General features: G+C 65.4%; 52 protein-coding genes and 2 tRNA genes (2 of these 54 cut by a window edge). 31 read left to right on the top strand and 23 right to left on the bottom strand.

The features are described from left to right. From G5A46_RS14565 to G5A46_RS14530, 8 genes are all read left to right on the top strand, one after another. Positions 1–3,503, top strand: partial view of an Eco57I restriction-modification methylase domain-containing protein gene (locus G5A46_RS14565; protein ID WP_239520942.1) — the 3' portion only. The gene continues 481 nt to the left of window position 1, outside the view; only the last 3,503 of its 3,984 coding nucleotides appear in the window; its start codon lies beyond the left edge, outside the window; it ends in the stop codon at positions 3,501–3,503. After that, positions 3,500–4,321 carry an HNH endonuclease gene (locus G5A46_RS14560; protein ID WP_239520937.1) on the top strand — a complete coding sequence of 274 codons (822 nt, stop codon included), beginning with the start codon at positions 3,500–3,502 and terminating at the stop codon, positions 4,319–4,321. Before G5A46_RS14565 ends, G5A46_RS14560 begins: the two co-directional genes overlap by 4 nt. 281 nt (positions 4,322–4,602) lie before the next feature. After that, entirely contained in the window at positions 4,603–4,839 is a 237-nt protein-coding gene (locus G5A46_RS14555; RefSeq protein WP_239520931.1) for a helix-turn-helix domain-containing protein, read from the top strand. A gap of 27 nt (positions 4,840–4,866) precedes the next feature. Continuing rightward, positions 4,867–6,960: a site-specific integrase gene (locus G5A46_RS14550; RefSeq protein ID WP_163850510.1), complete on the top strand. Its 2,094-nt coding sequence runs from the start codon at positions 4,867–4,869 to the stop codon at positions 6,958–6,960. Further along, positions 6,957–7,142 carry a hypothetical protein gene (locus G5A46_RS14545; RefSeq protein ID WP_163850508.1) on the top strand — a complete coding sequence of 62 codons (186 nt, stop codon included), beginning with the start codon at positions 6,957–6,959 and terminating at the stop codon, positions 7,140–7,142. The genes G5A46_RS14550 and G5A46_RS14545 overlap by 4 nt, the downstream gene beginning before the upstream one ends. Next, positions 7,142–8,548, top strand: a complete 1,407-nt coding sequence (locus G5A46_RS14540) for a site-specific integrase (RefSeq protein ID WP_163850506.1) — start codon at positions 7,142–7,144, stop codon at positions 8,546–8,548. The genes G5A46_RS14545 and G5A46_RS14540 overlap by 1 nt, the downstream gene beginning before the upstream one ends. Before the next feature lie 1,039 nt (positions 8,549–9,587). Next, positions 9,588–10,004, top strand: a complete 417-nt coding sequence (locus tag G5A46_RS14535; protein WP_163850504.1) for a hypothetical protein — start codon at positions 9,588–9,590, stop codon at positions 10,002–10,004. Positions 10,005–10,078: 74 nt separating this feature from the next. Then, a complete protein-coding gene (locus G5A46_RS14530; protein ID WP_163850502.1) occupies positions 10,079–10,507 on the top strand; it encodes a hypothetical protein in 429 nt (142 codons plus the stop codon). A 57-nt stretch (positions 10,508–10,564) separates the two neighbouring features. Here G5A46_RS14530 and G5A46_RS14525 read toward each other — a convergent pair whose 3' ends face one another. The 5 genes from G5A46_RS14525 to G5A46_RS14505 all read right to left on the bottom strand — a co-directional run bounded on the left by G5A46_RS14525 (position 10,565) and on the right by G5A46_RS14505 (position 17,164). Then, on the bottom strand, positions 10,565–12,028 hold the full coding sequence (locus tag G5A46_RS14525; protein ID WP_163850500.1) for a DUF3987 domain-containing protein: 1,464 nt from the start codon (positions 12,026–12,028) through the stop codon (positions 10,565–10,567). A 229-nt stretch (positions 12,029–12,257) separates the two neighbouring features. Then, a complete protein-coding gene (locus tag G5A46_RS14520; RefSeq protein ID WP_163850498.1) occupies positions 12,258–13,463 on the bottom strand; it encodes a site-specific integrase in 1,206 nt (401 codons plus the stop codon). 207 nt (positions 13,464–13,670) lie between these two features. Further along, positions 13,671–15,914: a DUF6538 domain-containing protein gene (locus G5A46_RS14515; protein WP_163850496.1), complete on the bottom strand. Its 2,244-nt coding sequence runs from the start codon at positions 15,912–15,914 to the stop codon at positions 13,671–13,673. A gap of 176 nt (positions 15,915–16,090) precedes the next feature. Next, positions 16,091–16,165: transfer RNA gene (locus G5A46_RS14510), tRNA-Asn, on the bottom strand. Between the two features lie 81 nt (positions 16,166–16,246). Further along, a complete protein-coding gene (locus G5A46_RS14505; protein ID WP_163850494.1) occupies positions 16,247–17,164 on the bottom strand; it encodes an MBL fold metallo-hydrolase in 918 nt (305 codons plus the stop codon). A 73-nt stretch (positions 17,165–17,237) separates the two neighbouring features. Here G5A46_RS14505 and G5A46_RS14500 point away from each other — a divergent pair, with 73 nt between their 5' ends. Continuing rightward, a complete protein-coding gene (locus tag G5A46_RS14500) occupies positions 17,238–18,536 on the top strand; it encodes an ATP-binding protein (RefSeq protein ID WP_163850492.1) in 1,299 nt (432 codons plus the stop codon). Positions 18,537–18,587: 51 nt separating this feature from the next. On the opposite strand, the gene G5A46_RS14495 is transcribed toward G5A46_RS14500, so the two are convergent. Beyond that, positions 18,588–18,664: transfer RNA gene (locus tag G5A46_RS14495), tRNA-Ile, on the bottom strand. Between the two features lie 236 nt (positions 18,665–18,900). Here G5A46_RS14495 and purM point away from each other — a divergent pair. The 3 genes from purM to rnd all read left to right on the top strand — a co-directional run bounded on the left by purM (position 18,901) and on the right by rnd (position 21,792). Then, positions 18,901–19,953: a phosphoribosylformylglycinamidine cyclo-ligase gene (purM, locus tag G5A46_RS14490; protein WP_163850490.1), complete on the top strand. Its 1,053-nt coding sequence runs from the start codon at positions 18,901–18,903 to the stop codon at positions 19,951–19,953. After that, on the top strand, positions 19,950–20,549 hold the full coding sequence (gene purN / locus G5A46_RS14485) for a phosphoribosylglycinamide formyltransferase (protein ID WP_163850488.1): 600 nt from the start codon (positions 19,950–19,952) through the stop codon (positions 20,547–20,549). The genes purM and purN overlap by 4 nt, the downstream gene beginning before the upstream one ends. Before the next feature lie 85 nt (positions 20,550–20,634). Further along, a complete protein-coding gene (rnd, locus tag G5A46_RS14480) occupies positions 20,635–21,792 on the top strand; it encodes a ribonuclease D (RefSeq protein WP_163850486.1) in 1,158 nt (385 codons plus the stop codon). Between the two features lie 123 nt (positions 21,793–21,915). On the opposite strand, the gene G5A46_RS14475 is transcribed toward rnd, so the two are convergent. Next, entirely contained in the window at positions 21,916–22,422 is a 507-nt protein-coding gene (locus G5A46_RS14475) for a hypothetical protein (protein WP_163850485.1), read from the bottom strand. Positions 22,423–22,557: 135 nt separating this feature from the next. Here G5A46_RS14475 and G5A46_RS14470 point away from each other — a divergent pair, with 135 nt between their 5' ends. Next, positions 22,558–22,968 (top strand): SufE family protein, encoded by a 411-nt coding sequence (locus G5A46_RS14470; RefSeq protein WP_163850483.1) that lies wholly within the window; start codon positions 22,558–22,560, stop codon positions 22,966–22,968. 6 nt (positions 22,969–22,974) lie between these two features. On the opposite strand, the gene G5A46_RS14465 is transcribed toward G5A46_RS14470, so the two are convergent. From G5A46_RS14465 to G5A46_RS14450, 4 genes are all read right to left on the bottom strand, one after another. Then, positions 22,975–23,472: a hypothetical protein gene (locus tag G5A46_RS14465; protein WP_163850481.1), complete on the bottom strand. Its 498-nt coding sequence runs from the start codon at positions 23,470–23,472 to the stop codon at positions 22,975–22,977. After that, positions 23,469–24,131, bottom strand: coding sequence for a DUF1638 domain-containing protein (locus G5A46_RS14460; protein WP_163850478.1), 663 nt, complete (start codon positions 24,129–24,131; stop codon positions 23,469–23,471). The genes G5A46_RS14465 and G5A46_RS14460 overlap by 4 nt, the downstream gene beginning before the upstream one ends. Then, positions 24,124–24,309 carry a hypothetical protein gene (locus G5A46_RS14455; RefSeq protein ID WP_163850476.1) on the bottom strand — a complete coding sequence of 62 codons (186 nt, stop codon included), beginning with the start codon at positions 24,307–24,309 and terminating at the stop codon, positions 24,124–24,126. Before G5A46_RS14455 ends, G5A46_RS14460 begins: the two co-directional genes overlap by 8 nt. A gap of 71 nt (positions 24,310–24,380) precedes the next feature. Continuing rightward, positions 24,381–25,088 carry a corrinoid protein gene (locus tag G5A46_RS14450; protein ID WP_163850474.1) on the bottom strand — a complete coding sequence of 236 codons (708 nt, stop codon included), beginning with the start codon at positions 25,086–25,088 and terminating at the stop codon, positions 24,381–24,383. A gap of 220 nt (positions 25,089–25,308) precedes the next feature. Between G5A46_RS14450 and G5A46_RS14445 the strand changes: the two genes are divergently transcribed. Beyond that, a complete protein-coding gene (locus tag G5A46_RS14445) occupies positions 25,309–26,376 on the top strand; it encodes a PA0069 family radical SAM protein (protein ID WP_239520930.1) in 1,068 nt (355 codons plus the stop codon). Between the two features lie 196 nt (positions 26,377–26,572). Here the strand turns inward: G5A46_RS14445 and bmt are convergent, their stop codons facing one another. Both bmt and G5A46_RS14435 read right to left on the bottom strand, forming a co-directional pair. Next, positions 26,573–27,586 carry a betaine--homocysteine S-methyltransferase gene (gene bmt / locus G5A46_RS14440; protein WP_163850470.1) on the bottom strand — a complete coding sequence of 338 codons (1,014 nt, stop codon included), beginning with the start codon at positions 27,584–27,586 and terminating at the stop codon, positions 26,573–26,575. A gap of 210 nt (positions 27,587–27,796) precedes the next feature. Next, positions 27,797–28,108, bottom strand: a complete 312-nt coding sequence (locus G5A46_RS14435) for a DUF1476 domain-containing protein (protein ID WP_163850468.1) — start codon at positions 28,106–28,108, stop codon at positions 27,797–27,799. A gap of 155 nt (positions 28,109–28,263) precedes the next feature. Here G5A46_RS14435 and purC point away from each other — a divergent pair, with 155 nt between their 5' ends. The 3 genes from purC to G5A46_RS14420 all read left to right on the top strand — a co-directional run bounded on the left by purC (position 28,264) and on the right by G5A46_RS14420 (position 29,778). Then, positions 28,264–29,022 carry a phosphoribosylaminoimidazolesuccinocarboxamide synthase gene (gene purC / locus G5A46_RS14430; RefSeq protein ID WP_163850466.1) on the top strand — a complete coding sequence of 253 codons (759 nt, stop codon included), beginning with the start codon at positions 28,264–28,266 and terminating at the stop codon, positions 29,020–29,022. Positions 29,023–29,047: 25 nt separating this feature from the next. Further along, positions 29,048–29,278 carry a phosphoribosylformylglycinamidine synthase subunit PurS gene (gene purS, locus G5A46_RS14425; RefSeq protein WP_163850464.1) on the top strand — a complete coding sequence of 77 codons (231 nt, stop codon included), beginning with the start codon at positions 29,048–29,050 and terminating at the stop codon, positions 29,276–29,278. A gap of 89 nt (positions 29,279–29,367) precedes the next feature. Beyond that, a complete protein-coding gene (locus tag G5A46_RS14420) occupies positions 29,368–29,778 on the top strand; it encodes a DUF1499 domain-containing protein (RefSeq protein WP_163850462.1) in 411 nt (136 codons plus the stop codon). 23 nt (positions 29,779–29,801) lie between these two features. On the opposite strand, the gene G5A46_RS14415 is transcribed toward G5A46_RS14420, so the two are convergent. Then, positions 29,802–30,137, bottom strand: a complete 336-nt coding sequence (locus G5A46_RS14415; RefSeq protein WP_163850460.1) for a hypothetical protein — start codon at positions 30,135–30,137, stop codon at positions 29,802–29,804. A 64-nt stretch (positions 30,138–30,201) separates the two neighbouring features. Between G5A46_RS14415 and prfA the strand changes: the two genes are divergently transcribed. The 3 genes from prfA to G5A46_RS14400 all read left to right on the top strand — a co-directional run bounded on the left by prfA (position 30,202) and on the right by G5A46_RS14400 (position 33,010). Continuing rightward, entirely contained in the window at positions 30,202–31,251 is a 1,050-nt protein-coding gene (gene prfA, locus G5A46_RS14410) for a peptide chain release factor 1 (RefSeq protein WP_163850458.1), read from the top strand. Continuing rightward, complete coding sequence (gene prmC, locus G5A46_RS14405; RefSeq protein ID WP_239520927.1) at positions 31,248–32,102, top strand: peptide chain release factor N(5)-glutamine methyltransferase; 855 nt, start codon at positions 31,248–31,250, stop codon at positions 32,100–32,102. Before prfA ends, prmC begins: the two co-directional genes overlap by 4 nt. Before the next feature lie 212 nt (positions 32,103–32,314). Beyond that, positions 32,315–33,010: a DUF4167 domain-containing protein gene (locus G5A46_RS14400; RefSeq protein WP_163850456.1), complete on the top strand. Its 696-nt coding sequence runs from the start codon at positions 32,315–32,317 to the stop codon at positions 33,008–33,010. A gap of 163 nt (positions 33,011–33,173) precedes the next feature. Here G5A46_RS14400 and gap (G5A46_RS14395) read toward each other — a convergent pair whose 3' ends face one another. Together gap (G5A46_RS14395) and gap (G5A46_RS14390) are read right to left on the bottom strand one after the other, a co-directional pair. After that, entirely contained in the window at positions 33,174–34,172 is a 999-nt protein-coding gene (gene gap, locus G5A46_RS14395) for a type I glyceraldehyde-3-phosphate dehydrogenase (RefSeq protein ID WP_163850454.1), read from the bottom strand. A gap of 248 nt (positions 34,173–34,420) precedes the next feature. After that, positions 34,421–35,422 carry a type I glyceraldehyde-3-phosphate dehydrogenase gene (gene gap / locus G5A46_RS14390; protein WP_163850453.1) on the bottom strand — a complete coding sequence of 334 codons (1,002 nt, stop codon included), beginning with the start codon at positions 35,420–35,422 and terminating at the stop codon, positions 34,421–34,423. A 191-nt stretch (positions 35,423–35,613) separates the two neighbouring features. On the opposite strand from gap (G5A46_RS14390), the gene G5A46_RS14385 reads away from it, so the two are divergent. Further along, positions 35,614–35,994, top strand: a complete 381-nt coding sequence (locus tag G5A46_RS14385; RefSeq protein ID WP_163850451.1) for a DoxX family protein — start codon at positions 35,614–35,616, stop codon at positions 35,992–35,994. A gap of 22 nt (positions 35,995–36,016) precedes the next feature. On the opposite strand, the gene G5A46_RS14380 is transcribed toward G5A46_RS14385, so the two are convergent. Both G5A46_RS14380 and tkt read right to left on the bottom strand, forming a co-directional pair. Beyond that, positions 36,017–37,210, bottom strand: a complete 1,194-nt coding sequence (locus G5A46_RS14380; protein WP_163850449.1) for a PQQ-dependent sugar dehydrogenase — start codon at positions 37,208–37,210, stop codon at positions 36,017–36,019. Positions 37,211–37,438: 228 nt separating this feature from the next. Further along, positions 37,439–39,454, bottom strand: coding sequence for a transketolase (tkt, locus tag G5A46_RS14375; RefSeq protein WP_163850447.1), 2,016 nt, complete (start codon positions 39,452–39,454; stop codon positions 37,439–37,441). A gap of 418 nt (positions 39,455–39,872) precedes the next feature. On the opposite strand from tkt, the gene G5A46_RS14370 reads away from it, so the two are divergent. Further along, a complete protein-coding gene (locus tag G5A46_RS14370; RefSeq protein ID WP_163850445.1) occupies positions 39,873–40,412 on the top strand; it encodes a hypothetical protein in 540 nt (179 codons plus the stop codon). After that, positions 40,412–40,816, top strand: a complete 405-nt coding sequence (locus G5A46_RS14365) for a cell division protein ZapA (RefSeq protein ID WP_163850444.1) — start codon at positions 40,412–40,414, stop codon at positions 40,814–40,816. The genes G5A46_RS14370 and G5A46_RS14365 overlap by 1 nt, the downstream gene beginning before the upstream one ends. A gap of 296 nt (positions 40,817–41,112) precedes the next feature. On the opposite strand, the gene grxD is transcribed toward G5A46_RS14365, so the two are convergent. The 5 genes from grxD to G5A46_RS14340 form a co-directional block, all read right to left on the bottom strand. Next, entirely contained in the window at positions 41,113–41,475 is a 363-nt protein-coding gene (grxD, locus tag G5A46_RS14360) for a Grx4 family monothiol glutaredoxin (protein WP_163850442.1), read from the bottom strand. Positions 41,476–41,562: 87 nt separating this feature from the next. Further along, complete coding sequence (locus G5A46_RS14355) at positions 41,563–41,796, bottom strand: BolA/IbaG family iron-sulfur metabolism protein (protein WP_163850439.1); 234 nt, start codon at positions 41,794–41,796, stop codon at positions 41,563–41,565. A 114-nt stretch (positions 41,797–41,910) separates the two neighbouring features. Then, the gene (gene purL / locus G5A46_RS14350; protein ID WP_163851154.1) at positions 41,911–44,070 is read right to left on the bottom strand and encodes a phosphoribosylformylglycinamidine synthase subunit PurL; all 2,160 of its coding nucleotides are present in this window, start codon (positions 44,068–44,070) and stop codon (positions 41,911–41,913) included. A gap of 263 nt (positions 44,071–44,333) precedes the next feature. Continuing rightward, complete coding sequence (locus G5A46_RS14345; RefSeq protein ID WP_163850437.1) at positions 44,334–44,921, bottom strand: PRC-barrel domain-containing protein; 588 nt, start codon at positions 44,919–44,921, stop codon at positions 44,334–44,336. 654 nt (positions 44,922–45,575) lie between these two features. Beyond that, positions 45,576–46,487 carry a LysR family transcriptional regulator gene (locus G5A46_RS14340; protein WP_163850435.1) on the bottom strand — a complete coding sequence of 304 codons (912 nt, stop codon included), beginning with the start codon at positions 46,485–46,487 and terminating at the stop codon, positions 45,576–45,578. A gap of 160 nt (positions 46,488–46,647) precedes the next feature. Between G5A46_RS14340 and G5A46_RS14335 the strand changes: the two genes are divergently transcribed. From G5A46_RS14335 to G5A46_RS14300, 8 genes are all read left to right on the top strand, one after another. Beyond that, complete coding sequence (locus G5A46_RS14335; protein WP_163850433.1) at positions 46,648–50,076, top strand: indolepyruvate ferredoxin oxidoreductase family protein; 3,429 nt, start codon at positions 46,648–46,650, stop codon at positions 50,074–50,076. A gap of 76 nt (positions 50,077–50,152) precedes the next feature. Beyond that, the gene (locus G5A46_RS14330; RefSeq protein ID WP_163850431.1) at positions 50,153–51,064 is read left to right on the top strand and encodes a lysophospholipid acyltransferase family protein; all 912 of its coding nucleotides are present in this window, start codon (positions 50,153–50,155) and stop codon (positions 51,062–51,064) included. A gap of 22 nt (positions 51,065–51,086) precedes the next feature. Further along, positions 51,087–51,899 carry a glutamate racemase gene (locus G5A46_RS14325; RefSeq protein ID WP_163850429.1) on the top strand — a complete coding sequence of 271 codons (813 nt, stop codon included), beginning with the start codon at positions 51,087–51,089 and terminating at the stop codon, positions 51,897–51,899. Between the two features lie 101 nt (positions 51,900–52,000). Beyond that, positions 52,001–53,029 (top strand): N-acetyl-gamma-glutamyl-phosphate reductase, encoded by a 1,029-nt coding sequence (gene argC, locus G5A46_RS14320; RefSeq protein WP_163850427.1) that lies wholly within the window; start codon positions 52,001–52,003, stop codon positions 53,027–53,029. A gap of 7 nt (positions 53,030–53,036) precedes the next feature. Then, entirely contained in the window at positions 53,037–53,492 is a 456-nt protein-coding gene (ccmE, locus tag G5A46_RS14315; protein WP_163850425.1) for a cytochrome c maturation protein CcmE, read from the top strand. 51 nt (positions 53,493–53,543) lie between these two features. Continuing rightward, on the top strand, positions 53,544–54,170 hold the full coding sequence (locus G5A46_RS14310; protein WP_163850423.1) for a holin-associated N-acetylmuramidase: 627 nt from the start codon (positions 53,544–53,546) through the stop codon (positions 54,168–54,170). After that, positions 54,167–54,712 (top strand): holin family protein, encoded by a 546-nt coding sequence (locus G5A46_RS14305; protein WP_163850422.1) that lies wholly within the window; start codon positions 54,167–54,169, stop codon positions 54,710–54,712. Before G5A46_RS14310 ends, G5A46_RS14305 begins: the two co-directional genes overlap by 4 nt. 145 nt (positions 54,713–54,857) lie before the next feature. Further along, positions 54,858–56,098 carry the 5' portion of a heme lyase CcmF/NrfE family subunit gene (locus tag G5A46_RS14300; protein WP_163850420.1) on the top strand. Its footprint extends 727 nt past the window's final position, so only the first 1,241 of its 1,968 coding nucleotides appear in the window; its start codon is at positions 54,858–54,860; its stop codon lies beyond the right edge, outside the window.

Here is a 56,098-nt window from a genome sequence, read left to right as displayed (position 1 = left end):
ACGGCAAGCGTATCCGGCTCATGCGCGACTCCGTGCGCCTCGGCCGTCCGGCGTTCCTCGAGGCAGACCTTGGCGCGATCGTCGATACCGACGATCTCGGCGCCTTTGCCGGTCTCTGGCGGTTGATCCACCGAACCCGCTTCGGACGCGGCGAGGCCGGGGAAGGCCCGCTGGAACGCTGGAGCAAAGTCGCCGCCGAGCAAGGCGTTGCCGCCCGTGACAGGCTGCGTGACGGCGTCGAGGCGGCGCTTCGAGCTCTCGGAGCCGGTGCACTGGCGGACCCCGCCACCCGAGCCCGGATCGAGGCCGAGGAAAACCCGGCCGAGGCGCTCCATGCCGAAGCTCTGCGCGTGGTCTACCGGTTGATTTTCGTGCTCACTACCGAGGATCGCAACCTTCTGCACACTCCCGACGCCACCGATGAGGCGCGTGAGACATACGCCGAGGGCTACGCCCTCTCGCGCCTCGCCCTGCGTGCCCGTAGGCGGGCCAGTCGCGATAGGCACCACGACGCATGGGAAGGGGTCAAGGTCCTGTTCCGTGCGCTCCAGAAAGGCGAGCCGCTCCTGGGCCTTCCCGCCCTCGGTGGCCTGTTCAGAGAAGGTCTGACGCCGATCCTCGACACGGCTACTCTGCCCAACCCCCATTTCCTCGACGCGCTGTTCCACCTCGCTTGGATTCGGGACGGCTACGCGCTGGCACGGATCAACTGGCGTGACATGCAGACCGAGGAACTGGGATCGGTCTATGAATCTCTCCTCGAACTCGTGCCGCGTCTCGCAGAGAACCATACTCTGCTCGACTATGCGGGCGGGGCAGAGACACGGGGCAATCAGCGCAAGACCACCGGATCCTACTACACGCCCGACAGCCTGGTGCAGACGCTGCTCGACAGCGCGCTCGACCCAGTGATCGCCGACCGCCGCCGCGGCATTGGCACGCCGAATGGCGAGACCGGCGCGGACGGCATTCTGACCATGACCGTCTGCGACCCGGCCTGCGGCTCGGGACACTTCCTGCTCGCCGCCGCGCGCCGCATCGCGGACGCAGTGGCCAGGACACGGGCAGAGGCCGAGGGCGAGACCTTCGACCCTCCTGCATTCCGCCATGCCCTGCGCGAAGTTGTGGCGCGCTGCATTTTCGGGGTGGATCGCAACGATTTCGCCGTCGAACTCGCCCGTGTCGCGCTCTGGATCGAAAGCGTGGAGCCTGGGCGGCCCCTGGGCTTTCTCGACGCCAACATCCGGCATGGTGATGCATTGCTGGGACTGTCGGACCTCACCATGCTGACCGAGGGAATTCCGGATGCGGCCTACAAGGCACTGACCGGGGACGACAAGGGCATCGCCTCGGACCTGCGCAAGCGCAACAAGGCAGAGCGCGAGGGGCAGGGCGATCTGGGTCTCGATGGTCCCGGCGGGCTCCCGCCCGCGCTGGTGGCCTTCGACGAGCGGCTCCATGCCGCCAGCCAAGACACGCTGGAGGAGGTCGAGCGGCTTCGCGCCAGCTTCGAGGCGCGCGGTGCGGATGCCGAGCGACGGCGGGTGCGGCGGGCGGCGGATGCCTGGGTGGCGGCGTTCCTGCTGCCGAAGAAGCCGAATGTGCAGGTGCCGACCACGGCGGATATCGGTCGCATACTGACTCGCGAAGGCGACCCGGTGCTGGTGCAAGGCGTCGCTGACACCGCGGCCGAAGCGCATGTGCTGCACTGGCCGATCGCGTTCCCGGCGATCTGGGCGCGCGGCGGCTTCGACGTGTTGCTGGGCAATCCGCCATGGGAGCGGATTAAGCTACAGGAACAGGAATTCTTCGCATCCCGTGCGCCCGATATCGCCGAAGCCCCGAACGCCGCGGCGCGGGGACGGATGATCAAGGCGCTGGCAGAGGCTGAGCCAGGCACACCCGAGCAGCAGCTTCACGCCGCATTCTGGCACGCCAAGCGGACGGCCGAGGCGGCGAGCGAGTTTGCCAGGGCCGAGGGCGGGCGCTATCCGCTGACCGGACGGGGCGACGTGAACACCTATGCGCTGTTCGCCGAGCATTTCGCACGGTCGGTGAACCGGCATGGCCGGGCCGGGGTGATCGTGCCCACAGGGATTGCCACTGACGCAACCACAGCCCCGTTTTTCGGGTGGCTGGTGGAAGAGCGGAGGTTGGCGCGGCTGGTGGACTTCGAGAACTCGGCGCCGATTTTCCCCGGTGTTCACCGCAGCTTCAAGTTTGCCCTGCTGACCCTTGGCCATGACGAGGACGAGGCGCGCTTTGCCTTCTTCCTGACCGATCCCTTGCAACTCGCGCATCGCGAACGTTCCTTCGTTCTTACGCCAGAGCAGATCGCCCGCATCAACCCGAACACCAAGACTGCGCCGGTTTTCCGCTCCCGCCACGACGCCGAGTTGACGGCGAAGATCTACGACGCCGCGCCTGTTCTGATCGAAGAGGGGCGGACCGACGGAAATCCGTGGAGCTTCGACTACGCCACGAAGTTGTTCGACATGTCCGATGATTCTGGCCTGTTTTGTTCCTCCTCGCAGCTGGAAGATGAAGGATGGCGGCGCGACGGCACCTACTGGACCCGCCCCCGCACCCACGCTCCTCGGCCAGCGGCGGCTCGGCCTGCACAGGCCGCCATGGACTTGGACGGTAGCGATACTCGCTCCCTGCCGCTCGCCCAGGCTGAAGATCGGATGGTGCCGCTCTACGAAGCGAAGATGATCCACCAGTTGGATCACCGCTGGGCCACCTATGACGGCGAAAGCGCTCGCGATGCTACGCCGCTGGAAAAGGCAGACCCGGGCTGGGAGCCGATGCCCCGCTATTGGGTGACCGAGATGGAGGTAGAAAGACGGCTGAAGGCAAAAGGCTGGCCTCGTCGATGGCTGATGGGATGGAGAGACATTGCTCGCTCGACCGACGAACGCACATTGATCGCGTCTTTGGTGCCGCGCACCGCAGTTGGACACACACTCCGCCTAATGGCTGTCGCAAGCAAGTCCGGCGAAGTTTGCGGTTTTCTTGGTTCATCACAGGCTTTGGTCTTGGATTACGTAGCGCGACAGAAGATTGGTGGCACTCACTTCACCGTCGACAACTGGCGGCAGCTTCCTATCTTCGCGCCCACCTTCTACACACCCGAGCGCCTTGCTTTCGTCACCCCTCGCGTCCTCGAACTTACCTACACCTCCCGCGCGCTGGCACCCTTCGCACGCGACCTCGGCCATGACGGCCCGCCCTTCGCCTGGGACGAGGAGCGCCGCGCGCTCCTCCGCGCCGAGCTCGACGCCTTCTACGCCCGCGCCTACGGCCTGACCCGGGACGAGCTGCGCTACATCCTCGACCCAGCCAGTGTGATGGGCGCCGACTACCCCTCGGAAACCTTCCGGGTGCTGAAGCAGAAGGAAGAGCGGCTCTACGGCGAATACCGCACCGAACGGTTGGTGCTCGAGGCCTGGGACCGGCTTTCGGCCGACTGGAGCGCCGTGGGCCTCGGCGAGGACGTGTGAGCTTCGACCTCGCCCCCTCCGGCCCGGCGCGCCTCATGCTGCAGAAGGCAGGCTACGATGGCGGCTGGACGCTGCAACCCGAGGGCACGATCCCCGCTGCGCTCGACGATCCGCCCTGGATGACGCTCCGCTCGCAGAACGCTCCCGGCCTGATTGCCCTCGCCATCGCGCCTCCCGGCTACGCACTGCGCACCACTCCCCGCGTTCTACGCCGGCTGGCCGAGGAGGAGCTGGGCACTCTCGAGGCCGACCATCTGCGGTTCGAGACGCTCGCCGAGCTACGTGCCGCCTGCCTGCGCGCCTGGCACCTGTTTCGCGCCCTGCCGGATGCCCCCGAGACCGCATTCGAGGCCGAGTTGAAACGGGAAGGGCAGTCCTGGTCCGGTCCGGACTCCCAAGACCTCGACCCCAACCGCGCCACCACCCGCGGGGCCCAGGTCCGCCTCCGGGTCGGCCAGAAAACCTTCCGCGCCGCTCTCGACGACTATTGGGGTGGCCGCTGCCCGCTGACTGGCATCACGGACCGCGCCCTGCTGCGCGCCAGCCACATCGTCCCCTGGGCCGAGTGCAAGAGTGACGGCCAGCGCCTCGACGTCTTCAACGGCCTGCTGCTGGCCGCCCACTGGGACGCCGCATTCGACGCCTTCCTGGTCAGCTTCGACGGAGAGGGCCGGGCGGTTCCGTCACCCAAGTTGTCGGAGGCCGCCGCAAGGGCCTTGGGTGTGACCTCCGCGCCGCGCATTGCCTTGGCCGCTGACCACGCTGCACCAATGGCGTGGCACCGCGAGAAGATGGACGAGATCGCCATTCGAGATTGAGGGGCCGGCCACCTGCCGAACTATCAGCCTCTTATCGAGCGCTTGGTCGCTCTGGAGAGCAGGCCTGGCTCAGCCCTTCTGGGTGCGGCGAGATAACGGGGATCGGCGGCGATACGTGCATTGCTAATCAGGCTAACCTGAAACGGAATTCGCAAGATTAGCAGATCTCCTCGTGCCGCTCATCGCCGGGTTTTCGCCGAGCCTCCAAAAAAGATTGCGTGCGTGTTTTGGAGCCGCCCCGCCGGGGCGTAGGTCCCTTCTGTAGCAAAGAGGAGACCAAGATGTCCGAAGATGAAAACCACGACGAATACCTGACAACAGCAGACGTCGCCAAGAAACTGCGGCGACACCCACGGACGATCCGCGACTGGATCGTGAACGGGACCGTGACTGAACGCGGCAGAGTTTTCCTCGACGGCACGAAAGCTGGCAAGAGCTGGCTCGTGCACCCCGATTGGCTGGCGCTCTTCGAGCATCGGATCCGCCCCGTGAGGAGGGCGGATCTCGATCTCGAGTGAGCCCCGAGCCAGCACGGGAGTGAAGACATGACGGTTCAAGATCAAATCCGGGATTATCTCGACGAAACCGGGGTCACCAAGCACGCGCTGGCCTTGCAAGCCGGCCTGAATCCGAAGGCCGTGAAGAATATTCTCGAGATCGCCGGAATTCGATCGGACAGGAAAACTCTCGATGCGCTCGGCGCTGTAATGGGTATCCATCTGCCGACGCCGACGGGTCAGATGACTTACGCGCGCCTCATGAGCGACCTGGCCCGTCCGGCAGGGGATGAGAAAACCGACAGCCGCAACCGTGTGCTCCTCTCCCGCCTCAAGGCATTTCTGAAAGCCGCGGGCTGGGTGGCCGAGATTGAAATCGTGGACCGCCGGCGCGCGATCGAGAAATTGTCGAGTTGGTCGGCTGCAACCCTCGATCTGACGGAAAACAGCTTCGCCACCTACAAGTCCGACATCCTGGCGGCCATTCACTCTCATGGCGGTCGAAACCGGCCGTCCGGAATTCGGGACGTGACAGGCATCTATCGCGAAATCCACGATAAGCTGTCCGAGTCAGATTACCCGGAGGACCTGAAGCTGATTTCCGGGACGTTCTTCCGGTTCCTCGACGAGCGCGAAATTGCTCCGGGTGACGTCGGGACGGAGGTCTTCAACAAATACTATCTGCATCGGCTGGCGGTCAGCCCGAAAGACGAAGCGACATGCAGGAAGCACGTGCGACGCATCTCTGCGCTCTGCACGCGCCTCGCGGCCGATCCGGATTTTAGTTCTTACGGGTTCAAGGTAGCGAAGCACCCGTTCCCGGACGGCCGGAACAAGTATTGTATTGATGCGTCGGTCTTTTCCGAGCTGCTGTCCGAGTTCGACGGTCCCGTCAGTCGCTGGCTGCGGGGAGAGGCATCTCGTGACGGGTTGTCGGAAGAAGCGTTCCTCGCGCAGTTGGATTCCGCCGAGACCACGCGTCCGGTGAACCCGAAGAAGTCCCTGCTGAAAAAGAAGAACGGCGGCCGAAAGCGCACCGAGGAAGAGCGGCAGTCGGCTGGCTTCCTCCTGCCCGGACAGACATGGAGCGCGAGGACGCTCGAAAACCGACGCTACCAGCTCATCGCAGGAGCCAAGGCACTTTATGCCGCAACGGGGTATCTGATCGAGGATCTGACCGAGTATACGGATCCCGATGTGATCGAGAGCGTCCTCGATGTTCTGAGTTCCGGGAATTCCGACGACGAATTTCCCAGCAGTTATGCCGAGTCGGTCGGGAAGACGCTGAAGAAGCTGGCGCGGGACTACATCGGTCGAAGCGCCGACGACGTGAATGCCATCGCCGGGCATATCAAGGAACATGCGATCGGCGAGACTGGCATCTCGCGTCGCAACAAGGCACGGCTGCGGCAGATCATCGGTGACCGCCAGCAGCGGCTGATCGATCTGGGCGACATCCTGACCGACGAGGTCAACTCGATCATCGACAATCGGAAACGGAAGTGCCGCGGCAAGATGAGAATGGACCTGCTCGGCCCTGAAGAGGCCCGGGACATCATGTGTGCCATCGCCAGTGATATTCTACTGGCGCGGGCACCACGGCGGGCCAACATCACTGGCATCCGCATGTCCTGGATTTCCTGGGCGGGTGGAACGGCACGCATCGTCGTTCCCAATGTGCAGGTGAAAGGGCGCGACAGCGACGATCCGGATCTGCATATACCGCTCGATGAGCATGCTTCGGCCAGGTTGGAATCGTTCATCGAGAAGGTCCGGCCGAAGGCTCTGCGAGCAGGAGACGACGAAAATCCATTCCTCTTCCCGTCGCAGGGGGAAGGGGGCAATCCTGGGCAACCCTATGCCGGCTTGCTCGAGCGTCTCGTCCGGCACACGAAACGGATCGTGGGGTTCAAGATGAATCCCCACCTCTATCGACACTTTCTGGGCTGGCTCTGGCTCAGGGAAGATCCGGACCGGCTGCCAGATGTCCAGCGTCTCCTCGGTCACAAGCGGCTCGAGACGACCCTCGCGCACTATGCCGAGATAGACGAGGATCTCGCTCTCGACAGGTGGAGCAAATACCTCGCCGATCAGAAGTCCCGGCAGCCCGAAAAAAACAAGAAGAAAAGGAAAACAGGATGAAGACCCAACTCCAGAAGCGATCGGACCAAGGAAAGCTACTCAGCACCCGCGTGGACGCAATCGTCGACCAATATTCCCGTCTCGTCGTCGACCCTGAGCCGGGATCCGGGTGCACCTGCCTGGCCCTTCAGGCGGCGCGACCGGAACAATCGGCCAATATAGTGAAACGGGAGATCTACTGATGCGGGCCATGAAATCTCAGTGCGGGCGGGCCGCACCGTCCTCACCTGAGGAATTCCGCGAGGCCTTCGGCCGGGATCGACCAGGCGTCGATCCCGGACCCGTTCTCCGGTCGGTGCGCGGCTTTGCGGTGTGGCGCGGCGACATGGGCTGGCCCATGCCTGTGCCGGACCGCATGGAAATATCCGGCTATCTCGGCGGGCTCTCCGCGCGCGTCGGGGCAGAATACGCTGCTTCCGAGCTCGCCTACATTCAGCTCGGCGCCCCCGTCCTGTGGGGCGTCCCGGTCGCGGGCATGATCGGTCAGGTCCTCCGGCAGAGCCGGTGCACTTCGAAGGTCGCGGCGAAGTCGATCGACGAGCGGGCCCGGTCCGCCATCTCGTCGCTCCCGGACGAATGGCAAGGGAAGCTCATCGCGAAACTGATCAGTGAACCCGGACCTCACTCCAAAAAATGGAGCGCGAACCATGTTCAGGCCGTGGCGCATGCCCTGGCGCGATGGTGTCGCGCGTCGGCCGTTCTCGGTCGAGAGGTGCGGCCCTCGGGTTCCTCGTTCCACGTCTACGCGACCGACCTGAGGGCTGACGGCGTCTCGGATCGGAGCGTCTCCGACTATCTGTCGCGCATCCTCTCCGGCTTCCGTGTCGCGGCGGATCCCGGCTTCCGTAGCGCGGGATGCGACCATGTTATCGCGCGTCATGATGCTCTCGCGAAGATCGCGGGCCGGCCGACGAAGACCGGCGCGCAGATCGTCGGGGCGTCGACGATTTTCGATCTCGGCGTCGATCTGATGGACACGGCCCGGGAGAATGGCCCTCGCGGTCTGCATGTCGCACGCGACTTCCGCAACGGCCTGCTGTTGTCCTTTGCCGCGGCCCTGCCGCAGCGGGCTCGGGCCCTTTCGCACCTCGCCTTCGGCCCGACCGTCGTGCTCCTCGAGAATCCCTACGTTCAAGTCGTGCTTCCCGGGCGCGTGCTGAAAATGCGTGAGGCGAAGAAGCGGTTCGCTGGCTATGACAAAGTCTTGTGCAACCCGGTGCTATGGTCGGCTCTCGACGACTACAAACGGAGTTTCCGGCCACTGTTCGATGACGGGCCGGCGCTCTTTCCGAGCATGATCGATATGGGCGCGGCCATCACCTCGGCGCAACTTGGCCGCCTGGTCGGCGATCTCACCTGCAAGCACCTCGGCGTGCGCGTGAGCATTCATCGGGTCAGGGACAATGCCGCGACCGAGGCCTCAGAGGAAATTCAGAGCGGCGGATACCTGGCGCCAGCCCTCATCGGCAACAGGAGCGCCGCCACGACCATGGACAGCTACGATCACGCGCAAGGGATGAGAGCCGCACGAGAACATGGCGCACGCATTGCCGGCCTGAGGTCTGCCCCCACGACATTGCGCGTGTAGCCTCAGAGCCGGCTTCCCTTGCCCCCGAGGCGGTCTGGCTTACAGACGCCGAAAGTGCCCACGAAGGAGAGCCCGAATGGACACTGAGAGGGACGGTATGCGCTGCCGGTCCCTTCCCGGCCGATCGGACACCCGGCGTCAGGCATGAACGATCAGGAAGAAACCTATGCACGACTACCCTCCCAGGTCTCCCGAAACTCTTGCTGCCATGGAAAGGACCCGGGCGGCGGCCAGGCAACTGGAGACGGACACCCGCCACGTTGCCATCTGGCTCGCGGCCCGGGCGCCCGGCATTCTCGTCCGCCTCGAGATCCAGCGGCATCATGGCTGCGGGGACCACGAGATCGCGCATGTCGTGCCCCATGTGACGGAGCCGGAGGCACGCCAAAGACTGCGGGCGAAGGCCGAGAGATCCCTGCAGGCGTTGGGGTGGACGCTGAAGCCGGAGGGGCGAGACGTCTGGTCGATATTCGTTCAGGGTGAAGGGCACACGCTGTCCGCTCACCAGCGCCTCGCGGCAATCTCGAGGGTCGGGAACGCCATGAATGCAGTGTCGGTCGAAGCTACCGAGAGGCCATCGACATGCGGACATGATGATGCCGTTCCCTGACCGGCGGTTGTAGGTGGCCGCCGCTCACTGCCGCAAAATACCGTAATATCTGCATTTTTCCGGTTCAATTGAAGAAGGGTCGTTTCCACCCGCATGGGGTAGGATGTGCCCCTTCTCAATTTTTTCCGTCTTCTGCCGCAACGTGCCGCAACATCCGGACCGAGATTGCCATTTCTACAATTTCAGGTCCGGAAACGTCCAGCCGAGGGTGAAGAGAGGGAATGGGCACCGTCATTCCGTTGGCCGCGCTCCTCGGGGCGAGAGCGCGGCCAACGGAAACGCGGCGCCTCGCGATCAACGAAATCAACCAAGCCGGCAACAACCCCTCCTGCTGCTACAGATGCGCCGGCAAGACACCCCCGATACAGAAAGGAGATTTCTCGGGGCCTTGACTGCCACGAACGGCGTCGACCTCCACAGGAGACCCCCATGTTCAACTTCTCGAGCAATTCCGTCCCGGCGGGCCGCGATCCCGCGATCGTCGCAACCAGAATCTTCTTCCAGGAGCACGGCTCCGCGCTGCTCAATGCCGCCGCCTTGCTCGGCGGTCCCTCCGGGCACCGTCGCTGCCTCCGTCTTCTGTCAGGAATTTCGGAGAGCTCCTCGCTCACGCGAGCGCTCAGACAGGAGCTGGTCTGGCTGCATCGGCTTGTCTGCCTCGATTTCGTCGGGGATCCGGAGACCGAGGAAACAGCCCGCTTCGCGATGATCGACCTGCTGGATCCGCGGGTCGAGGAGATCTGCCTCGAGGCCGACCGCCTCTACGATCTTCTCGTCGCGATCTCGGATCTGGATCCCGGGTGCGATGTCGTCCTGGGAGAGCTGTTCGACCTCTCTGCTGCATGACGCAGTCGGCCCGCATGGGCCGGCAGCTTGAAGGCGCCGCATTTTCGCAGCGACCGACTCTTCTGGAGAAAGACATGCAGACCTATTACCAGATGCCCCTCGATGAGCTCTGCTCGCTGCTGATCGGGATGACCCGGAGCTTCATCGACCATTTCCCTGTCAACGAGATTGCCGCCGATGCGCTCGAGCGCGGGTCGCTGCGCCGCACCCTCGAGGGGATGCGTGCCGGTGCCGGACTCTCGCGTCGCGACGACACGGACGTGGACCTCCTGTCGGCCGTTCTGGACCGGGAGCGCGAACGCGAGACCCTGGGCACGTTCGCGGTTTTCGATGGCCGGGACGATCCCGAACTCGGCGCCGTCGGGGAAGTGCGAGAGATGCTGGACCTGACGGACAGGGGACAGGCGATCGACGCATGCGTCAGGTCCCTGAGGCGCATCGCGCATATCCGCTCCATCTGCCGGGCCCGGATCGATGCCGAGAAGGTGCTGCTGGGACGGTGAGTCCACCTTCCAAAGGCGTCCCGGTGGCCGGCAGGAATGCCGGCCACCATCCGGCCGTCATGCCTTCGGGCTGAGCCGGAAGGCCTTGCGCCGCTTCTTGCCGTCGATTTTCGTGCCTGCGGGAAGGTCCTGGATCCATCCATATTGCATCAGGACGGCCAGCTGCCGATCGAGAGCCTTCGACCGCCGGGCGGCGACCGGCCCGAACTGCAGAACCCGGTCGGTCGCGAACCCGTCGCCGGGCTGCAGGTTCTTCCGAAGCCAGTCAAGAAGGGCCTGGGCCTGGGCGATCTCGGTCTCGTTCGTGGCCGCGATGCACAGGAATTTGTACTGGCTCAGGTAGTATTTGACCATCTCGCAGGCCGCTTTCATGACCTCGCCGGAGACCGTCTCAGCCGCCCCGTCCTCGAAGAGCGTCATGATCGCGGCCAGCCGGCATGCGTGCTCCGGCGCCTTGGAGGCAAAGCCGGAGATGTCCGTAGCCCAGCCACCTCGACCGAGCTCAGCCTCGACGTTGTCATGAAATTCGACGCAGATGGACAGGGCATCCTCCGAAAGGGACAGAAACCGCTGGGTGGGATCCGCCAGGGTGTCCATCAGAGCTGCCTCGACTTCGTCATGGAAGCGTTCCGCGGCAGCCTCGTCCTCGGCCGTCGGACGCCGATATTTTCGGTTGCCCATGTTGCTGACGGGCCAGCACGGCAGCATCCTCGCCAGGATGCCCTGACCGATCAGGAATTCGTCGCCGTAGGTGTCACGGATCAGCGTCGGCTGGAACATGAGGTTGATCGTGGTTGCAGTGGGAGGGACATAGCCGTCGCCCTCCTGACCGGCACGCGGACGGAAGAAGTAATCGCCGTCCCAGAATTTCGACACGATGCCGCTGGTCTTTGCACGTTGGTCTTTCGACATGGAATGGCCTCCCCAGAAGCTCGCCGCTTCGTCGGTGAACCAGCCCAGGAAACCGCATCCGGACGCGATTGCCTTGAAGGCACCCTCGACCGTGGGTTCTGTCACCAGGAAGCTGGGACAGACCGGAACCGCAGGTTTCTCTTCTCCTCGCCCGGCGCTTGCAATCTCGGACTTGTGCAGCGCCATGGCGATCTCGTGTTCCTTCCGGAGACGCATGATCACCCGGTCGATACCGGTCTTGGCGATCTTGTCCGCGGCACTCTTCCGCTCGCCCGACAATGCGATCGTGACGAAAGCTGCAGTCGCGTTCGAGGGCGATCCGAGTGTCTGGACCTTCGCCCGGCTCCCTGCGACGAGCGAGGCCACGGACAAGACGGATTGCGCGGCAAGGGCGGCCGGCCCCTGCGTCTTCCTGACGATTGCCTCAGCCGCGCTGCGGAGCTTCGGTGTCAGGCAGTCGAGGGGGAAGGCACTGGCGGGCGGCTCCGCGTGGGGCAGCGGCGTGGGCTCTCGTGGTGGAGCGGCCGTTTCTCCATGCGGGACTGAAAAGTTCGGCTTCGACGCTTTGGCGTCGACCCTGCCGACGAGGGACTTGATGCGGGCAAGCATTCCTGATCTCCGTTGCTGCTCGGGTTGTGATCAGGAAATCGGTCGATCGGTTTTCCGGCGGAAACGGCAGGAAGCGGATTCTTGCGGCGATGGACGGGTTTTTTTGGGAGGACGCATGAGGCTTGGCTCGAGGCCATAAGACCGCGATCTCGTGCAGGCGCTTCTTGTAACGCCATGGCACATGACGAGAAGGCCCGGGCAGGAGCCCGGGCCTTTTCGGAACTCCGGGTTACCGGAACGGACAGGCGATATCCGGAAGATCGGCGCCGATCTCTGACAGCGCCCCGTCAATTACCCTGCGGAGACTGCTTGCCAGAAACGGTATTCCCCAGTCCGGGGTCATTTGTCCCATAATCGCTCTGACGACGTGATCTGCGCATTCGTGCTCAATGAGCTCCCGACGCAAGGCGCGTCGAAAATCATGTGCTTGAATGGCGGAGGCGCCGATGCCGTGTGTGTCGCAGTAGCGAATGAAATTCTTCCGGAACCGCGCTGTGCCAGTTCCGGGCCGGTCTGCCACGAGTTGCGGAAAGAGCAATGCCTCGTTCTGGTCCCGCCGCAACTCGAACAGGCCAAGGAGACCAAGGTCCTGCAACTGCGGAGAGACAGGAACCTCCCGTCGGGCGGCGGGCGTCTTCGCATCGCGATCGATGAAGAGGACCGGCATGCTGTCACGATACAGCAGATCCCGGGTCGCCAGGTTCACGGCTTCGTCGAGCCGCAGGCCTCCGAGCCGCATCAGGAGCGGCACCCAGAACAGGGGATCACCGGCGTCTTGGATTTCTCCCTTGAAAATCGGTGATGACAGATAGTTCTGGAGTGCCTCTGACCAGGCACGGGGTTCGAGCGGTCGCTCCTGCCGCCGCAGACAGGCCTCTTCGACCGTCGACCAGGCACAGACATCGAACGGGTTCTCCTCTTCGAGCCCAAGCTCGACAAGGAAATCGCCAACCCGACGGGCTGTCCGCCCGAATCTCAGGAAAGTCGATATCCTGATACGGTCGGGAACAGACAGCTCTTCCACAGGCCCACCTTTATTTCCGGCACCACTGCGGCGTTTCCCGTGGTATTTCGGCAGGTTTCGGATTTCCGTCAGGGCGTCGAAGACATCTCCCCGTGCGATGTGGGAAAAGAACGGGTTCCCGAGGGCGCGCGTCCAGACACGCTTCGCGCTCTCGGTATTCGCACCGCTGCTCCGGCGCCATCGTTCACCATGAGCGGTATCGAGCCGTCGGATATCGGGTCGATAGCCCACCGACCGCGCCTCGATATATAGGTCGAAAGCCGTCTCGACGCAGATCTCCAGCTCGCCTGCAAGGATCGCCTTCGATTGTTTTGTGAGATTGGCGGCCTCGAGTAGGGACCGGGATGTCCGCCTGGAGGCCGTTTCCTGGTGCATAGCGATGTCAATTCGGGTGGCGAGGATGTCGCGCATTTCCTGTATCTCCGTGAGTGTTGGAATGCCGCCCCTATGCCCCGGATTCGCGGGAAAAAGTTGATCTGGGTCAAAATTTCCGGCCGTTATTTCCGCCAAGATATCACGCCTTCGTGAGCGCACGGTTGCCAGGAGCGGCCAAGGCGCTCCCCTGCAAATCAACCGGGCATTCGCCTTCCTGTCCCGGTTCTTCCGCCGGAGATCGCATCAGCGCGCGGCGCTCCGGAAATCGACTACCTTCTCTTCGTTACGGAAGCGCCCCGTGTCGTCGAAGGGCCGCGCGATCATGGAGACGTCGAGCTCGACGTCGCAGATGCGCTCGTAGAGCGCCTTGAGCGTGAGCCCTTGGGCATAGGATCTTGCGCCTTCGTCGACGGGGTCGTGCCCCATCAGGACGCAGCGGATCGCGTCGGACTTGTCCTGGTTCATGAGGTCGGAGTTGAACGAGGTACGCATCGCGTGCAGGTCCAGGCCTTCCCAGTAGCAGTCATTCGTCTTCCTGTAATAGGTGAACTTCTTGGAGAAGTTCTCCGAATAGGTCTTCTTCGTTTCTCCACGCGTCAGGTTCACGAACAAGCGATGCGCGTCCTCCCCTCGACGGAGTTCCACCAGCTTCAGGAGGCCAAGCTCGATCAGCGTCGGATGAACCGGGATGCGGCGCTGGGAGTCGATGGTCTTGACGTTGTTTGCATCGCGGCATTTCACGTCGACATAGGCGATGCCCTTGTCGGTGCCGAAATCCTTGGGGCCGAGCTGGCAGGCCTCTTCCTCGCGCAGGCCCATGAGGCGTGCGATGAGCGGTATCCAGTAGAGAGGTTCGCCCTCATCTTCGAACGGCCCCTGGAAGGCGGGCGACCCCAAGAAGGTGTAGATGCGATCATCCCAGCAGACGCGTTTGCGCTTCTCTTCGCTTTTTTTCCACTTGTCCTTCAGCTTGTTGGACACACCGCAGATCTCGAAGGGATTCTGGTCGATCAGCTGGAGGTCGTAGAGCATCTTCCCGACAGACTTGATGTAGCCGCGGTGCTTTGCGCGGGTCTCCGCGCGGATACGCGGAATGCGGGCATCCAGGGCGGCCTTTTCCCGATCAGCTTCGGTTGCATTGCCATCCAGAGCAAGCAGCTCCAGTGCTTCCTTCTCAAGGCGTTCCTCTTCAGCTTCGAGATCTTCGATCAACGCCTTGAACCCGAATTCCGAGACGAATTTCGTCTTCCCCTTGGAATGCTGAAAGGGCAGCTCGGGCAGGATCTTCAGGGCGTCGCGGATATCATCTCGATCCGCGTCCTCGAACGGGACATCTCCGACGAACTCCACCCAGAATTTTTCCGCGACATTCGCCTTGCTGCCACTGTTGGACGTCCATTTCTTGCCGGCATCGGCATCGCCGGTCTGCTCCATGGAGAAGTCGTCTCCGTATCCGGCCATCTTGAGCTCCTTCATGAGCTTGATCCCCTCGAGAAGCGTGATGCCCCGGGGCTTTGTGAGAACGACTTCCCGCGTTTCGGGCGAGAGGTCCCGCAGGTCGATGTTCTTCAGGAGCGGTGGGCGCAGCTTGATCCGGAACGCGGTGTCGTCATCCTTGCCCGCGGTGTCCGGGGACGCGTCCCCGGCCGCGGGCTGGGGCGTTGCCGGTGCCTCCGGCACTGTGTCTGCAATCGCGGCCGGGGCTGCGGCAGTGTCGACCGGCGCCCGAAGAGGAGCAGCCGCCTCTGTTGCCGTCTGGGGCATGGAAGCCGCCGTCATGGGCGGCACGGCGATGGAGGTCACATCCGATACGGCTGCTGCCAGGATGCCCAAGGCGGGGGAGTGCGATTGGGAGGCAGCCACGGGCAGGGCGGCTGTCGGGGAGGCCGACCTGTGCGCCATCACCGACCGAAAGATCGGTGTCGGTTCCTCGTAGGTCCCGACCTCGCGCCGTTCCCGTTCGCGGGACACGTCCAGCATGACACGGAGAGCCTCGAAGGCGAGTGCGCGCCAGTCGGCGGTGCCCTCGTCGAGCGTCACGCCCATGCGATTGGCCATCTCGCGCAGAGGTTCCGTGACCGGCCCCCGGTCGCCGAGCGCCAGGGCTCGGCGCAGCATGTCCTGCGTATTACGTTCCACCTGCGCCGCAAAATTCGCCGCCTCGTCCGAACGCGGCTCGGCACAGGCGCGCAAAGCCTCGTGCGCCGCGATCTGGCAGCGCGCCAGCTCGGTCAGCAGGGCAACATGTTCGGGCTTCAGATGATCCACCGGTCTCTCCGTCGTCAGCGCGAAGGCCGCGTCAGTGAGCACCGTCAGGCGCGCGACGAGGATCTTCGCTTCGGAGAGGACGTCGGTCCGAAGGCTGAGACAGAGGGCCGAACTTTGACCAGGGTTCGATATCTCCCGGAACGCGCACGGAAGCCGGCGGCGGAAGAAGTAGCCCGAGGGGCGTTTTTCGAGGTGGGGGGTGTGTGCGACTCCGGCCATGCGGGAAGCCTCCGAAACAGGTTCCAGGGCATCGTGGAGTCGGGATCCGTGCACCGGTTCGGGCACGCGTTTGTGCACCAATTTGTGCACGTGCACAGGTGGCTCCGACTCTGGTCGGAGGTCACCTCATGGGAAACCCAATGAAATAAGGCGTTTCGCCTATATCTGAGGGATTTTGGCTCCGGCGGTAGGGATCGAACCTACGACCAATTGATTAACAGTCAACTGCTCTACCGCTGAGCTACGCCGGAACACGAGGTGGCTTTTAGCAATGTGATTCAGGGGGGGCAAGGGCATAAGTGAAGGTGGGATGACATTTTCCGCACCTTCCCTCAGGTCAGGCGGAAGATGGCGTCGGGGGTCAGGTCGTTTTCGGGGGTCACACGGGATTTCCCGGTCAGATCAATGAGATGGGCCAGCACGTTCCGGGTGGCGGCGGGCAGAAGGCGAGGGTCGACGTCGGTGTAGACGCGGGTCGCGATCTCGGCGGGGGTGCCGGGGGCGGTGGCCAGGGCGGTCAGGATATCGGCTTCGCGGCCTTGGCGGTGGGCGATCAGCCAGTCGATCCGGGCGTGGGTTTCGTGGATCACGTCGCCATGGCCGGGCAGGTACACCGTCGCGGGCAGGGTGCGCAGCCGGGCGCAGGAGGCCATGAAATCGGTCAGGTCGCCATCGGGGGGTGACACGATGGAGGTCGCCCAATCCATTACCAGGTCGCCGGTGAAGACAGCGCCTCTGGCCGGGCCGGCGGTTACCTCGAAACACATGTGGTTGCCGAAATGGCCCGGCGTCCAATGGGCGCGGACCTGCCAATCGGCGACCTTGACTTCGGCCTGGTCGGGCAGGGCGATGTCGGGGGTGAAGTCGGGGTCGTACCCCTCACCACCGCCCAGGTCGGCCGTGGCGGCCAGGCGCTGCATGACAGCCGATTGCCCGGCGGCACTGTCGCCATAGGCCAGGATCGGCGCGCCGGTGGCCGCGGCCAGCGGCCGGGCAAGAGGGGAATGGTCCAGGTGCGAATGGGTCACCAGGATATGGGTGATGCGCTGCCCGTCCTCCAGCGCGTCCAGGATCGCGTCCAGGTGGGTGTCGTTCGCGGGGCCGGGGTCGATCACGGCGATATCGCGCTGACCCAGCAGGTAGGTGTTCGTCCCACGCCAGGTAAAGGCCGATGGGTTCGGGCACAGGATGCGGCGCAGGCCGGGGGCAACCTGCTGAGGAAGGCCGGGGGTCGGGTTGAAATCGTTCATCTGCTGTCTGCCTTTTGACCTGTGCGGTACGGGGCCGCTTTTCTCCGGCGCGACCTCGGCTTACCATTAGCGCATGTCTTTCGCATGGCTCAAACGATATGTCCCGCGCGGACTTTACGGGCGGGCGGCGCTGATCCTGGTTCTACCGGTGGTCACGTTGCAACTGGTGGTGTCCGTGGTCTTCATCCAGCGCCATTTCGAGGATGTGACCGTGCAGATGACCCGCACCGTCAGCCGCGACCTGAACCTGTTGCGCCGCGCCCATGACCGGGCCGGCGGCGCAACGGTGGAGGCGATCCTGAACGTCGCCGTCACCGACATCGCGGCGGCAGGCGCGCCCGAGGTCGACCGTTCGCGCTGGTACGACCTGTCGGGGCGCGTGGTGATCCGCACGTTGAAGGACCATGTGCCGGGCTTGCAGGCGGTGATCCTGCCCGATGATTACCGGGTGCATGTCTACGCGGCAGGCGATCCGGGCCGGGTGCTGCGGTTCACCTTTGATCGCAGCCGGGTGTCGGCGTCGAACCCGCATCAGCTTCTGGTGAACATGGGGTTCTTCGGGGTGCTGATGACGGTCATCGCCTTCATCTACCTGCGCAACCAGCTGCGGCCGATTACCCGACTGGCCCGCGCGGCCGAGGCGTTCGGCCGGGGGCGCAATCTGCCGTACCGGCCTGGCGGCGCGGTGGAGGTTCGGTCGGCCGGACATGCCTTTCTGGACATGCGGGCGCGGCTGGAACGCCAGATCGAACAGCGCACCCTGCTGTTGTCGGGGGTCAGCCACGATCTGCGCACGCCCCTGACACGGCTGCGGCTGGCGGTATCGATGCTGCCGGACGAAGACCGCGAACCGATGGAGCGCGACATCGAGGACATGCAGCGGATGTTGGACGAATTCCTGTCCTTTGCCCGTGGCACCGCCCAGGAGGAAGCCAAGCCGGTCGATCCCGCCGCCCTGGTGCGGGAGTTGGTGGAGGATGCGCAGCGCGCCGGCCAGCCGGTGACCCTCGGCATTGTGCAGGGGTCGGGCACCATGCCGCTTCGTCCACTTGCGGTGCGCCGCGCGGTGGAGAACCTGATCGGCAACGCGGTGCGCTACGGCGACCGGGCGGTGGTCTCGGCGCATCTGGGCGATCGGGCGCTGCGTATCCGGGTGGAGGATGACGGCCCCGGCATTCCCGCCGAAAGCCGGGAGGAGGCGATGCGGCCCTTCACCCGGCTGGAAGCATCGCGAAATCAGAATCGCGGCTCCGGCGTCGGCTTGGGATTGTCGATCGCCAATGACGTCGCCCGCGCCCACGGTGGCGTTTTGCGGCTGGGCGTGGCGGAGGAGCTGGGCGGGCTTTGCGCCGATCTGGTGCTGGCACGATAGCGCGCGGCGCGGCCCGTCAGCATAGGCCGGGGCATCCGGTAAGGCGGGGAATGGTAGGCCCGGCAGGACTTGAACCCGCAACCAAAGCGTTATGAGCGCTCTGCTCTAACCAATTGAGCTACAGGCCCGCCGCCTTGTTGATTAGGCCCCGCGCGCGGCAGGGTCAAGCGGCGGGATAGTTCGGCCCCGCGCCGGGGCGGCGTGACGTGGTGACAGTGGTATCGCGGCGCGCAGGGCGGGGCGGGCACATCGCCACGATCGGCAGCGCCGCAGGGCATGGTGCCCGCAGGCGGAGACGCCTTTGCCGTTGCCTCCGGTCGGGGGATGGGGTAGCTCGCGCGCAAACCAGCCGGAGGCCATCAGCATGAGCGACGACAGCACGCGCAACGGGATCACCTATGCCGACGCAGGCGTCGACATCGACGCGGGCAACGAGTTGGTGGAGCGGATCAAGCCCGCCGCCGCCCGCACCAAACGCCCCGGCGTGATGTCCGGGCTGGGCGGCTTTGGTGCGCTGTTCGACCTGAAGGGCGCGGGCTACGAGGATCCGATCCTTGTCGCCGCGACCGACGGTGTCGGGACCAAGCTGCGGATCGCCATCGACACCGGCAACGTTTCCTCCATCGGTGTGGATCTGGTGGCGATGTGTGTGAACGACCTGGTCTGCCAGGGGGCGGAGCCGCTGTTCTTCCTGGATTACTTCGCCACCGGCAAGCTGGAGCTGGACGCCGCAACTGCCATCATCGAAGGCATCGCCGCGGGCTGTGCCGGATCGGGCTGTGCCCTGATCGGTGGCGAAACCGCCGAGATGCCGGGCATGTATGCGGGCGGCGATTTCGACCTGGCGGGCTTTGCCGTCGGCGCGATGGAGCGGGGGCAGGACCTTCCCCGCGACGTGGCTGCCGGGGACGTGCTGCTGGGGCTGGCCTCGGACGGGGTCCATTCCAATGGCTATTCGCTGGTGCGCAAGCTGGTGGAGGTCTCGGGCCTGGGCTGGGAGGCAGATTGCCCCTGGTCCGACGGCACGCTGGGGCAGGCGCTGCTGACGCCGACGCGGCTATACGTCAATCCGTCGCTGGCGGCGGTGCGCGCGGGCGGGGTGCATGCGCTGGCCCATATCACCGGCGGTGGCCTGACTGAGAACCTGCCCCGTGTCCTGTCGGGGCTGGGCGCGCGGATCGACCTGGGTGCCTGGGAATTGCCCGGCGTCTTCGACTGGCTGGCACGCACCGGCGGGCTGGATCGCGGCGAGATGCTGAAAACCTTCAACTGCGGGATCGGCATGGTGCTGGTCGTGGCGCCCGACCGCGCCGATGCGCTGGCCGAGCTGCTGCGCGCAGAGGGCGAGACCGTCGCCCGCATTGGCACCGTGACGGAAGAGGCCGCGATCCGCTACAGCGGGGAACTGAGCGCGTGAGCGCGCCGACGCGGGTGGCGATCCTGATCTCTGGTGGCGGCTCCAACATGCTGCGCCTGGTGGACAGCATGACGGGCGATCACCCGGCGCGCCCGGTGCTGGTGGCCTCCAACGATCCGGCGGCAGGGGGGCTGGCGCGCGCCGCCGAACGTGGCGTGCCGGTGGCCGCCGTGGACCACCGCCCCTTTGGCCGCGACCGCGCGGCTTTCGAGGCGGCGCTGCTGGAGCCGCTGCTGGCGGCGCGTCCCGACATCCTGTGCCTGGCGGGTTTCATGCGGATTCTGACGCCGGAATTCACCCAGCGATTTGCCGGGCGGATGCTGAACATCCACCCTTCGCTGTTGCCGAAATATCGCGGGCTGCACACCCACCAACGCGCGCTCGATGCCGGGGATGACGTGGCCGGCTGCACCGTGCACGAGGTCACCGCCGAACTGGACGACGGCCCGATCCTTGGCCAGGCCCGCGTTGCGATCCGCCCCGAGGACGATGCCGACAGCCTGGCCGCCCGCGTTCTGGTGCGGGAACACGCTCTTTATCCCGCCTGTCTGCGCCGGTTTGCCGCCGGCGATCGGGCGCGGCGTGATTTACCATAAGGTCAGCTTTCCATCCCGCGGAATTTCCGGTAATGGGGAAACATGCGGGTAGCAACGGAATAACAAGAAGGCCCGGACAAACGGCATGAAGACATTGACGACGACCGAGGCGCTGGCCGAATTCTGCACGCGAGCCGCCGGTCATGATTACGTGACAGTCGACACCGAATTCCTTCGGGAACGCACGTATTATTCGCAGCTTTGCCTGATCCAGCTGGCCCTGCCGGGCGAAAGCGAAGATGACGCGGTGCTGGTCGATCCGATTGCCGGCGATCTGTCGCTGGAACCGCTGTACGAATTGTTCCGCAATCCCGACGTGGTCAAGGTGTTCCACGCGGCGCGCCAGGATCTGGAAATCTTCTACGTCGCAGCCGGGGTGATCCCCGAACCGCTGTTCGACACCCAGGTCGCGGCGATGGTCTGCGGTTTCGGCGAACAGGTGGGTTACGAGACGCTGGTGCGCAAGATCGCGCGCGAAGGGCTGGACAAATCCTCGCGCTTTACCGATTGGTCACGGCGTCCGCTGACCGAGGCGCAGAAGAAATACGCCATCGCCGACGTGACCCATCTGCGCAAGATCTACGAACACCTCTCGGCCGAGATCCGCAAGGCCGGGCGGGAGAAATGGGTGGCCGAGGAAATGGCCATCCTCGAAGATCCCGACACCTATGTGACAGACCCGGAAAACGCGTGGAAACGGGTCCGCACCCGCACTCATTCCGGCCGTTTCCTGGCCATTCTGCGCGAATTGGCGCGGTTCCGCGAATCCTATGCCCAGCGGCGCAACGTGCCGCGCAACCGGGTCTACAAGGACGATGCGCTGGTAGAGCTGGCCTCCACCAAACCGCAGAGCCTTCAGGATCTGTCCCGCGCGCGCCTGTTGCTTCGGGAGGCCCGCAAGGGCGAGATTGCCGAAGGGATCATCGCGGCGGTCAAGTCCGGGCTTGATTGCCCGTCCGCCGACCTCCCCCAGGGGGAGCAATCGCGCGAGAAGTTGCAGGTGAACCCCGCCATCGCCGATCTGCTGCGCGTCCTGCTGAAAGCCAAGGCCGAGGAATGCGGCGTCGCGGCCAAGCTGATCGCCCCGACCTCGGATCTGGATGCGCTGTCGGCCGGTGAACGCGACGTACCCGCGCTGAGCGGGTGGCGGCGCGATGTCTTCGGCGCCGATGCCCTGCGTTTGTGTGACGGGGAGGTCGCGCTGGCTGCCAAGGGGCAGAAGGTCTTTACCGTCGATCTGTGATCGCGGTTGTGATTCCGGCCCGCTGCCATGCGGTGGCGCGGCTTGAACCGAAAAGCGGGCGCCCCGGCAGCAGGGCGCCCGTTTTCGTTCGGGAATACATTCGGCGTCGTGCGCCGCCCCGCATCAGCGCCGCACGGTCAGGCTGTTCTGCGCACCGCGCACCTCGATCACGCGGATCTCTTCCAGGTCCTTGTCGGAAAGGTACAGCGCCTCTGTCATCACGCGCGTTTGTTCCGCTCCGACGCGCAGGCGATGACGCCCGCCGGGCAGGTTGGCCAACAGCGTGTAGGAGGCCACACCATCCACAGGGCCGGTTTCCCGGGCGGGCACCAGGCCGACGTTGAAACTGTCCTGGTAGGCCGCCGTCGCGGTGACGCGCAGGATGGCGCCGCCGGGCACGCGTTCCACCACCAGATCGTCGATCCGGGCGACGGGCACGCGGGTTTCGGGCTGGTAGCTGCTGCTCATCCGGTTCTGGCGCGGGATCAGGGGGTTGACCTCCTCCGCCGGGATCGCGCGGCTTTCGGCGCGGCCGAACCAGTTGAACGGGTTGATCCGACTGTCGCGGATGGCCCCGCAGCCGCTGAGAAGGAAGGCGGCGATGGTCAGCGTGGTCAATATCCGTGTCATGTCCCTCAACCCGTTATGGTCTCTTGTCTCAGAGCTACAAGAAAGACCCTTGGTTGAAAAGACGAATAGAGGCCGGCGGGGGTCTGGACCTCCTGCCCGTGGTCTCTTACCTGATGGACAAAGCCGGAGGATGACATGGCACAGGCACAGTTTGAAGACATCGTGGCGGATTTCGAGTTCCTGGAGGATTGGGAAGAACGCTACCGTCATGTGATCGAGCTGGGGCGCGCCATGGATCCGCTGGACGACGCGCTGAAAGTGCCCGCGACCAAGGTCGACGGCTGCGCCAGCCAGGTTTGGCTGCATCCGCAGATCGCGGACGGGATCTTTCGGTTCGAAGGCGACAGCGACGCCCTGATCGTGCGCGGTTTGATCGCAGTTCTGCGTGCGCTTTATAGCGGGTTGCCGGTCGATCAGGTCGGCGCGGTCGATGCTCCGGCAGAGCTGGCGCGGCTTGGCTTGCAGGACCATCTGTCGGCGCAGCGGTCGAATGGGCTGCGCGCGATGATCACCCGTGTGCGCGAAACCGCTGCCGCCGTGGCCTGACGGTTTTCAGGCGACGAACCGGCGCAAACCCCGGATGAACCCGTCGATCCGCGCCGCGCGGGGGGAGGCGCCGAACCCGGCGATCCCGGCCGCGTCCAGCGCCGGGTCGTCAAGTTGTTCCAGATAGGTTCGGCGCTGCGCCTCCGCATCGGGATCCAGCGGCAGGACGGCGGCGGCGCGCAACAGTTCCATCCGTTCATGCACCGCGCGCATGTCGGCAAAGGCCGCCATCATCGGTCGCGCCAGCGCCGGGTCGTCCTGCCAGCTGCGTCCGGCGAACAGCTCCTGCACCACCCGCTGCCCTGCGCCCAGGCAATCGTAGCGCGTGCAGCCGGAAAAGCCCCGGTCGGCCAGCTGCGAATGGATGCCGCACAGATGCCCGGACAGGTTGGGGCAGGGGGCGCCGGCGGCTTTGTCGATGGCAAAGGACGGCCCACGGTCCAGCGCCAGCGCAAGGCAGCACAATGCGGCACAGGCGCCGCAATCGGCGTGCAGAGCCCTCACCGTGCGGCGTCCCGCGCCAGTTCGCGGGCCAGGTCGCCATAGCCGGTAAACCGCCGTTCGAACGCCAGGCCCAGCCGATCGGCACAGGCGCGGGCCTGCGCGGTCAGGGCCGGATCATCGGTCTGCGCCAGGTAGACCAGATGGGTGTAATTGCCGAAATACATCTCCCGCAATTGGGGGTGGCGGTCCAGCCCCATGGGGCGCCAGACGAAAGCATCGAATTGCCGGGCCAGGAAATCGGTGAGGTAGAACTTGGTGACCTCGCCGCGCGCGGCGAAATCGTCATTGCCGTCAAAGAAGGAATAGCAATGCGGCCCGGCCAGCATGGTGACACCAAGTTCGGCGCAGGTTCGTTCCAGTTCGCCGCCGGTGCCGCAATCGGCATAGAGGATGAAGATCCGGTCATAAGCCGCTTTGTTCTCGGCGACTTTTTCGCGCACGGCCTGGGCGATCCGCTCCGGGTGATTGTGCAGGATGGCCGGCAGGCAGACCAGATGCATGTGGTCCCAGCCATTGGTGCGGATCAGTGCCAGAACCTCGCGGGCCAATGCCCCGCAGGCGATCAACAGCACGGGTCGCGGGGTGTCCGGCAGCTTCGCGCGCAGATCGGCGCCGCGCCGGGTCAGAACCTCGTCCGGAGGGGGGGCGGTGTCAGTCATCGTCGCGTCGACGCGCCAGCGCCCCGCGCAGCAGCAGCGCCACCAGCGGCAGCGCGACCAGCAGCCACAGACCACCGGCTCCGAACAGACCGGGAGCCAGTGCCCGGATCAGCGCCACGGTCACGGCGGCGGCGGCCAGAACGGCAAGGATGAGAATCAGAACGGGTCGTGCGGGCATGCGGCACCTCCTGTCCCAGAGATAGGCACGGGGCGGGGCATGCTCAACGCCCCGCCGCCGATCGGGCCAAATCAGCCGGCCGCGGCCTGGTTATGCTTGCGCGCGACAAAGGTCTTGGCGGTTTCCACCGCGACGGCAGCATCGCGGCAATAGGCGTCGGCGCCGATGGCGCGGCCGAATTCCTCGTTCAGGGGCGCGCCGCCGACCAGCACGATGTAATCCTCGCGGATTCCCTTTTCCTTCAGCGTGTCGATCACCACCTTCATGTAAGGCATGGTGGTGGTCAGCAGTGCGGACATGCCCAGAATATCGGCATCCTCGGTGTTCAGCGCCTCAAGATATTCCTCAACCGCGTTGTTGATGCCCAGGTCGACCACCTCGAACCCCGCGCCCTCCATCATCATTGCGACCAGGTTCTTGCCGATGTCGTGGATGTCGCCCTTGACCGTGCCGATGACCATCTTGCCCATGCGGGGCGCGCCGGTTTCGGCCAGCAGCGGTTTCAGGATGGTCATCCCGCCCTTCATCGCGTTGGCGGCCAGCAGGACCTCCGGCACGAACAGGATGCCGTCCCGGAAATCATGGCCGACGATGGTCATGCCGCCCACCAGCGCCTCCGTCAGGATGCGGTAGGGGGGCCATCCCCGTTCAAGGAAGATGTTCACGCCCTCTTCGATCTCTTCCTTGAGACCGTCGTAGAGGTCGTCGAACATCTGCTGGACCAGTTCGTCGTCGTCCAGTTCCGACAGGATGATCTCGTCTTCGTCGTCTGATGCCATGGTCATATCCTGATGCGTCGCGGGTGGCTGCGGCCCTGTTCCGCTTGTTCGCTATTTGGCGACAGGGCACTGGCCGAATTGCGACATAGCGCGAGGGTAATTCGACTTATAGGGGGAAGCGAGGCGGGAAAGTGCGAAAAATTCTCATGGAGATCATGTGGTGGAGACGATATGTTCGCGCTATGTTCTCTCTCCGACTCGGAATAGCGTGAAAATGTCGATGCATCCGCCTGAAATCCGCCGGGGCCGCGCCGCCGCCAGCAACGCTACCTCCCGCTATGACCGGCTGAAGCGGGAGGCCTTCGACGACGGCTGGCCGGTGGAGGAGGCGCCGGATGTGCTGCGCACCGAGGTAACGGAAGAGGTGCCGCGCAGCGTGATCACCTACAACCGGTCGCCGGATCTGCCGTTTGATCGGTCGATCAACCCTTATCGCGGCTGTGAACACGGTTGCATCTACTGCTTTGCCCGACCCACCCATGCCTATCTGGGCCTGTCGCCGGGGCTGGATTTCGAAACCCGCCTGATCGCCCGGCCCGAAGCGCCGAAGGTTCTGGCGGGGGAGTTGCGGGCGAAACGCTATGCCGTGGCACCGATCGCCATAGGGACCAACACCGATCCCTATCAGCCGATCGAGAAGGAGCGCGGCATCATGCGCGCCTGTCTGGAGGTGTTGCGCGACTTTCGCCATCCCGTTGCCATCGTGACCAAGGGGTCGGGGATTCTGCGCGACCTCGACATCCTGTCGGAAATGGCGCGCGACGGGCTGGTACGGGTGGGGATTTCGGTGACCACGCTGGACCGCGATCTGGCCCGCAAGATGGAACCCCGCGTGCCGGCGCCGGAAAAAAGGTTGCAGGTGATCGCGGCACTGGCACAGGCCGGGGTGCCGGTGCGGCTGATGGCCAGCCCGATGATCCCGGCGCTGACCGACCACGAGCTGGAGGCGATCCTGGAGGCCGGGCGCGATGCCGGGGCCGGATCGGCCAGCTGGATCATGCTGCGGCTGCCGCTGGAGGTCTCGCCGCTGTTTCGCGACTGGCTGGCGCAGCATCTGCCGGACCGCGCCGCGCGGGTGATGAACCGGGTGCGGGAGATGCATGGCGGGAAGGATTATGACCCGCGCTGGCAGGCCCGGATGCGCGGGGAGGGGCCCTATGCCCGCATCATCGCCCGCCGGTTCGAGGCGGCGGCGCGTCGGCTGGGGTTGGATCAGGCGCAGCCCGCGTTGCGCTGCGATCTTTTTGCACCGCCGGCGCGGGTCGGGGATCAGCTGGCGTTGTTTTGATCTGGGTCCGTGGGAATTCGCCGCTGTGCGGCGACCCTCCGGGGGCGGTATTTTTCCGCCCGAAGGGGGCGCGGACGTTTGGAGGAAGCCAGTGCGCGCGCAGCCCGACAGGGGGGGCTGCCGGGAGGTGTGGACCTGCGGGCAGTAGACTGGGGGGCAGGCGGCGTCTACCCTGGGTGCAGGCGCCGCAAAGGGATTAGCTGCGGCGGCGGGTCTTGCGGCGCGCGGGGGCGTCGGACATGTCGCCGGTGCCGTCATTGGCCGAGGAAAATCCGCCCAGGGCTTCGGTGATCTGCTCCAGCGTCGGGCGCGCGCCACGGGGGCGGGTTTCCAGCGCCTCGCGCATGTGGCGCAGGTGGTCGGGCATGGTGCCGCAGCAGCCGCCGATGATGGTGGCGCCGCAATCGCGGGCCATCACGGCGTAATCGGCCATCAGCTCGGGCGTGCCGTCGTAATGGATATGGCCGTCGACATATTTCGGGATGCCGGCGTTGCCCTTGGCGATCAGCGGTGTCTCGGACCCTTGGGCGGCAAAGCCCAGCACGGTGCGCAGCAGGTCCGCTGCGCCGACGCCGCAATTGGCGCCGAAGGCCTGCGGCGGGTTGGGCAGCTTGTCGACCATCTTCACCATGTCCTCGGAGGTGACGCCCATCATGGTACGTCCGGCGGTGTCAAAGCTCATGGTGCCGCACCAGGGCATGTCGGCCAGGGCGAAGGCCTCCGCCGCGGCGCGGTATTCTTCCGGGGCGGAGATGGTTTCCAGCCACAGCACATCGGCGCCGCCTTCTTTCAGCCCCTCTGCCTGTTCGTGGAAGATCTCCACCGCGACCTCGTGGGTCAGCGGGCCCATGGGCGCCATGATATCCCCCGTCGGTCCGACAGATCCGGCGACGATCACCGGTCGGCCCGCCGTATCGGCGACCTCGCGCCCCAGCTCCGCCGCCACGCGGGACAATTCGCGCGCGCGATCCTGGGCGCCGTGCAGTTTCAGCCGGGAGGCGTTGCCGCCAAAGGAATTGGTCAGAAAGAGGTCCGACCCGGCATCGACCGCGCCACGATAGAGCGCACGGATGCGGTCAGGATGGTCGGTGTTCCACATTTCAGGCGCATCGCCCGAGGACAGCCCCATGTTGAACAGGTTGGTGCCGGTGGCACCGTCGGCCAGCAGCCAGTCGCGGGTTTCCAGCAGGCGGGTAAGGGCGTTGGTCATGGGGTCGGTCCTGATGATGGGGCGGAACTGGGCGCGTCATCCCACATGTGTGCGGGAATCGCAATCTGGGTTGGCGCAGCGATGGCGGCGCCGCAATGCCGCCCGAGGGGGGGCGGCGGAGGGATGCGGCAGGCGCATGAAAAACCCCCGGCGCCGTTCCGGACGCCGGGGGTCGGGATCGAAGGGGCGGCGATGAACGCCGGGCGGGGATCATTCCTCCAGCAACTGCCCCTTGGCCACGGCCATGAGTTCCGCCAGCTTGGCCCGGATCTCGTCGGCGCTGGCCTTGTCGCCCAGGTCGCCGGAGACCTTGCGCACGACATCCTCGCTGCCGGCCTCCTCGAAATCGGCCTTGACCACTTCGCGGGCATAGGTCTGGGCGTCCTCGCCCGATTTGCCCAGCAGCTCTGCGGCCCAGAGGCCCAGCAGCTTGTTCCGGCGCGCCTCGGCCTTGAACTGCATTTCCTGGTCGTGGGCATACTTGTTTTCGAATGCGTTCTCGCGATCGTCGAATGTGCTCATCCGGCTTGTCCCTGGTACGGTGAAGGTCACCCCCGATATGCCCACCCCGGCGCCCCGGCGCAAGTCCGGGGGCCGCCTTGCGACAAATCCGTCCATGCCGTAAGAGGGCGCAACCGCGGGGGAGTCGCCCCGCCCGGGCCGGAGATGCGATCCGCATGGCAAGACGCAAGAAAATATACGAAGGCAAGGCCAAGATCCTGTATGAAGGCCCCGAACCGGGCACGATCGTGCAGTATTTCAAGGACGATGCCACCGCTTTCAACGCCCAGAAAAAGGACGTGATCGAAGGCAAGGGGGTGCTGAACAACCGCCTGTCCGAATTCTTCATGGTCGGGCTGGCCGATGTCGGTGTGCCGACGCATTTCCTGCGCCGCCTGAACATGCGCGAACAATTGGTACGCGCCTGCGAGATCATTCCGCTGGAAATCATCGTGCGCAACTTTGCCGCCGGCTCCATGTCGCAACGGCTGGGGATCGAGGAAGGCACACGCCTGCCGCGCCCGATCGTGGAATATTGCTTCAAGGATGACAGCCTGGGCGACCCGCTGGTCAGCGAGGAACATATCCTGGCCTTCAACTGGGCCACGCAGCAGGATCTGGACGATATCATCCACCTGGCACTGCGGGTGAACGATTTCCTGTCAGGCGTCATGCGCGGCGTCGGCATCCGGCTGGTGGATTTCAAGATCGAGGTCGGCCGCGTCTACGAGGGCGATTTTCAGCGCCTTGTCGTGGCCGACGAGATCAGCCCCGACAGCTGCCGCCTGTGGGACATCGAAACCGGCGAGAAGCTGGACAAGGATGTCTTCCGCCGCGATCTGGGCAATCTGACGGATGCCTATACCGAGGTCGCCAAACGCCTGGGCGTGCTGCCAAAGACCAACGGCCCGGCCAAGCCGCGGCTGATCAACTGAACTGACAAGACCCAAGGAGACAGCCATGAAGGCGCGCGTGCATGTAATGCTGAAGGACGGTGTGCTGGACCCGCAGGGGGAGGCCGTGCGCCGGGCCCTGGGCGGCATGGGTTTTGACGGGGTTGAAGGCGTCCGTCAGGGCAAGGTGATCGAACTGGACCTGGCGCCCGACACCGGCGAAGAGACGGTGCGCGAGATGTGCGAGAAGCTGCTCGCCAACACCGTGATCGAAAGCTACCGGATCGAAATGGCCTGATCTGGCCCGGCGCTGTCGGGGCGGGGCGCGCGGCTGTCCGGTTCCGGTTCAGTCGGGGTGTCGGAGGGGCGATGCGAAAGGATGCGATCATGGCATGGATCATCGGGCTGGCCCTTGGGCTGATCATCGGGGCGCTGGCCTATGTGCGGCTGGCGCCGTCCGATCCGGTGCGCTGGCACCGTCTGCCGCAAGAGGTGGCGCGCGGCGCGGTGGTGGAGATCCCCGCCAAAGGCGATGCCCTGTCCCGGCTGGACCGGATCGCGCTGGACTGGCCGCGCACCCGCCGGCTGGCCGGCAGCCCGGCGGAGGGGATGATCACCTATGTCACGCGCAGCGGGCTGATCGGCTATCCCGATTATACCACCGTTCAACTGACCGGCGACCAACTGCGGCTATGGGGGCGCCAGCGTTTCGGGACCGAGGATTTCGGCGTGAATGCCAAGCGTCTGAATGCCTGGCAGGCCAGCCTTGAGGCCGGGGCCGAGGAGCCGCGCGCCTAGTTCGCGCGGGAGCGGGGGCCGGTTCATCTACCGGAAAGCGCGGCGACCGGCGCGGATTGGCCCAGCGGCCGGCGCGCATCGCGCGGTGCCAGCCCGGACGACAGGCAGCCATTCTGCAACTCGCGCCACATGGGTACGTTCAGCGACATCTGGCATTGCGCGGTGAACATCCGCCCGTCGACTTGCAGGCAGATGACTTCTCCCAGTTCCTTGCGCGAGCCGGAGGTGTCGGTGCAGTAGCAATCCACGATCTTTCCGCCGATATTGGCGTCGGCGGTGACCGGCCCGGCGGGGGCCAGTGTCAGCAGAAGCGCCGCGATCAGCGACCTTGGCGCCGGGTGGGGGGCAAGGCGGGTCATCGGGGCAGGATACCACGGACCTTCCCGCTTGACCAAGCGCGGTGTTTGGGAGACAGGAACAGGCATGATTTCCGAAGACAGGCTGGCCCGGATCATCGGGCGCTACGAATACCTGGAGGCCAGGCTGGCCGAGGGCGGAGGCGATTTCGCCGCGCTGTCGCGCGAATATGCGGAATTGCGCCCGGTGGTGGAGGCGGTGCGCCGCTACATCGCCACCCGCGATGACCTGGCGGAGGCGGAGCAGATGCTCTCCGATCCCGACATGGCCCCACTGGCGGAGGAGGAGCTTCCCCGCCTGCGCGCTGCCTTGCCGGATCTGGAACATGCGGTGCAGGTCGCGCTGCTGCCGCGCGATGCCGCCGATGCCCGCCCGGCCATGGTGGAGATCCGCCCCGGCACCGGTGGCGACGAGGCGGCGCTGTTCGCCGGCGACCTGCTGCGCATGTACCAACGCTATGCGGAGGCGCGCGGCTGGACGATGGAGATCGTTGAACAGCAGCTGACGGAGCTGGGCGGGATCAAGGAGGTCACGGCGGCGGTGCGCGGCCAGAACGTCTTTGCCCGGCTGAAATACGAAAGCGGCGTGCACCGGGTACAGCGTGTGCCCACCACCGAAAGCGGTGGGCGCATCCATACTTCCGCCGCCACCGTCGCAGTCCTGCCGGAAGCGGAGGAAGTCGACATCCGCATCGACCCGGCCGACATCCGCATCGATACGATGCGGGCCTCCGGCGCGGGGGGACAGCATGTCAACACCACCGACAGCGCAGTGCGCATCACCCACGAACCCACCGGTATCGTGGTCACCTCCTCGGAGAAATCGCAGCACCAGAACCGCGCCATCGCCATGCAGGTGCTGCGCAACCGTCTGTTCGATCTGGAACGGCAGAAGGCCAGCGAGGAACGCGCCGCCGACCGCAAGGCGCAGGTGGGCAGCGGCGACCGCAGCGAACGCATCCGCACCTACAACTTTCCGCAGGGCCGGATGACCGACCACCGGATCAACCTGACCCTCTACAAGCTGGAGCAGGTGATGCAGGGCGATCTGGATGAGGTCATCGACGCGCTGACCGCCGACAACCAGGCCCGCCTGCTGGCCGAGGACGAGGCATGACCCAGCCGCTGCGCGCCGCGCTGGACGCGGCCCGGCGCAGGTTGGCGCAAGGCGGCATCCCGGACCCGGCGGGGGATGCGCGGTGGTTGCTGGCCCATGCCACAGGCCTGGCCCGCGACCGGTTGGCGCTGCATTTGGACGATCCGCTGGACCCCGCGGCGGCAGAGATGCTGGACAGGATGCTGGCCCGCCGGCTGACGCGGGAGCCGGTCAGCCACCTGATCGGTCGCCGTGCCTTCTGGGGGCGCGACTTCCGCGTCACTGCGGATGTGCTGGACCCGCGCCCCGAAACCGAATCCCTGGTGGCGGAGGCGCTGACCGGCACGGCCGACCGTATCCTGGATCTGGGTACCGGGTCGGGCTGCATCCTGCTGACGCTGCTGGCCGAACGCCCACAGGCCACCGGGCTCGGCGTCGATCTGTCCGCCGCCGCACTGGCCGTGGCGGCGCAGAATGCGGTGCTGCTGGGGCTGGGGGATCGCGCCGTGTTCGGCCCCTCCGACTGGTGGGAGGCGGTGACAGGGCAATGGGATCTCGTCGTCTCCAACCCGCCCTATATCGCGGAGACGGAGATGGCCGGCCTGTCGCCGGAACTCGGCCATGAACCGCGCATGGCGCTGACCCCGGGCGGTGACGGGCTGGATGCGTACCGCGCCATTGCCAAGGGGGCAGCGGCCCATCTCGCGCCCGGCGGGCGGCTGCTGGTGGAGATCGGCCCGACCCAGGGGGGGGCCGTCGCCGCCATGTTCTCCGCCGCCGGGCTGAGCCGGGTGCGCGTTCTGCCCGACCTTGACGGGCGCGATCGTGTCATTGCGGCGGAAAAGCTCCGAAATCCCGATATTCGCGCATAAAACGCATGGGTTTGCGTGGAAAACACCGCTTCCCCCCTTGTCACGGGGCGGTACTCATGATTATCCAAGAGAGACCGGGGCGGTGGATGCCACTATTCGGCCTCCCCCCCGCGACCAAGCCAGACACAGTCGCAACCCGCAGACCCCGCGCGATTGGGCGCATAGTGCGGAGCAGCGACAGCTGAGGCAAAAAAGGCTGGAAATTAAGAAATATGAGATCTTCGAAATCACGTTCGCGGAACAAGTCCAACCGCAACCGTTCGGTTGGCAATATCGTCAACCGCGTCTTTGACTCCTCGGGCCCCGAGGGCAAGGTGCGCGGCACGCCGCAACAGATCATCGACAAGTACAACCAGCTGGCGCGCGATGCCCAATTGGCCGGTGATCGCGTGGCGACCGAGAATTTCCAGCAACACGCGGAACACTACCTGCGGATGTTGGGAGAGGCGCAGCGCGACCAGGACGCCCGCCGCGAACAACAGGAACAGGAAAACCGTCAGCGCCAGGCCGATCGCGACCGTGATCGCGCCGCACGGCAGGACCGGGACAATTCCGGTTCGGACGGGGACACTGGCGAAGCTGGCAACAGCGGTGGGAACGGGAATGGCGGAAACGGCGGCAATGCCAACGCGGCCAATTCCGGTGATGGCAGCGGCAAATCCACCTCCGGCACCCCGCGATCAGAAGGGCGCAAACCCTCCGAGCGCCGCGCGCCCAAGCAACCTGACCCTGATGCCGACGCCGCACCCGTGATCGATGGCGATGCCGACAGCGGGCTGGTGGAAACACCCGAGGCGGCGGAAAAGCCCAAGCCACGCAAACGCGCGCCGCGCAAGAAGAAAACCGAAACGCCCGAGGGTGGCGGCTCTGGCGAGACCTCCGGTCCATCCTCCCAGGCGGCGGAATAGGCGCGGCGGCCGGCCGGATCTTCCGCCCGGCTCGTGCGCCGATGCGCAGCATGACCTGGTATGCAAAAGGCGCCCCGAAAGGGCGCCTTTTTCGCGTCTGACGGTCAGGGCGGAGCGGGCCACCAACCGGGGCGGCGCCTATCAGGCGCCCCGGCCGCCGGGATCAGGCCAGCAGGCCCATCTGCGCCGCCATGTCGGCCATCCGATTGGAGAACCCCCATTCATTGTCGTACCAGGCCAGCACCCGCACCATGCGCCCGTCCATGACCCGTGTCTGGTCCAGGGCAAAGCTGGCGGAATGGGGGTCGTGGTTGAAATCAACCGACACCAGCGGCGTGTCGACGATGCCCAGAATACCCTTCAACGGGCCTTCGGCGGCGGCACGCATGGCGGCGTTGATCTCTTCGGCATCGGTGTCGCGCCCGGCCTCGAAGGTCAGATCCACGCAGGAGACATTGGGCGTGGGCACCCGGATCGCCACACCGTCAAGTTTCCCGGCCAGTTCGGGCAGCACCAGCCCCACGGCCTTGGCTGCGCCGGTGGAGGTCGGGATCATCGACATCGCAGCCGCCCGCGCGCGATAGAGATCCTTGTGCCCGGTATCCAGCGTCGGTTGATCGCCGGTATAGGAATGTACCGTGGTCATGAAACCGCGCGTCAGACCCACGGTCTCGTTCAGCACCTTGGCCACCGGGGCCAGGCAATTGGTGGTGCAGGACGCGTTGGAGACGAGGCGATCCCCGGCTTCCAGCGTCTTGTGGTTGACGCCCATGACGGCGGTGCGATCGACGTTCTTGCCAGGGGCCGAAATCAGGACACGCCCGGCGCCCTGGTCCAGGTGCTGTTTGGCCTTCTCGCCATCGGTGAAAATGCCGGTGCATTCCAGCACCACGTCCACGCCCTGCCAATCCAACCCCGAGAGCGCACGTTCAGCCGTGACGCGGATGCGGCCGCGCCCTGCGTCGATCCAGTCGGCACCCTCGCTCACGGTGTGGGGGAACCGCCCGTGCACGCTGTCGTGGCGCAGAAGATGGGCGTTGGTCGTGGTGTCGTAAAGATCGTTGATCGCCACGATGTCCAGATCGTCGCGTCCGCTTTCGTGGATCGCGCGCAGGACATTTCGTCCGATCCGGCCAAAGCCGTTGATGGCGATTGTGGTCATGGGAGCCTCCTTCTGGGGCGCCCCGCAGCGGCCCCGCGTGATACGTTAGCGCTAACTCGCGCGAATGTTAGCGCGAACAAACTGGCTTCGCAAGAGGGTCGCGTGGCGGGGCAGGGTGCTGGCGGCCAAGCGGCAGGGAGACGCCATTCGCACAGGCGGCGCCGGTGGTGACACACAGGCGCAGGCCAAACGGAAAAAGGCGCCGAGGACGAGACCTGGCGCCTTTGAAATGTTCTGCGATCAAGGGGTTACTGCAACCGGCCCAGAGCTGCCGCCACATCCGCCATGCGGCAGGAAAAACCCCATTCGTTGTCGTACCAGGCCAGCACCCGCACCAGCCGCTTGCCCGTCACCTTGGTCTGGTCGGGGGCAAAGATCGACGAATGCTCCGTATGGCAGAAATCGACGGAGACCTTGGGCTCCGGGTCATAGGCCAGGACAGCACCCATGTGGCCGGCGACGGCCTCCCGCACCACTTCGTTCACGTCGGCCTCGGTCACGTCCTTGCCGGCGACAAAGGTCAGGTCCACGGCCGACACGTTCGGCGTCGGCACCCGGATGGCGGAGCCGTCGAGCTTTCCCTTCATCTCCGGCAGGACTTCCCCAAGGGCGCGTGCGGCGCCGGTCGAGGTCGGGATCATCGACATCGCCGCCGCGCGGGCGCGGTACAGATCGCCGTGGCGGCGATCCAGCGTCGGTTGATCCCCGGTGTAGCTGTGAATGGTGGTCATGATGCCGCTGTCGATACCGATGGCGTCGTTCAGCACCTTGACCAGCGGGGCCAGGCAATTGGTGGTGCACGATCCGTTGGAGATCATGGTGTCGCCCTCGGCCAGGTCGCGGTGGTTGACGCCGTAGACGATGGTCTTTTCCACGTTCTTGGCCGGGGCGGAGATCAGCACGGATTTCGCGCCGCGCTCAAGGTGGACGCCGGCCTTGGCGCCGTCATTGAACTGGCCGGTGCATTCCAGCACCACGTCGCAGCCGGACCAGTCCAGTTCGGCGGGATCGTAGGTGGAAAAGACCTGCATCGGGCCGCGCCCGATATCCATCGTGCCATCGCCCAGCCGGACCTCTCCGCCGAACCGGCCGTGCACGCTGTCATAGCGCAGCAGGTGAGCGTTGGTTTCCAGCGGGCCGGTCGCGTTCAGCTTCACCACCTGGACGTCGTTGCGCGCGGCTTCGGCGATATGGGCCAGGGTGCAGCGTCCGATCCGGCCAAATCCGTTGATCCCCAAGGTGACGGTCATGTCGCAAACTCCATCGTGCTGGTTGGCGTGTCTATAGCGGTTGGATGCGGCAAAGATAAGGCTGGATTTTCTTTTTTCTCCAATGTGTTAGCGTTAACTTGGCGGGATGTCTGCATGATTGCGCTAACCGCGCCGATGACCTTGGGAGGGTTCGCGCTAACATCCCCTGGAGGCAGGAGAAAGGGCGCGCAATGACGGATTCGGCGGTATTGGTGGGGCGCATCCTGATCGCGCTGCTGTTCCTTGGCGGGGCGGCGCAGAAGGCCGGTGACCCGGGATCGGTGGTGGAACTGCTGGCGCGATTGGGCTGGCCGGGCTGGTTGGTCTGGCCGGCGCTGATCTGGAACGCGGCGGCCGGGCTGGCACTGGTGCTGGGACTTTGGGTGCGGCCGGTGGCGGCTGCGCTGGCGCTCTATTGCGGCGTGACCTCGGTCTTTCATTTCCTGCCGGAGGATCCGTGGCAGATGACGATCTTCGTCAAGAACTGGGCCATTGCCGGCGGCTGCCTGGTGCTGGCCGCCCATGGATCGGGACGTTTTGCCCTGCGGCCCGACGGCGGCGCTGCGGGTTGAATCCGAGGCTCAAGTCAGCCTGTCACTGCTGCGGGGCGATCCGCACCAGGCGGCCGTTCTGCTGGTCGGTCAGCGCCAGAATGCTGCCGTCGGCATCCACCGCCAGATCGCGGACGCGGCCCAGATCCATCAGCAGCCGTTCCTCGGCCGTGACGCGGCCCTCCGACAGCTCAAGGCGGACGATGCCGCCGGGGTTGAGCGACGAGATGAGCAGATCGCCCGTCCATTCGCCAAATTGCTCGCCCTCATAGACCATCATCCCGGCAGGCGCGATCACCGGATCCCAGAAATAGACCGGCTGTTCCATCCCCTCCTTCTCCGACAGGCCCGCGCCCACGGGGGAGCCGTCGTAGTTCTGGCCATGGGTGATGACGGGCCAGCCGTAGTTCTTTCCGGCCTCGGGGCGGTTCAACTCGTCGCCGCCACGCGGCCCGTGTTCGATGGTCCATAGCGCGCCGTCGATCATCGTGGCGCCCTGGATGTTGCGATGGCCATAGGACCAGATCGTGTCGATGGCGCCCGGCTCGTTGAAAAAGGGATTGTCCTCGGGGGCAGTGCCGTCGCGGGAAAGGCGGATAACCTTGCCGAAGGTGGCGCCCTTCTCCTGGGCCAAGCCGCGCCATTTGCGGGCCGAATGCTCCCCGGTGGTGATGAAGACATGCCCGGCCGTGTCGAACACGATGCGGGAGCCGAAATGCTTGGCCACGTCGGCGGCTGGGGTCTGGACAAAGACCTCCTCCACCTGCGTGAGGGCGCTGAAATCCTCGGCCAGGATGCCACGGGCGGCGGCGGTGACATAGCCATCGCTGGTCCGTTTTGCGTAGCTCCACCAGATTTCGCGGCTTTGCACGAAATCAGGGGCCAGGGCAACGTCCAGTAGACCGCCCTGGTCGCGGGCGGCAACCTGGGGCAGACCGCTGATCGGGTCACTTTGACTGCCGTCCGGGGCAATGTGGCGCATCCGTCCCGCGCGCTCGGTCACCAGGTAGCCGGCGCCGTCGGGCAGAACCTCCATCCCCCAGGGGTGGACCAGCCCATCGGCGATGGTTTCCGTGCGCAGGGCGATGTCACTGACCTCCAGCGGGGCGCGGAACTGCGCGGGGAAAGCCGGGGGCAGGTCGGTGTTGCGCGGCTGGCGGGTGAAGTCCTGTGCGGCAAGGGGCAGTGTCCCCAGCAGGGAGAGGGCGGCGGCGGTCACAAGGGGGCGGCGGGGCATCGGCGGTCCTTTCTGTCATCGTCAGGATCAGAACGCCGAACGGCGGCGCGAAGTTCAATCACGATCGGGTGGGCGCGCGCCGGGGCAGGGGCGCTGCCCGTCGCCACAAGGCCCCGCCGGGAGGTAGCACTTGCCCCACCCGTCAAAAAAAGCCCCGCCAAGGCTGTGCCTGGCGGGGGGAGTACTCGTCACCAAAAACAGATGGGCCCTGACGTACGGATGGCCCTGTCAGAGCAGACCCTTGACCTTCTCCGCCACATTGGCGGCGGTGATCCCGAATTTCTCGTACAGCGTTTCAGCCGGGGCCGAGGCGCCAAAGCCCTCCATCCCGACAAAGGCTGACTTGTGCTCCCGGCCACGTTCGCCCAGCAGCCAGCGGTCCCAACCCTGGCGCACCCCGGCCTCGATCCCCACGCGCACGGACCCGGCGGGCAAGACACGTTTGCGCACCGCTTCGTCCTGCATCTCGAACAGCTCCCAGCAGGGCATGGAGACGACACGGGTGCCGATCCCTTCGGCCTCCAGCAGGGCCTTGGCCTCCATCGCGATGGCGATTTCAGAGCCGGACGCCAGCAGGATCGCCTGGCGCTTCGCCTCGGCCTCCGCCAGCACATAGGCGCCCTGGGCGACCATGTTCTTGGACTTGTAGGTCGTGCGCACCGCCGGTACGCCCTGACGGGTCAGCGACAGGACCGACGGCGTGCCCTTCTGCGACAGGGCCAGTTCCCAGGCCTCGGCGGTTTCGGTCACGTCGGCGGGGCGGAACACCAGCATGTTGGGCGTCGCGCGCAGCATGGCCAGGTGTTCCACCGGCTGGTGGGTCGGGCCGTCTTCGCCCAGGCCGATGCTGTCATGGGTCATGACATAGACCGTGGGCACCTGCATCAGCGCAGACAGACGCATCGCGGGGCGGGCGTAATCGGTGAAACACATGAAGGTGCCGGAATAGGGCCGCAGCCCACCGTGCAGCGCCATGCCGTTCATCGCCGAGGCCATGCCGTGTTCGCGGATACCCCAATGCACGAACCGGCCCTTGCGGTTGTCGACGTCAAAGACGCCCAGATCGGCGGTCTTGGTGTTGTTGGATCCGGTCAGATCGGCCGAGCCGCCGACGGTTTCCGGCAGCACCGGGTTGACCACTTCCAGCACCATTTCGGAGGCCTTGCGGGTCGCGACCTTGGGTTGGCTTTCGGCGACCTGCTTTTTCAGCGCCCGGATGGTGGAGGCGAGTTTCGTCGGCATGTCACCGTCCAGCATCCGGTTGATTTCCGTCTGCTTGCGTTCGGACAGGGCGCCGAAACGGCCCTCCCAGGCGAAACGTGCCTTCGCGCCGCGACGCCCGGCCTCTTCCCACCAATCCTTGATCTCGGCGGGAACCTCGAATGTGGCGGCGTCCCAGCCCCAGGCCGCCTTGGCGGCGCGGTTCTGATCCTCGTTGGTCAGCGCGCCGTGCCCCTTGGAGGTATCCTGCGCGGCGTGGCCCAGGGCGATATGGGTCTTGCAGGCGATCATCGAGGGGCGGTCATCGGCCTTGGCCGCGGTGATCGCAGCGTCGATGGCCGCCGGGTCGTGGCCGTCGATCTCCTGGACATGCCAGTTGGAGGCCTGGAAACGGGCGACCTGGTCGGTATTGTCGGACAGACCCACCTCGCCGTCGATGGTGATGTTGTTGTTGTCCCAGAACACGACCAGCCGCGACAGTTTCTGCCGTCCGGCCAGCGCGATGGCCTCCTGGCTGACACCCTCCATCAGGCAGCCGTCGCCGGCAATGACATAGGTGTGGTGGTCGAACACCTTGGCGCCATGGCGTGCGCGCAGCATTTCCTCCGCCATGGCGAAGCCGACGGAATTGGCAATCCCCTGGCCCAGCGGTCCGGTCGTCGTTTCAATCCCGTTGGCCAGGAAGTTTTCGGGATGGCCGGCGGTGCGGGCGCCCCATTGACGGAAATTGCGCAGTTCCTCGATCGGGAATTGCTCGTCCCCGGTCAGGTGCAACAGGGAATACAGCAACATCGAGCCGTGACCGGCGGACAGGATGAACCGGTCGCGGTCGGGCCAGTTCGGGTGGCTGGCGTCGAATTTCATGTGCTTGCCGAACAGCACGGTGGCCACGTCGGCCATGCCGATCGGCATGCCGGAATGGCCGGAATTCGCGGCGGCAACGGCGTCGAGCGTCAGGGCGCGGATGGCCGTGGCGTGGGACCAATGGTCGGGATGGGCATTGCGCAGGGCGTCGATATCCACGGGGACACTCCTTCTTTCACGGGCATTCACGGGCGGCGGGCCCGTGTTGTGCGGTGCCTGCGCTCTTACCAACCCCACCGCGAAAGGCAAGCGACCATCGGGCAAAACCCTGCCGGTGAGAGCGGTTCAACGGTCGGCCGGAAGGAATGGGGTGGAAGTGCGAGAGCCCGCCATCGCGCCCTTGGCCGGCCCGGCGTCTGGGCCCGTGATTGGGATTTCCAGCGCGATTGGCTACACTTGAGGAACGGACCGTAAGCTATTTGATTCGCTGGATCGGTTCCGCTTTGGCGCGGGCTGCGCTAAAGGTCGTGTCGGACCCGGCGGTTCGTGCGGTTGTACGCGCGGATGCGGATCGGTTTGGTTTGGGTTGTGGCCCCTGTTACGGGTCGGCCCGGCATGAGGGGCAGAAAGGCACCGGATGAGCGAGGCACTGGATGAATTGCAGCGCCGCCTGACAGCGGCAATGGACGAGATTGCGGCGGGGGTGGACCGCTTGGACCGCCCGCAGGCGGAGCCTGTAGTCGAAGAGGCGCCCGGCACGCCCGTCGCCGATCCCGAAGAGATCGCCCGGCTGACCGCTGCGCTGGATGACGAGCGCGTCGTCAATGCCCAGTTGCAGGAACGGGTGCGCGCCATCAAGTCGCGCCAGAACGACCGCATCGTCGCGCTGGAACAGGCGGAGGCCGATCATCGCCTGATGATGGAGAAACTGGACACCGCCGTCGTCCGCCTGCGCCGCGTCAACAACGAGTTGCGCGAAACCGTGCGTGCCCTCCGGGAGGCCAATGCCGAAGGGCTGGTGGAGCCTGAGCTGATCGACCGCGCGATGCTGGCCGAACTCGAAGGGTTGCGGGCCGATCATGCCGCCAGCCAGTCCGAAGCGTTGGCGATCAAGACGGAATTGCAGACCCTGCTGGCCGATGATGCACAGGCCGCAGCGATCGGGGAGGACGGATAATGCCCGAAGTCGTGATCAGGGTCGGCGGCCGCAGTTTCGACGTGGCCTGCCAGGAAGGCGAGGAGCATTTCCTGCAATCCGCCGCGGCCATTCTGGACCGGGAGGCCTCGGCCGTGGTGGAGGCGACGGGGCGCATCCCCGAGGGGCGGATGCTGCTGATGGCCGGGCTGATGCTGGCTGACCGTGCCGCCGGAAGCGAGGACCGCCTGCGCGCCGCCGAGGAACAGCTGGACGCCCTGCACCGGGAGGTCGAGCGGCTGCGCAACCTTCCCCCGCCCGAGCCTGAGCGGATCGAGGTGCCGGTGGTGCCCGCCAGCGTGACCGACACGCTGGCCGAACTGGCCGCCCGGGCGGAAAGCCTGGCGGCAGATGTCACGGAAAAGGCCCGCGAACGGGAAGATTGATCGCGGCTGCCGCGTCTCGGCTCGGCAGGGCCGGGAAGCTTGAAAGCGGAGAAAGCATCGGTTGTGACGGTGTGGATCAGGACCGCCCTGACGGGCGGTGCGCTCCGCGCGGTGGTATTTCTGCCCGAAGGGGGCAGAATCCGGGCATGACGGGGCAGGGCAGCGCAGCGTGCGATCGGTTGGGGCCGCATTCGGTCGGATCCTTGTCCCGAAACCACGGGGCGACCAGCTGCACGACATGAGAAAGGCCCCATGGAAAGCGCCACGGGGCCTTGTTCATAGTGTTGCGCTTCGGCTTAGCCGTTGGCGGCGCGGATCTTTTCCGCGGCATCCTTGTCGAAGGTGACGCTGTTCTGTTCGAACAGGGTGTCGAGCTCCCCGGACAGCGTCATCTCGGTGATGATGTCGCAGCCGCCGACGAACTCGCCCTTGACGTAAAGCTGCGGGATTGTCGGCCAATCGGAATAATCCTTGATCCCCTGGCGCAGGGTCTCGTCCGCCAGGACGTTCACATCCTTGAAATCGACGCCCATGTAATTCAGTACCCCGGCCACGCGGGAGGAGAAGCCGCATTGCGGCATTTCCTTGGTGCCCTTCATGTAGAGCACGACGTCATTGGATTTCACCACCTCGTCGATGGCGGTCTTTGCATCAGTCATCTTTATCCCCTTTTCGTGGCCCGGATCCGGGCTTTTGCTGGGTCGTCCGGTCTATTTGCGGGCGATCGTTCGGATGGGCAAGGGCGGTCAGGGCGCGCGCGTTGTCAGGGCCAGCGCGTGCAATTCCCCCTGAGAACCATCCATCTTGCCCTTCAGCGCGGCATAGACGGCGCGTTGTTGCTGTACCCGGTTCATGCCGCGAAAGCTCTCGTCGATCACCGTGGCGGCGAAATGGGCGCCGTCGTCGCCCTGAACCTCGACCTGGGCGTCAGGGAAGCCTGCGCGGATGAGGGTTTCGATTTCCTTGGCGTCGATGGGCATGGTCGGGCTCCGGTGTTGATGGGACAGATGTAGAACCCCGCCCGGCCCACTGCAAGGGCCGGACCGGGGCGGGGTGCGGCACCGCAGCGCCGGACGGGGTGTCGCGGCGGGCTTTTAGCCGAAGGTTTCGCCGAACGCGCCGCGATAGAGGGCCGACAGTTCCTCCAGCGGGGCGGAGACGCCGCCCAGGGTCACGTCGCTGCCGCCAAAGCTGCCGACGGTCAGCAACGGCACTCCGGCCCGGCCTGCGGCGACCATCAAGGCCTCGGCCTGGTCGAAATTGCACGCGATCAGGTAGCGCGCCTGATCCTCGCCATAAAGCGTCGGCTGGTCGCTGACGTCGATGGTGACACCCACGCCGCCGGCCTCTGCCATCTCGAAGGCGGCCAGCGCCAGCCCGCCGTCGGACAGATCGGTACAGGCGCGGATGAAGTCGCGGTTCTCGCGGATGAAATCGCCGTTGCGCTTTTCTGCGGCCAGATCGACGGGCGGGGCATCGCCTTCCACCCGGTTGAAGACGGTGGCCAGCAGGGCGGATTGGCCCAGATGGCCCAGCGTCTCGCCGACCAGAAGGGCGACATGGCCGTCGCGGGCGGCACCGGTGATGGCGGTTTGCGCATCCTCGATCAGGCCGACGGCGCCAATGGTGGGTGTGGGCAGGATCGCCTGGCCATCCGTCTCGTTGTAGAGCGAGACATTGCCCGACACGATGGGCATATCCAGCGCGGAGACCGCCGCGCCGATGCCCTGAAGGGCGCCGACGAACTGGCCCATGATCTCCGGCTTTTCGGGATTGCCGAAATTCAGGTTGTCGGTGGTGGCCAGGGGCAGGGCGCCGGTGGCGGTCAGGTTGCGATAGGCCTCGGCCACTGCTTGCTTGCCCCCTTCGACGGGGTTGGCGGCAACGTAGCGCGGTGTCACGTCGGAGGTGAAGGCCAGCGCCTTGGAGGTGCCATGCACCCGGATCAGCCCGGCGCCCAGCCCCGGGCCCTGGATCGTGTCGGCCATCACCATGGTGTCGTATTGCTGGTACACCCACTGGCGCGAGCAATAGTTCACATTGCCGATCAGCATCTTCAGCGCGTCGATCGGATCGGCGGCGGCGATGTCCTCCAGCGGGGCGGCAGGGGGCGTGGGTTCCCACGGGCGGTCATATTCGGGCGCCTTGCCCGACAGGGCGCGCAGGGGCAGGTCCGCCATGACCTTGCCCTTGTGTTCGATGATGAAACGGTCCTCGGCGATGGTTTCGCCGACGATGGCGAAATCCAGATCCCACTTGTCAAAGACGGCCTTGGCCTCGGCCTCCTTTTCCGGGCGCAGGACCATCAGCATCCGCTCCTGGCTTTCGGAAAGCATCATTTCGTAGGCGGTCATGCCCGCCTCGCGGCAGGGAACGGCATCCAGGGTCAGGCGCACGCCCAGTTCGCCCTTGTCGCCCATCTCCACGGCGGAACAGGTCAGCCCGGCGGCGCCCATGTCCTGGATGGAGATCACGGCGCCGGTCTGCATCAGCTCCAGCGTGGCCTCCATCAGCCGTTTTTCGGTAAAGGGGTCACCGACCTGCACGGTGGGGCGCTTTTCCTCGATCGTGTCGTCGAATTCGGCGGAGGCCATGGTCGCCCCGCCCACGCCATCGCGGCCCGTCTTGGCGCCCAGATAGACCACCGGCATGCCCACGCCCGAGGCGGCGGAATAGAAGATCTTGTCGGCATCGGCGAGACCGGCGGCAAAGGCGTTGACCAGGCAATTGCCGTTATAGGCGGGATCGAACCGGACTTCGCCGCCCACGGTGGGCACGCCAAAGCAATTTCCGTAGCCGCCCACACCCTCGACCACGCCATGCACCAGTTGCCGGGTCTTGGGGTGGTCCTTTTCCCCGAAGGACAGCGAGTTCATCGCTGCCACGGGCCGCGCACCCATGGTGAAGACGTCGCGCAGGATGCCACCCACGCCGGTCGCGGCGCCCTGATAGGGTTCGATATAGGAGGGGTGGTTGTGGCTTTCCATCTTGAACACCACCGCCTGACCGTCGCCAATATCGACGATGCCCGCGTTCTCTCCGGGGCCGCAGATCACCTGCGGGCCGGTAGTGGGCAGGGTGCGCAGCCATTTCTTGGAGGACTTGTAGGAACAATGCTCGTTCCACATGGCCGAGAAGATCCCCAGCTCGGTAAATGTGGGCGCCCGGTTCAGGATTCGCAGGATCTCGGAATATTCGTCGGGCTTGATCCCGTGGCTTTCGATCAGCTCGTCGGTAATGGCCGGTTCCTGCATGTGTTCCACCATGTTTTCCCTCGTGCGGATGGCGCCCAAAGCGCATTTGCGCCCCCTTTACGACGTTGGCGAAGCCGGGGAAAGGGCCGCACATGCCGCAACCCGGCGCGGCGCGTGAAAAAGGGCGGTCCGGGCGCGGAGATGACGACGCGGTTCGCGCAGGCCGGCGGCGCATGAAAAAAGGCCGGGGCGCACAGAATGACGCCCCGGCCCGGATGGTGCGAGGCGGGCCGTGACGGCCCGGACCTCTGTCATTGGGTGGCTCAGTCAGCCACGGCGCTGGCGTCCAGCCCGGCGATCTGACTGTACTGGTGTTTGAACTCGACGGAGCCGATGGGCAGCATGATCTCGGAATCGGCCGAGCTTGCGGCGCCCATGCGGATCAGGAATTCGTCATCATCCAGCCCCAGCGTCTGGTCCAGAGAGATCACGGCGGTCTGCGTCGTGCCATCGGTATAGACACGGTCCACCGTACCAACGCTCACGCCGTCGGAGGTGCGGACGTCATTGCCGATCCATGCGTTCTGCGTGTCTTCGGTCGCGCCGTCGATCCAATCGTCCAGGCTGTCGGTCTTGCCCAGGGTGTAGTCGTCCATCGCCTCGGGGGCGGTGTCGCCTGCGGCCAGTTCTTCAGCGGGAACGCCGTCGGGGTTGTCCTGCTTGACGGCTTCGGCCTCGGCCTTGGCGCCCTGGTCGGTCAGTTCGGAATAGTTCGAATCTGCGGCCTGGTTCAGCTCTTCGGCGGGAACGCCGCTGACGTTGTCTTCGCTCTTGATCTGCTCCTGCGCGGCGACCGGCAGGGCCAGAAGGGCGGCGGTGGAAACGGAGGCGAGCATCGTCTTGAAGGTCATGTGACTTTCCTTTCTCTGTCGTTTTGCCGCGTCTGCCCATCGGCGTCGCGGCGTTGGAGTGACAATGCGGGGTCAGAGGGAAAGGTTCCGAAAATTCCGCGGCAGGTTATCGGCCAGCCCGGTCAGTTCCGCGCGGCGGGCGGTGCCGCACAGGGGGCGCAGTCCAAGGCGCATCGCCGGGAAAACGAGCGCCCCCTCCACCTGCGGGACGCGTGCGCGGTCGCGTCCGTGTCGAGTCATTTCCACACTCATGAGGAGAGCCGCAGCGCAGCACAGCCCGCAAGCGTGTTCGGGCACCGGGCGCAAGCCAAAAAAAAGGCCGAGCTATAAAAGCTCGGCCAAGTCCAACAGGGAGGTATGAAGATGATGCAAAATTCATCGCATCACCGTCGAGAGCTGACCTAAGCGTCGAAGTTGAATCGATCAAGGCACAAATTGCCGCAGCAGCATCATGCCCGCTATGCGCTAGTGGCATGTCTGGCACGGCAGGGTCCGGGAGGCACCGCGCAGGGCACGCGGAAATGCCATGGCTAGGGGGCACCAACGTGCCAGGGACCGCCCTGGGCAATGGTCGCGAAAGCTGCGCAAACAGCCCTGTGGCGGTGGGTCTGGCACGGGGGCCGGAGGGTCGGGGCAGCGCAGGCGTCAGCGGGACTAGTCGTCGTCGCCCTGCTGTTCCCTGATCCGCTTGCGGTGGGTTGTCACCTCGGTGTGGATGAAATCGCGGAAAGCGGCAATCCGCTTGGAATGGCGCAATTCTTCAGGGAAGGCGAGGAACACGGGCACCTCGTTGCTCTCGATATCGGGCAACACGCGTTCCAGTTCGGGAAAGTTCTCCGTCAGGTAGTCGGGCAAGACCCCGATGCCCAGGTCGTGGATCACGCCTTGCAGCACGCCGAAGTAATTGTTCACCGTCAGAAGTGACGGAATGTCATGGGTCATCAGCTGGCCGACCATCGTGGCGCCCGCAGCCACCTGGGCCGAGGCCGGATTCTGGCAGATCAGCCGGTGATTGTGGATGTCCTCGATCCGTTCGGGGCGGCCGTGCCGGTCCAGGTACTCCGGGCTGGCATAACAGCGCATCCGCACCGACATCAGCCGTTTGCGGATCAGGTCCGCCTGGCTGGGTTCCTTCATGCGGATGGCGACGTCGGCCTCGCGCATCGGCAGATCCAGCACACGTTCCTCCAGCATCAGGTCGATCTTCAGATTGGGGAAGCGTTCGTACAGTTTGGGCAGACGCGGCGCCAGCCAGAGCGAGCCGAAGCCCGTGGTGGTGGTCACCCGCAATTCGCCGAACACTTCCTCCTCACTGTCGCGGATGCGTGCGGTGGCGGTGTCCAGGCGCTTGATCATCGCCTTGGTCGCGTCGAACAGCAGTTCGCCCTGTTCGGTGAGAATCAGCCCCCGTGCGTGGCGGTGAAACAGGGTGGCATTCAGGCTTTCCTCCAGCCCCCTGATTTGTCGCGACACGGCGGATTGCGACAGGTGCAGCACCTCACCCGCATGGGTCAGGCTGCCCGCATCCGCGACCGCGTGAAAGATTCTGAGCTTGTCCCAATCCATCTTGGCAAGTTTCCGAAATGTGTTCCGCCCGACACCGACTTTTTCCGTCTCCTAAACTGAACCAGGCCGGACGGCAAAGTCGAAAGAAAAATTTTCTATGAAAGGTCACCATTAGTGACCTATCATTCGCCCTATATATAGGCACGAGGGGGAGGAACTCATGACCAGCAACGCAATCACGCTAGAAGATCGGTTCGACCTGACGAAATCGCCGGTTCTGTTGAACGGGACACAGGCGCTGGTGCGCCTGATGCTGACGCAGAATGCGCGCGACCGTGCCGCCGGGCTGAATACCGCCGGTTACGTGACCGGCTACCGGGGCTCTCCGCTGGGCGCGGTGGACTTGCAGATGGCCCGCGCGGCCAAGCATCTGGCCGGGGCGAACGTCACCTTTCACGAAGGTTTGAACGAGGATCTCGCCGCGACCGCCCTGTGGGGGGCGCAACAGGCCGAAATGCGGGGCGAGGGCAAGTATGATGGCGTCTTTGGCCTGTGGTACGGCAAGGGGCCGGGGGTGGACCGGTCCGGGGACGTGATGCGCCATGCCAACATGGCGGGCACCTCGGCCCATGGCGGGGTGCTGATGGCCATGGGCGACGACCACACCGGCGAAAGCTCCACGGTGCTGCACCAATCCGAATGGGCATTGGTGGATGCCTACATGCCCGTGGTCAGCCCCGCGGGCGTGCAGGAGATCATCGACCTGGGCGTCTATGGCTATGCGCTGTCACGCTATTCCGGGCTGTGGGTCGGGCTGAAGACGATGAAGGACACGGTGGAGGCGACATCGGTGGTGGACGGCGATCCGCACCGGATGAAGCTGCTGATGCCGCAGGATCACGCGCTGCCGCCGGGCGGGCTGAACATCCGGCTGGGGGATACTCCGACGGAGCAGGAAGCCCGGATGATCGATCACAAACGCTTTGCGGCCGAGGCCTTTGCCCGCGCCAACGGCATCGACAAGCGCGTCTGGGGCAAGCCCGGCGCCAAGATCGGCTTTGTCGCGGCGGGCAAGAACTGGCTGGATCTGCAACACGCCCTGTCCCTGCTGAATATCGACGAAGCGGAGGCGGAGCGGCTGGGCCTAACCACCTACAAGGTGGCGCAGGTCTTCCCGCTGGACATGCGCGGCTTTCACGACTGGGCCGAGGGGCTGGACCTGATCGTTGTGGTGGAAGAAAAGCGCAAGCTGATCGAGGTGCAGGTGAAGGAGGCGATCTTTGACGATCGTCGCGGGCGCCGGGTCTATGGCTGGCACAAGGGCGGCGGCGCCGGGTCCATGCACGGGCCGGAACTGTTCCAGACCAAGGGCGCGCTGGATCCGATCCTGATTGCCGAACGACTGGGCGCCATCCTGATCGAAGAGGGCCGGGAGACGGACCGGATCAAGGCCGGGCTGGGCGCCTTGGCAGAGGTGCGGCGCAACGACAACGTGCAGGATATCGCGGCGCGGCTGCCCTATTTCTGCTCGGGCTGTCCGCACAACAGCTCGACCAAGGTGCCCGAAGGCTCCCGCGCCTATGCCGGGATCGGCTGTCACTACATGGTGCAATGGATGGACCGGGAGACCCAGGGGTTCACGCACATGGGCGCCGAAGGGGCCAACTGGATCGGGGAGGCGCCGTTTTCCACCCGCGATCACGTCTTCCAGAATCTGGGCGACGGCACCTACAACCATTCCGGGGTTCAGGCGATCCGCGCGGCGCTCGCCGCAGGGACGAACATCACCTACAAGATCCTGTTCAACGACGCCGTCGCCATGACCGGCGGCCAGAAGAACGAGGGCGGGTTGACCCCCGACCGCATCGCGCGGGAGCTGGACGCCATGGGCGTCGGCAAGATCGCCGTGGTCTATGACGAGAAGGAAGAACCCCGGCAGGAGGATTTCCCGAAATCCGTGGGCTGGCACGAACGCCGCGACATGGAGGCGGTGCAGAAACAGATGCGGGACGTCGCGGGCGTGTCGGCCATCATCTACGTCCAGACCTGCGCCGCCGAAAAGCGCCGCCGCCGCAAGCGCGGGCAATTCCCCGACCCGGACAAGCGCGTGTTCATCAACACCGACGTCTGCGAGGGCTGCGGCGATTGCGGCGTGCAATCCAACTGCGTTTCCATCGTGCCGGTCGAAACCGAACTGGGCCGCAAACGCGCGATCGACCAATCCTCCTGCAACAAGGATTTCTCCTGTCTCAAGGGGTTCTGCCCATCCTTTGTCACGCTGGAGGGTGCCACCCCGCGCAAGGAGACGGCGGAAACGGCGCAGCTGGAGCTGCCCGATCTGCCGCAGCCCGACCTGCCCGCGATCGACGGCACCCATAACATCGTGATCACCGGCGTCGGTGGCACGGGCGTCGTCACTATCGGCGCTGTTCTGGCCCAGGCCGCGCAGATCGACGGCAAGGGCGCCGGCATGATGGAGATGGCGGGCCTCGCCCAGAAGGGCGGCGCGGTGCATATCCACCTGCGCCTTGCCAACCGGCCGGAGGACATCACCGCCATTCGCGTGGCCACGGGCGAGGCCCATGCCCTGATCGGGGGGGATCTGGTTGTCTCGGCCGGGGCCAAGACGCTGGGCCTGACACGGCAGGGCCGCACCGGCGGTGTGGTCAACAGCCACGAGATCATCACCGGCGATTTCACCCGTGACACGGAATTCGCGCTGCCCGCCGACCGGCTGGCGTTGCAATTGCAGGCCCGGATGAAGGAGGACGTGGTGCTGTTCGACGCCTCCGACCTGGCCAAGGTGGCGATGGGCGATTCGATCTATTCCAACATGATGATCCTCGGCGGCGCCTGGCAGCGCGGGCTGCTCCCGCTGTCCTTTGATGCGATCCGCCGCGCGGTGGAGCTGAACGGGCAGGCGGTGGACCGGAACCTGCGCGCCTTCGACATCGGTCGCTGGGCGGTGCTGCACCCCGAGGAGGCCGCCCGCCTGACTGCGCCGGCGGAAAACGTCGTTGCGCTGCCCAGGTCGCTGGAAGAGCGGATCGCGTATCGCGCCGATCATCTGGCGGCCTACCAGTCCCGGCGGCTGGCGAAACGCTATCGCAAGATGGTCGACAGATTCACCGATCCGGCGCTGAAGGAGGCCGTCGCCAAGGGCTATCACAAGGTTCTTGCCTACAAGGATGAATACGAGGTCGCCCGCCTGTTGCTGACCACCCGTGCCAAGGCGCAGGAGCAGTTCGGCGGCGACTTCAAGATGTCCTACCACATGGCGCCCCCGGTGATCGAAAAGACCGGCAGCGACGGGCGCCCGGTGAAACGGCAGTTCGGCGAATGGATGCGCCTGCCGCTGTCGGTGATGGCCCGGATGAAGATGTTGCGCGGCACGCCGCTGGATCCGTTCGGACGAACGGCCGAACGGCGGATGGAACGCGCCTTGATCGCGCAATACGAGGCAGATGCGGAAACGCTTCTGACCACAGGGCCCGAACAGCACGATACCGCCGTGGCCCTGGCGGAACTGCCCTTGTCGATCCGCGGCTTCGGCCCGGTCAAGGCCACGAACGAGGCCAAGGCCGCGAAACAACGGGAGGCCTTGCTGGCCGTGCTGCGCGATGGAACCCGCGCGCAGGCTGCGGAGTAGACAGGACAGGAACGCTTCGCTACTGGTTTCCTGTCCCGGCCCCGTTTTGCGGTCGGGACGGGACGGAATACCGAGAATGGCAACAGAAACAATTCCTTCGGGCGGACGCCCCTCGTCACGGCGCCACATCGCTCGCGATCTCTCCTACGCCCATAGCGCGGCGTCCAAGGGCGGGCGTGCCCTGATCCGGGTGATGGAAAACGTCACCGGACGCCCGACGTTGATCCGCCGCGCCGACGGTTATGATCGGGAGGTCGCGGCCGGCCGGGACTTCTGGTCGGTGATGCTCGAACGTTATATGCTCAGCCTGGAGGTGGTGGGCGGCAGCCTGGACAACATCCCGGACAAGGGGCCATTGATCCTGATCGCCAACCATCCCTACGGCGTGCTGGACGGGCTGATGATGGGCCATATCCTGCACCAGCGGCGCGGCGATTTCCGCATCCTGGCCAACCGCGTCTTTCGCAAGTCCGAGGATCTGAACCGCGTGATCCTGCCCATCTCCTTTGACGAGACGCGCGCGGCCCAGCAGGAGAATATCCAGACCCGCAAGGAGTGCATCCGCTACCTGTCAGAGGGCGGCGCCATCGGCATCTTTCCCGGTGGTACCGTCTCCACCGGGCTGAAGCCGTTTTCCCAGCCGATGGATCCGGGCTGGCGCGGCTTTACCGCCCGGATGATCGCCAAGTCCGACGCCACGGTGGTGCCGGTGTTCTTTGCCGGGCGCACCTCGCGGCTGTTTCAACTGGCGTCGCATCTGCATTCGAACCTGCGCATGGGCCTGTTGCTCAAGGAGTTCCGCGCCCGTATCGGCACCCCGGTGCAGATCGCCGTGGGCGCACCGATCCCGCGCAGCACGCTGGACCAGTTTTCCGGCGATACGAAGGGGATGATGGATTTCCTGCGCAAGGCGACGTATGACCTGTCTCCGGAGCCGTTGAAAAACTACGGCTACGGGTTCGAATTCGAACAGAAGCACAGGTCGTAACAGGCGCGGGCAGGGCGGCAGGATGGCAGTAGGAATTTTCGATTCGGGGCTGGGTGGGCTGACGGTGCTGGACGCCTGTCAGAAGCGCCTGCCGGAGGTACCCTTTGTCTATCTGGGCGACAATGCGCATACGCCTTATGGCGTGCGCGATGCCGATGACATCTACGACCTGACCACCCGCTGCACCGACCGGCTGTTCCAGGCCGGGTGCGATCTGGTAATCCTGGCCTGCAACACCGCCTCTGCCGCAGCCCTGCGCCGGATGCAGGAGGCCTGGATTCCCGAAGGGAAGCGGGTGCTGGGCGTCTTTGTCCCGCTGATCGAGGCGCTGACCGAACGGCAATGGGGCGACAATTCCCCGCCGCGTGAAGTGGCGGTCAAACATGTCGCGCTGTTCGCTACGCCGGCCACCGTCGCGTCGCGCGCATTTCAGCGCGAACTGGCCTTCCGTGCTATCGGTGTCGATGTGGAGGCACAGGCCTGCGGTGGGGTGGTGGATGCCATCGAAGAGGGCGACATGATCCTGGCAGAGGCACTGGTGCGGTCCCATGTCGCCGCGCTGAAACGCAAGATGCCCACGCCCGAGGCGGCGATCCTGGGCTGCACCCATTATCCGCTGGTGCAGGAGGTGTTTCAGGATGCCCTTGGCCCCGATGTCGCGGTCTATTCGCAGGCGGATCTGGTGGCGGCCTCGCTTGCCGATTACCTGGACCGCTACCCGGACCGGCGTGGTCCGGGCGAGGTGCCGATGTTCCTGACCACCGGCGACCCGGCGCGGGTGTCGGTCCATGCGACACAGTTCCTGCGACGAAAGATCGACTTCTACGCCGCCTGACCAGGGGTGCGCCGCGAAACTCGGTCGCAGGGCACAGCCCGCGCAAATCCGTCATACTACCGGGACCGGGATCACCCGCGCCCGAGGGAAAGGGCCAGATTATGGCAAAGCAGATCGCAATCATCGGTGCCTCCGGCTATACCGGGGCAGAACTTATCCGCCTTATCGCCTCTCATCCCGGGATGGAGGTGGCCGCGCTGGCCGCCAATTCCAAGGCCGGGATGGACATGGCGGCCGTGTTCCCGTTCCTCCGTCACCTGGACCTGCCGGACCTCGTGACCTGGGAGGACATCGATTTTGACCGGATCGACCTGGCGTTTTGCGCCCTGCCGCACAAGACCTCGCAGGAGGTGATCTCCCAACTGCCGCGCGGATTGAAGATCGTCGATCTCTCCGCCGATTTCCGGCTGCGCGATCCCGAAGAGTACCGGAAATGGTACGGCAATCCACATGCCGCCGTCGACATGCAGGAGGAGGCCGTCTACGGCCTGACCGAATTCTACCGCGATCAGATCGCCGGCGCGCGGCTGGTGGCGGGCACGGGCTGCAACGCGGCCACCGGGCAATTCACCCTGCGCCCGCTGATCGCCGCCGGAGTGATCGGTCTGGACGACATCATCCTGGACATGAAATGCGCTGTCTCCGGTGCAGGCCGGTCGCTGAAGGAAAACCTGCTGCACGCCGAATTGTCCGAGGGCTACAACGCCTATGCCGTCGGTGGCACGCATCGGCACCTGGGCGAGTTCGACCAGGAATTCAGCGCCCTTGCCGGGCGGCCGGTTCGGATTCAGTTCACGCCGCACCTGGTACCGGTCAATCGCGGCATCCTGTCCACGGCCTATGTCAGCGGTCAGGCACAAGCGGTGCATGACGCGCTGTCCGCAGCCTATTCGGACGAACCCTTTGTCGAGGTTCTGCCGTTCGGGGAAACCCCCTCCACCCACCATGTGCGGGGATCGAACTTCGTGCATATCGGTGTGGCCGGCGACCGGATCGAGGGGCGCGCCATCGTCGTCACCGCGCTGGACAACCTGTGCAAGGGCTCCAGCGGGCAGGCGGTGCAGAATGCCAACCTGATGCTGGGCCTGCCCGAAACCCAGGGGCTGATGATGGCCCCGCTGTTCCCGTGAGGGCGGCATGAAAAGCCTGAAGAAACAGCGCCGGATCCAGGTCATCGTGCTGGCTTTTGCTGCGCTGGCGCTGTCCACGGCGCTGATTGGCTACGCGATGCGGGACGGGATCAACTACTTCCGCTCGCCCAGCCAGGTGGCCGAGGCTCCGCCCGCGGCGGGGGAGACCTTTCGCCTTGGCGGACTTGTGGAGGACGGATCGCTGTTGCGCGCGGGCGACCGGGCAGAGTTCCGGGTGACTGATGGCGGTGCGGCGATTCCGGTGGTCTTCTCCGGCATCCTGCCCGACCTTTTTGCAGAGAACCAAGGCATGATCGGCACCGGAAGATACATCAACGGTGTCTTTGAAGCCTCTGAAATTCTTGCCAAACATGATGAGACCTACATGCCCAAGGAGGTCATGGACGCGCTCAAGGAGCAGGGCGTCTACCAGGCACCGGACGCCGGGGGTACGGGCGGTTAACCCGCGCGGCGCAGTCTGACCGCATCGCACAGGATGCAGGAGAGACGCGCCATGCCACTGGATGTCCGCACCATCGCCGAGGAAATCGTCAACCGCGAGGGCGGTTACGTCAACGATCCCGACGATCCCGGCGGTGCCACCAAATATGGCGTCACGCTGGCCGCCCTGCGCGGCCTGGCGCGGGACCTTACCGGCGACGGCCGGGTCGATCACGCGGATCTGCTGGCGCTGAACCGTGATCAGGCGGTGGGGATCTTTCTTGAACATTATTTCCACGCGCCGGGTCTGGACGCACTGCCGCAGGTGCTGTGGGACAGTATCTTCGACATGCAGGTGAACGCGGGCAACCGCGCGGTGAAGCTTTTGCAACAGGTACTGCGGCGGATGGGGTGGCCGTTGGCCATCGACGGACGTGTCGGGCCGCGCACCATCGCCGCCGCCGGGCAGGCGGCCGAGGCCGCGCCGCAACAGCTGCGCGACGCTTATGCCATCGCCCGGCGCAACTTCTACTTCCGCCTCGCCGATCGGCGCCCGGCCAGCCGCAAATTTGCCCGCACCCGCGCTGGCAGCAAAGGCGGCTGGATCCTGCGGGCGGAGACCTTCATGTCCGAGAAATATCACCTGAGCGATGCGGATTTCCGGGAGCGCACGGCCCATTGGGCGGAGCGTGCCGAATGATTGCTCCGGTTTTCGATCTGCTGTTCGGGTCGGGCCGCAACGTGGTTCGCGATACGGTCGAGGTTTTCTCCCAGAACGCCGAGGGCGCCGCGCGCCGCGACCAGGCGCGGCTGGAGGCGGCGCTGGCCCAGCACGGGCTGGAATTCCGCGACCGCCGGTCCCGGTTCGATCGGGTGATGGATGCGATCAACCGTCTGCCGCGTCCGGCGCTGGCCCTGGGCACGCTGGGCCTGTTCGGTGCCGCGATGGTCGATCCGGTCTGGTTTGCCGCCCGGATGCAGGGGATCGCCCTTGTGCCGGACCCGCTTTGGTGGCTGCTGGGCGCGATCGTGTCGTTCTATTTCGGCGCCCGTCACCAAGCGAAATCGCAGGGGTTTCAACGCGATGTCGCCCGTACCCTCGCACAGCTGCCGGGCGTCACCCGCAACCTGCGGGCGTTGGAGACTGGCGCGGGCGCCACCGCGTCGGAGGTCGAGGGGCGCGCTGGCACCGACCCCAATCCCGCCATCGTCGATTGGCAACGCGCCCGCGACGAACGCTGATCCGGCCCAGGCCTCGGGTGGCCGTCCCTGATCCCCCAGGATCCGCCCTGCTCAGGGCGACAAGCGGCCCGAGCCGCGACAATGTGATCACCCCTGGCGGGCCATTTCGATTGGCCCGCCGCTGCGGGGCATCTATAACCGGGGCATGTTGACCGAACTTGGCCATTTCGCCCTGATCCTTGCCTTTGCCGTGGCGCTGTTCCAGACCCTTGTGCCGCTGGTGGGTGCGCATCTGCACCGCCCGGGGTGGATGGCGGCGGGCAGCGCGGCGGCCAGTGTGCAATTCCTGCTGCTGGCCTTTGCCTTCGCGGCACTGACTCATGCCTTCGTGACCTCCGACTTCTCGGTCCGGCTGGTGATGCAGAACTCCCATTCGCTGAAGCCGATGCTTTACAAAGTGACGGGGGTCTGGGGGAATCACGAGGGCTCCATGCTGTTGTGGTGCCTGATCCTGGCGCTGTTCGGCGCTTCGGCCGCGTGGTTCGGCGGCGCGCTGCCCCCCCGGTTGAAGGCGCGGGTGCTGGCGGTGCAGGGCGGGGTTGGCGTGGCCTTCCTTGCGTTCCTGATCTTCACCTCGAACCCGTTCCTGCGGCTGGCGCGGCCGCCCTTTGACGGGCAGGATCTGAACCCGTTGCTGCAAGATCCCGGCCTGGCCTTTCATCCGCCGTTTCTCTACCTTGGCTACGTGGGCCTTTCGATGGCGTTTTCCTTTGCCGTCGCCGCCCTGATCGAAGGCCACGTCGATGCGGCCTGGGGTCGCTGGGTGCGGCCCTGGACGCTGGCGGCGTGGATCTTCCTGACCATCGGCATCGGCCTGGGATCGTGGTGGGCCTATTACGAATTGGGCTGGGGCGGGTTCTGGTTCTGGGACCCTGTGGAAAACGCCTCCTTCATGCCCTGGCTGATCTCGGCGGCGCTGCTGCATTCGGCCGTCGTGGTGGAAAAACGCGAAAGCCTGAAAAGCTGGACCATCCTTCTGGCCATCATCGCCTTCGGCTTTTCCCTCGTGGGGGCCTTCATCACGCGGTCCGGGGTGCTGACCTCGGTCCATGCCTTCGCGACGGATCCGGAGCGGGGCGTCTTCCTTTTGGCGATCACCGTGGTGCTGACGGGCGGGGCACTGACCCTGTTTGCCGCGCGCGCCGAGGCGCTGTCCTCCAAGGGTGTGTTCTCTCTCGTCAGTCGCGAAAGTGGTCTGGTGCTGAACAATGTGCTTCTGGCGGTCTCGGCCTTTGTCGTCTTTGTCGGGACGGTCTGGCCGCTGGTGTCCGAGCTGGCGTTCGATCGCAAATTGTCCGTCGGGGCACCGTTTTTCAACATGGCCTTCACACCTTTCATGATTGCCCTGGGGCTGGTGCTGCCAGTGGGGGCGATGCTGCCGTGGAA

The organism is Pseudooceanicola aestuarii (genome assembly GCF_010614805.1).
Lineage (GTDB): Bacteria > Pseudomonadota > Alphaproteobacteria > Rhodobacterales > Rhodobacteraceae > Pseudooceanicola > Pseudooceanicola aestuarii.
The sequence above is the reverse complement of the archived record's forward strand: the minus strand, read 5'-3'. Positions and strand labels throughout refer to the sequence as shown.

What these genes read in the sequence shown, in the direction of transcription:
- purC (WP_163850466.1), top strand. Translation starts at nt 28,264, where the DNA reads ATGGCAAGACGCAAGAAAATATACGAAGGCAAGGCCAAGATCCTGTAT.
- G5A46_RS14420 (WP_163850462.1), top strand. Translation starts at nt 29,368, where the DNA reads ATGGCATGGATCATCGGGCTGGCCCTTGGGCTGATCATCGGGGCGCTG.
- grxD (WP_163850442.1), bottom strand. Translation starts at nt 41,475, where the DNA reads ATGACTGATGCAAAGACCGCCATCGACGAGGTGGTGAAATCCAATGAC.
- G5A46_RS14355 (WP_163850439.1), bottom strand. Translation starts at nt 41,796, where the DNA reads ATGCCCATCGACGCCAAGGAAATCGAAACCCTCATCCGCGCAGGCTTC.
- G5A46_RS14525 (WP_163850500.1), bottom strand. Translation starts at nt 12,028, where the DNA reads ATGCTTGCCCGCATCAAGTCCCTCGTCGGCAGGGTCGACGCCAAAGCG.
- G5A46_RS14380 (WP_163850449.1), bottom strand. Translation starts at nt 37,210, where the DNA reads ATGCCCCGCCGCCCCCTTGTGACCGCCGCCGCCCTCTCCCTGCTGGGG.
- G5A46_RS14520 (WP_163850498.1), bottom strand. Translation starts at nt 13,463, where the DNA reads ATGCGCGACATCCTCGCCACCCGAATTGACATCGCTATGCACCAGGAA.
- G5A46_RS14435 (WP_163850468.1), bottom strand. Translation starts at nt 28,108, where the DNA reads ATGAGCACATTCGACGATCGCGAGAACGCATTCGAAAACAAGTATGCC.
- ccmE (WP_163850425.1), top strand. Translation starts at nt 53,037, where the DNA reads ATGAAAAGCCTGAAGAAACAGCGCCGGATCCAGGTCATCGTGCTGGCT.
- G5A46_RS14365 (WP_163850444.1), top strand. Translation starts at nt 40,412, where the DNA reads ATGCCCGAAGTCGTGATCAGGGTCGGCGGCCGCAGTTTCGACGTGGCC.
- G5A46_RS14385 (WP_163850451.1), top strand. Translation starts at nt 35,614, where the DNA reads ATGACGGATTCGGCGGTATTGGTGGGGCGCATCCTGATCGCGCTGCTG.
- G5A46_RS14370 (WP_163850445.1), top strand. Translation starts at nt 39,873, where the DNA reads ATGAGCGAGGCACTGGATGAATTGCAGCGCCGCCTGACAGCGGCAATG.
- G5A46_RS14450 (WP_163850474.1), bottom strand. Translation starts at nt 25,088, where the DNA reads ATGGCATCAGACGACGAAGACGAGATCATCCTGTCGGAACTGGACGAC.
- argC (WP_163850427.1), top strand. Translation starts at nt 52,001, where the DNA reads ATGGCAAAGCAGATCGCAATCATCGGTGCCTCCGGCTATACCGGGGCA.
- G5A46_RS14505 (WP_163850494.1), bottom strand. Translation starts at nt 17,164, where the DNA reads ATGAACGATTTCAACCCGACCCCCGGCCTTCCTCAGCAGGTTGCCCCC.
- G5A46_RS14330 (WP_163850431.1), top strand. Translation starts at nt 50,153, where the DNA reads ATGGCAACAGAAACAATTCCTTCGGGCGGACGCCCCTCGTCACGGCGC.
- G5A46_RS14555 (WP_239520931.1), top strand. Translation starts at nt 4,603, where the DNA reads ATGTCCGAAGATGAAAACCACGACGAATACCTGACAACAGCAGACGTC.
- G5A46_RS14535 (WP_163850504.1), top strand. Translation starts at nt 9,588, where the DNA reads ATGTTCAACTTCTCGAGCAATTCCGTCCCGGCGGGCCGCGATCCCGCG.
- G5A46_RS14475 (WP_163850485.1), bottom strand. Translation starts at nt 22,422, where the DNA reads ATGACACGGATATTGACCACGCTGACCATCGCCGCCTTCCTTCTCAGC.
- G5A46_RS14400 (WP_163850456.1), top strand. Translation starts at nt 32,315, where the DNA reads ATGAGATCTTCGAAATCACGTTCGCGGAACAAGTCCAACCGCAACCGT.
- purM (WP_163850490.1), top strand. Translation starts at nt 18,901, where the DNA reads ATGAGCGACGACAGCACGCGCAACGGGATCACCTATGCCGACGCAGGC.
- G5A46_RS14340 (WP_163850435.1), bottom strand. Translation starts at nt 46,487, where the DNA reads ATGGATTGGGACAAGCTCAGAATCTTTCACGCGGTCGCGGATGCGGGC.
- G5A46_RS14415 (WP_163850460.1), bottom strand. Translation starts at nt 30,137, where the DNA reads ATGACCCGCCTTGCCCCCCACCCGGCGCCAAGGTCGCTGATCGCGGCG.
- G5A46_RS14545 (WP_163850508.1), top strand. Translation starts at nt 6,957, where the DNA reads ATGAAGACCCAACTCCAGAAGCGATCGGACCAAGGAAAGCTACTCAGC.
- gap (WP_163850453.1), bottom strand. Translation starts at nt 35,422, where the DNA reads ATGACCGTCACCTTGGGGATCAACGGATTTGGCCGGATCGGACGCTGC.
- G5A46_RS14325 (WP_163850429.1), top strand. Translation starts at nt 51,087, where the DNA reads ATGGCAGTAGGAATTTTCGATTCGGGGCTGGGTGGGCTGACGGTGCTG.
- purL (WP_163851154.1), bottom strand. Translation starts at nt 44,070, where the DNA reads ATGCAGGAACCGGCCATTACCGACGAGCTGATCGAAAGCCACGGGATC.
- G5A46_RS14550 (WP_163850510.1), top strand. Translation starts at nt 4,867, where the DNA reads ATGACGGTTCAAGATCAAATCCGGGATTATCTCGACGAAACCGGGGTC.
- G5A46_RS14345 (WP_163850437.1), bottom strand. Translation starts at nt 44,921, where the DNA reads ATGACCTTCAAGACGATGCTCGCCTCCGTTTCCACCGCCGCCCTTCTG.
- G5A46_RS14530 (WP_163850502.1), top strand. Translation starts at nt 10,079, where the DNA reads ATGCAGACCTATTACCAGATGCCCCTCGATGAGCTCTGCTCGCTGCTG.
- G5A46_RS14445 (WP_239520930.1), top strand. Translation starts at nt 25,309, where the DNA reads ATGCATCCGCCTGAAATCCGCCGGGGCCGCGCCGCCGCCAGCAACGCT.
- G5A46_RS14470 (WP_163850483.1), top strand. Translation starts at nt 22,558, where the DNA reads ATGGCACAGGCACAGTTTGAAGACATCGTGGCGGATTTCGAGTTCCTG.
- G5A46_RS14455 (WP_163850476.1), bottom strand. Translation starts at nt 24,309, where the DNA reads ATGCCCGCACGACCCGTTCTGATTCTCATCCTTGCCGTTCTGGCCGCC.
- bmt (WP_163850470.1), bottom strand. Translation starts at nt 27,586, where the DNA reads ATGACCAACGCCCTTACCCGCCTGCTGGAAACCCGCGACTGGCTGCTG.
- rnd (WP_163850486.1), top strand. Translation starts at nt 20,635, where the DNA reads ATGAAGACATTGACGACGACCGAGGCGCTGGCCGAATTCTGCACGCGA.
- G5A46_RS14515 (WP_163850496.1), bottom strand. Translation starts at nt 15,914, where the DNA reads ATGGCCGGAGTCGCACACACCCCCCACCTCGAAAAACGCCCCTCGGGC.
- purS (WP_163850464.1), top strand. Translation starts at nt 29,048, where the DNA reads ATGAAGGCGCGCGTGCATGTAATGCTGAAGGACGGTGTGCTGGACCCG.
- prfA (WP_163850458.1), top strand. Translation starts at nt 30,202, where the DNA reads ATGATTTCCGAAGACAGGCTGGCCCGGATCATCGGGCGCTACGAATAC.
- G5A46_RS14335 (WP_163850433.1), top strand. Translation starts at nt 46,648, where the DNA reads ATGACCAGCAACGCAATCACGCTAGAAGATCGGTTCGACCTGACGAAA.
- prmC (WP_239520927.1), top strand. Translation starts at nt 31,248, where the DNA reads ATGACCCAGCCGCTGCGCGCCGCGCTGGACGCGGCCCGGCGCAGGTTG.
- gap (WP_163850454.1), bottom strand. Translation starts at nt 34,172, where the DNA reads ATGACCACAATCGCCATCAACGGCTTTGGCCGGATCGGACGAAATGTC.
- G5A46_RS14500 (WP_163850492.1), top strand. Translation starts at nt 17,238, where the DNA reads ATGTCTTTCGCATGGCTCAAACGATATGTCCCGCGCGGACTTTACGGG.
- G5A46_RS14310 (WP_163850423.1), top strand. Translation starts at nt 53,544, where the DNA reads ATGCCACTGGATGTCCGCACCATCGCCGAGGAAATCGTCAACCGCGAG.
- G5A46_RS14305 (WP_163850422.1), top strand. Translation starts at nt 54,167, where the DNA reads ATGATTGCTCCGGTTTTCGATCTGCTGTTCGGGTCGGGCCGCAACGTG.
- G5A46_RS14460 (WP_163850478.1), bottom strand. Translation starts at nt 24,131, where the DNA reads ATGACTGACACCGCCCCCCCTCCGGACGAGGTTCTGACCCGGCGCGGC.
- G5A46_RS14540 (WP_163850506.1), top strand. Translation starts at nt 7,142, where the DNA reads ATGCGGGCCATGAAATCTCAGTGCGGGCGGGCCGCACCGTCCTCACCT.